This window comes from Mycobacterium hackensackense (assembly GCF_025822555.1).
In the GTDB taxonomy this organism is placed as follows: domain Bacteria; phylum Actinomycetota; class Actinomycetes; order Mycobacteriales; family Mycobacteriaceae; genus Mycobacterium; species Mycobacterium fluoranthenivorans.
The window spans coordinates 1-56,057 of sequence record NZ_JACKUC010000028.1 but is presented as its reverse complement, the minus strand read 5'-3'; the positions used below and the strand labels follow the sequence as shown (position 1 = coordinate 56,057).

The window sequence follows — 56,057 nt, the reverse complement described above, 5'->3', positions numbered from 1 at the left end:
GCTGGATCGCCGATTCCGGTGCGCTCGAACTGCACCTGGACGCGAGCCGCCTGGTGCGGACCGATTCCTCTGGTCGGCAGGCGCTGATCAGTTGCGGAGCAGTCCTCGATCACCTGCGCGTCGCCATGGCAGCTGCGGGGTGGACGGCGAATGTGGACCGCTATCCGAACCCGAACGACCACAAACATCTTGCGACGATCCATTTCACCCCCTTGGACTACGTGACCGAGGGCCACCGCCGCCGCGCACAGGCGATTCGGCTGCGCAGAACGGACCGTTTGCCCTTCGCCGCACCTGTGGAGTGGAGTTCCTTCGAACCGGAACTGCTCCGGGTCGTCGGCGATACCGCGGTCGTCGACGTGCTCGATGACGACGATCGTCCGGTCCTCGTCAAAGCCGCGGCCCTGACCGAGGACGCGCGGTTGTACGACTCTGCCTATCATGCGGAATTGGACTGGTGGACCTCGTCATTCGACCCCACCGCGGGAATTCCACACAGCGCACTGATCACAGCGGCGGAGACCGACCGGGTCGCCCTCGGACGTCGGTTTCCCGTCACCCACCATCAGGAGCAGCGCAACGAGGTACCCGAAGACCACTCCCGGATCGTCGTGCTGTCCACCTACGACGACACCCACCTGGATCTGCTCGGCTGCGGCGAGGCGCTGTCTGCAGCACTCCTGTCGGCAACCATGGCCGGGCTGGCGACGTGCACGCTGACCCACCTCACCGAGGTGGCGGCCTCCTCCACGATGGTCCGATCACTGACGGGTCACGAGTTCCCCCAGGTGTTGATCAGGATGGGCCGAACCCCGGCCGGCGAACCGGTACCCCCACCCACCCCGCGACGGCCGCTCGCCGAAGTCCTCACCATCAACGATTGAGCACGTACTTCCTACGAGAGAGAACCCATGAGTCACAAGCATTCCAAGAAACACCTCGATCACCTGACCGTGAAGATCACCGTCGACGAGGTCGACAACGGCACCAATGCCACCGCGAGAATGACCTGGGAGGATGGGGAGCTGATCGGGAAAGGCCGTACGACGCTCGACCCGGATGACCACTTCCCCGAGCAGGTCGGGGAGAACCTCGCCATCGCCCGGGCATTGTCGGATATTGCAGGAAAGCTCTATGCCGCCACCGCCTCGGATATCGAGTCGGCGACCGGCGAGCGGGTATCGGTCCGCTGATCGGTGCGGAGACAACCACCATGAACACACGATTGCCGTCGCGACCGGTGGTCGTCGGGGTGGACGGATCGCATGCGGCGGTCTCGGCAGCCGTCTGGGCTGTCGATGAGGCCGTACGACACGATGTCCCGCTTCGTCTGTTGTGCGTGGTGGACGGTGACGACGATACCGACTCTGCTGCAGGCGATCTGGCGGGTGCCGAGATCGCGGTGCGCGAGTGCGTCGTGGCAGTCGAGTCGGGCCGGACACCGGTCAAGATCGAAGTGGAGATCCGGCAGGGCGACCCGACCGCGGTGCTCATCGAGGCTTCCACGTCGGCACTCATGTTGTGCGTCGGGGCGACTGGCCAGGAGCACACGCCCGGAGTTTCCCTGGGTGCCCGGATCGGCGAATTGACCAGTGCGGCACACTGTCCGGTTGCCGTCATCCGCCCCGACAGCTCGGCCTTCGACGGGGCAGGAGTGGTCGCCGAGATCGACGACTCGTGCGATATCGCCGCGGTTCTGGAGCACGGGGTCGCGGAAGCGCGGGGCAGACACGCCACCCTGTCCATCGTGGCGACCTGGCAGCCGAGATTCACCGATATTCACGACACCCAGGCCCGGGCGGCCGGCAACCGTCGCACCCGCGCCGGGCTCGAGCGCAAGCTTGACTGGCTACGGCGCAAATACCCCGAACTGACCATCAAGATGGCTGCAGCGCAAGGCAGTACGACCACGTACCTGCGCCGGCACGCCGCATCGGTTGATCTCCTCGTCGTGGGCCGTACCCGGCGCGGCGGTCTGTGCGACCTGATCGGGTCACCCGGGCATGCCACCCTGACCGACACCATGTGTTCGGTTCTGGTCTGTCCACCCCGGGCGGCATTGTGAACGCCACCCGCCACGCTCCCTCACCCGCACGCCCAACGGCTCCCCGGGAAGAACCGGATGACGCCGGGGTGTTGCGCGTCTTCCTCGTCGACGACCACGAACTGGTGCGGCGCGGGCTCATCGACCTACTCGGCGCCGATCCGGACCTTCGGGTCGTCGGCGAGGCGGGTTCGGTGGCAGAGGCGATGGCGTCGATTCCCGCGCTACAGCCCGACGTGGCCGTGCTCGACGTGCGGCTGCCGGATGGCAACGGTATCGAACTGTGCCGAGAGCTGCTGTCTCGACAGCCCGGTTTGAGTTGCCTGATACTGACATCGTTCACCTCGGACCAGGCGATGCTCGATGCGATCCTCGCCGGCGCCAGCGGTTACGTCGTCAAGGACATCAAAGGAATGGAGTTGGCGCGGGCGATCAAAGAGGTCGGGGCCGGCCGCTCGCTGCTGGACAACCGCGCGGCCGGTGCGCTGATGGCCAGGTTACGGGGAGCCGCCGGCCGGTCCGATCCCCTGGCGACCCTCAGCGATCAGGAACGGACACTGCTGGACCTGCTCGGGGAGGGGCTCAGCAACAAGCAGATCGCCGCCAGGATGTTCCTCGCCGAGAAGACCGTGAAGAACTACGTGTCACGCCTGCTGACCAAACTGGGAATGGAACGTCGAACTCAGGCAGCAGTATTCATCTCCACGCTGCAGCGGCCGCGGCATCCAGAGTCCTGACGGGAGTTTCCGGCGGTCACGGGGTGCCCGGCAGACGATCCATATCGCGGGCGGTGACACTCTCCAGCCGGTTGGCCAGATCGGCCAGCGCACGAGCGACCGCAAGTTCGTCACCGACTTCCGCGAGACTCCGGTCGCCCGACCGCAACCGGGTGAAACCGACTCCGGCGGTCGTGCGGCCCCGCCAGCTCAGTCGGGCCTCGGCTCTGGTGTATCCGCCGTGCCGATCGAAGACCAGTTCCACGGTCCTCGGCAGGGATTCGTCACCGGTGTCCGCGCGCGGCGTGCCGGCATCTGCTCCGTTCATAGCCCCATCCGACTACATCGGCGCCGCGGTGAGCTAGGGACGGAAGTCACGACTTCGATCCGACTTCGGCCCTCAGGACGATCTCCTCGGTAACGAAGGACCAGTGGCCCTATCTGCGGCTTGCGCGCACGAGCATGGTGGGACCATGAAGATCGACGCGACGCGGGTGGCGGCCCTGGCGGTACTGCTCTATGGGGCAAAGCGCTACTGGCGGAACTGGGGCACCACCAAGGACGAATGTGCCATGAAGCTGCCCGGCGATGAACTGCTGCGGGAACCTCTGGTCAAGACCACCGAGGGGGTGTGGATCGATCTGCCCGTCGAGCAGGTGTGGCCGTGGGTGGTACAGCTCGGTCAGGGCCGCGGCGGCTGCTACACCTACGACACGGTCGAGAGCGCCTGTGGGCTCGACCATCACAGCGCTGACCGCATCCATGCCGAATGGCAGAACCTCAGCGCCGGGGACACGGTGCGTTTCGCCCCGCCCGGCTGGCTGGGACGACGCGACGGCGTCACCTTGCCTGTGGCGAAGGTGATCCCGCAGGAGGCGATCGTGCTGCACGGGTCACCACCGGCCATCCCGTGGGACATCGTCTGGTCCATCCATCTGATGCCCCGCTGGGACGATCGCTGCCGGCTGCTCGTGCGCACCCGGGTAGGGCTGCGGCACCCGGCCGAAGTGGTGGCGCTGAGTCTGGCCGGTCCCCTGCACTCCGCGTTGACCAGGAGAATGTTGTTGGGCATCAAGCACCGAGCGGAGCGGCAACGTCATTCCGCCGTGGTCGAGGCATCCTCGTCGTGACCGTTTCACGGCAGACCTTGGTGGCACGAGTCGGCCGTATCCTGCCCTTCCTCCTTCTCGCCACCACGTTGACCGCTCTCGGCGGCGGCGGCCTGGCATGGTCCCTGGGAGCGCACCACACCGCCGAAATGCTCTGGAACGCTGGAACTCTGATCGCCGTGGTGCCCGCCCTCTGGTGGGTGGCCACCGCCATGAAGGACCGCCGGTTCGGCGCCGATCTCATCGCCGTTCTGGCGCTCGTCGGTGCACTGGCGGTCGGCGAGCACCTTGCCGGAGCGCTGATCGCCGTCATGCTGGCCACCGGCCGGGCGCTGGATTCCGCGGCCGAGCGCCGTGCGACCCGGGACCTGCGCGCACTGTCCGATCGCATGCCGCGAGAGGTGCGAAGATGCGACACCGACGGGGTCGTGACGGTCCCGTTGGACGCGATTCAGCCCGGCGACCGGCTGATCATCGGTCCGGGTGAGGTCGTGCCGGTGGATGGGCTGATTGCCGCAGAGGCCGCGATATTCGATGAATCCGCGCTGACCGGCGAGTCCGTGTACGCCGAGCGGCAGGCCGGTGATGGGGTACGCAGCGGCGCCGTCAATGCGGGTGCCGCAGTGGAGATCGAGGCGACCGCGACCGCGCAGGACAGCACCTACGCCGAGATAGTGCGGTTGGCACAGGAGGCCGCCGCGCAGAGCGCACCGGTGGTGCGCCTCGCCGACCGGTTCGCCGTGTGGTTCCTGCCTCTGACGCTCACCGTCTCCGGTGCGGCGTGGCTGCTCAGCGGTTCGGCCGAACGCGCGGTCGCGGTGCTCGTGGTGGCCACCCCCTGTCCGTTGCTCCTGGCCGCGCCGGTGGCGATCGTCTCCGGTCTGTCCCGGGCCGCCCGGCTCGGTGTGATCGTCCGCAGCGGTGGCGCACTGGAGAATCTCGGAAAGGCGACCACCCTGGTCCTGGACAAGACCGGCACGATCACCACCGGCCGGCCCGTCGGGACCGATATCGTGACCGCCCCGGGGTGGACGCAGAACGAGGTTCTGCGCCTGGCCGCCACCGCTGACCGGTTCTCCCCTCATGTCCTCGCCCACGCGATCGTCGACGCCGCCCGCGAACGGCAGATAACCATCAGTGTGCCCGCCGATGCCGTCGAAGTCGCCGGCATCGGCACGTCGGCAACAGTGGACGGGATGCGCGTGAGGGTGGGAAATCATGAACTTCCGTCCAGCCCGCCGCAGTGGGCCGGTACCGCGCTCACCCGGGCGACGTTCGACGGCGCCGTCATCGCGTGGGTGTCGGTCGACGACGGATTGATCGGCGCTGTGCTGCTCAGTGATCCGTTGAGAGTGGACGCGCCGCGCACACTTCGCCGGTTGCGCGCCGCCGGCATCAACCGGATGGTCATGCTCACCGGAGACCGGCCGGCTCCCGCCGAGCACATCGCAGCCATGCTCGGGCTCGATGAAGTGCGTGCCGACCAGACCCCGGCCGACAAGGTCGCCGGAGTGCAGGCGGAGCGGGAGAAGGCCGTCACCGCGATGGTCGGCGACGGTGTCAACGACGCGCCCGCACTGGCCGCGGCGGATGTCGGTATCGCACTCAGTGGGTACGGGTCTACGGCGAGTTCCGAGACCGCCGATATCGTCCTGGCGACCGGCCGGATCGACCGCTTGGCCGATGCCATGCTGATCGCTCGCCGCTCCCGGCGCCTCGCCGTGCAGAGCGCGACAGTCGGGATGGGTCTGTCCTTGGTGGCGATGGCCTTCGCCGCGGTCGGCCTTCTCCCGCCCACGATCGGCGCTCTCCTGCAGGAGTTGATCGACCTCACCGTCATTCTCAACGCCCTGCGCGCGTTACGGACTCCAGGAGTGGGCACGCCGGCGCTGGTCGCCGGCACCGAGGATCTGCTCCGCAGGTTTGCGGCCGAGCATGTTCGGATGCGCGGCGAACTCGGCGCTTTCCGCGCAGCCGCACATCAGCTTTGTGACGGCAACGTCGTGGCCGCATTGCCGTTGGTGCAACGTGCCGACACCTTCGTGCAGCACGTGCTGCTGCCGCACGAGCACGCCGAGGACCACAATCTGTATCCCGCCTTGGCGACACCGCTGGGCAGCCCGGAAGCCACCGCGACGATGAGCCGCATGCACGCCGAGATCGACAGCCTGGCCCGCCGGCTGCACACCCACGTCACCGTCGCCGAAGCCAAGGGCGGGATCGACGATGCGCAACGCGAGGATCTCCTTGCCTGCCTGTACGGACTCGACGAGCTGCTGGCCGTGCATTTCGTCGCGGAGGAGGAGAACTACTTCAGCCTGTTGCCCGATGCCGCCGCTGAGCGAACTGGCGGTGAATGACCTTCTGCCCTAGTCAGCGTGGACGCAAAACCTGACGATGAGTGGTATCAGCGACATCCGACGCACACCGAAGGAGCACCCAGATGTCACCGCTTGCAAAGAAATACGGAATCCTGGTCGCCGTCGACGGCTCCCCCGAGTCCGACGCGGCGGTGTCCTGGGCGGCCCATGAAGCCGCTCTGCGCCACACGGAGGTCACGATCATGCACGTCATTGCCCCGATGATCGTCACGTGGCCCATCACCACGGCCCAACTGGATATCGCCGAATGGCAGAACGGGGCCTCCCAACAGATCCTCGAACAGGCGGAGAAGACCTTTCACGCCAGCGTCACCGAGTCGAATGCCCCAGTTGTGCGCACGGAATCGGTGCCCTCACCGGTGATCTCGGCCCTCATCGACACGTCGAAGGATGCGGCGATGATGGTGGTCGGAATCCGCGGCGCCGGAAAACACGGGCGGTTGGCGATCGGCTCTGTCAGCAACGCACTGCTTCATCATGCACATTGTCCGGTCGTGGTGGTACATCCCGAGGACCGGACAGACCCGACCGCACCCGTCCTGGTGGGAATCGATGGGTCGCCTGCCTCCGAATCGGCGACCGGACTTGCGTTCGAGGAGGCCTCGTTGCGTGGGGTGGATCTGGTGGCCATGCATGCGTGGAGCGACACCGCGGTCTTCCCCGCCATCGAAATGGACTGGTACCTCTATGAGGAGCAGGCGCATGAAACGCTCGCCGAGCGCCTCGCCGGCTGGCAGGAGCGGTATCCGGACGTCAATGTCCACCGCAGACTGCCATGCGATCGGCCCGCGCATTGGCTGGCCGCAGAGTCGCAGAAAGCGCAGCTGGTGGTCGTCGGTAGCCGCGGGCGCGGCGGTTTCACCGGGATGTTGCTGGGCTCGGTGAGTTCTGCTGTGGCACAACAGGCCGATGCACCCGTGATCGTCGTCCGGGATTGAGTGCATGCCGGGCGGAGCCCGGGTCATCGCGGCCCAGCTCCGCGAAATCGCCCGGGGACTCGGGGTCCGGCCGGACCGCTGCGCGGTCGTCGAAACCACCCCTGCGGAGCTCCACCGCCGAAGAAATCCATCTGGCCGCCGGGGCCGTGTTCAGCGTCTGGCGTCGGGGCAGAGCATCCAGGTCGGTTGAGCCCGCGACTGCGGTGCGCAGCGCCAGAATGCGACGGCTGATGTTGAGGGTCAGGGGTATCAGGTGGGTGGTGATCCGCGCACCTGCCGCCAGCCGCAGGTAGGTGCGCGTCACGACAGATGAGATCTCGTCGCGGCCGCAGTCCGGAAATCTGGCCACCAGCATCGTCGTCGTGCGGTCCAGCTCGTCTTGCACCATCGGCGCCAGCGCCCCGCGGGAGCCGATTGCGTTGAGGTTCATCAGTTGTCGGTCTGGTGAGGGGCTCGACCGCCGTGGCCGCCGACCACCGTGGCCAGTTCACGGTCCCACGCGCTGTGCCGAGACCGGTCGAGCCGGCACCGCACCACCCAGACGAATCCGGCCGAAGCGCCGGCAACGACGAGCCACAGAGACAACGCGATACCGACTGCATCCACCGCCGCCTGACGAACCGGGGTAGGCGCGACGGTGTTCTCCCCGCGCGCATCCACCCAGATATCGGTCTTGTCGCCGAGCGAGGCCGGCGACGGCCACGGCACGAGTCCGGTGTGCTCCGACCCGGCGGCGGTCCAGCGGGCCCGCACGACGTAAGAGAGCTGATTGCGCTGCACCACGGTCTCGGTATCCGTCTGGGCGGTGGCCGAGACGATGTGCCGAGTCAACGCCTGTTCGGCGTACAGGCGGGCGTTCGAGTCGTGTACCGCAGTGCCGACGGCTCCCGCGACGGGTGTCATCAGGACGACCAGTGACAGCGCGAGAAATGTTGTCAGGGCCTCGATTCGGTCGCTGATTCGGACCAGCGGGTTGCGGCTCGTCAACAGAGCACCGCTGCGTCGGCCCAAGCCGATGGGGTAAATTTCCACGTCCCGCTCCTCACGCGGCCGGATTGACTGAGGATTTCAGCTTGCGCCGAACCACCCGGAATTCTTAGGGTCCAAGGTCACCGCCCGGATGGGCGCACGGCCCCAATACATCCCGGCGAAGGACCAGCCGCCGATGCTAAGCGAGCGGGAAGCCGTCGAGGTTGCAGGCGACTTCGCTCAGCGGCCGCCGCGGGGTGGCGGGAAGCGGGTCCGCGTTGATGGGCGCCCACCCGATACGCAACAGGACCTGAGGGAACTCCCCGATGCCGAACACCGCGGCCTGGAGTTGATCGCGGGTCGCCTGGATCTCGAGGGGTTCGGTGAGAATGCAACTGGCCAGACCCATCGACGTCGCCGTCAGGAGGACCTGACTGGTGGCTTCGCCGGCCCGCAGTCGGGCGATGACATCGTCGGCGGCGGTGCCGAGCGCGAGCACGACTCCGTGATCGTCCTCGGCATCCGACTCCGGCGCCTGTGCCAGCGCCGGCCCCGCGAAGATCCGCGCCGGCACCGGGGAATGCTGGTCCGAGGCAGGGGCATTACGCGCGGGCACGCCCGCGGTGGCCCCGTAACGACCACTCCAGGAAGCCAATTCGCCGAGGTACCCGGCATCCTGGCTGTGCTCACGCGCCGCCCGGGCAAGGATCGCCCTGAATTCGTCGTTCGTCTCGACCCGACGCATGGTGACACCCATCCGTGCGGCACGCGCGCCCATCATGGCAATGTGCCCGGGTGGGACCGGCCAGGAGCTGTAGTGCCGGCGATCGGTGCGCCGTTGTGGGATCGCCGCGGCAAGGGAGATGTCCATCTCCCCCGGCCGGACCGGATGAAACTCGATCGAGGCCAGGTGATCGGATTCGTCGGGGTTGGGTAACCGATGAATCTTGGACTGCCAGCCCAACGCCGCAAGCGCAACAACACAGTGGTTCAACGCAATTCCGCAGCTGACGAACAGGTCGCGCCGGTCCGGGTCGGTATGTTCGAGGTGCAGTGACGGGTCGGCGAAGAGATGGACACTTCGCGGCCCCACCCGCCAACGCCAGGGTTGCGAATTGTGCACCGAGGGCGCACGCGTTGCCAAGGACAGCGCAGCATGCACCGTTTCGGTGGCGGGAAAATGACCGGACATCGGGTAGACCTTTGCTCGTGATGTGCTTCAGCTCAACTATGTGCAACGGTGGACGACTCCGTCAGGGCCGGAGGTGTGCACTATGAGGGACCTATGACCTTCGGTTATGCCCGAAACGTGATGGCCAGAACGGCAAGGTCGATGAACAAGAGTCCCAATCCGGCTACCGGCACCCAGATCGCGTGTTTGCGCGATGCGGTGTAGAACGAGGCGGCGATCGTGACGACCGCCACGACCGGCGGTCCGTAGGCCAGTATCCCGAACCAGAACTCACCCGGGCCCATGTGATCGCAGCCTCCGTCGGTACACCGTGCCAGGCCCATCACCGCGGCGAAGGCGAAGAGCATGACCGCCATCGCCACCGGCACGGTCAACAAGGCCAACAACCAGTTGAGCCACACCGGACTGCCGCCACGATGTCGGGGCTCCTTCTGGCGAGAGGATGGTTCGGTTGTGGTGTCCATCGGTGGGGTCCTTTACACGTCATTTCGCAGATGGCGAACATCAAAACACCGTGGCGAATCCGCACACTAGGGCCTGAAGTCCTCTCCGGGTCGGTCACCCAGCTGAGTACGAAAGCCCCTAGAAGCGGGTACCCGAACGCACCTACCGTCCATGGCACGCCGCTCGTCTTGCCCAGGCCGAAGTGAAGGACGCCACAATGAGCTACACCGTAGATATCGAGACAATCGTCGCCGGGGTCGATGATTCGTCATGCTCGCATCCCGCGTTGGAATGGGCTGCCAAGGAGGCTGCTCTGCGCCAGGCCACCCTTCGCATCGTGTACGCGGCCACCCTGCCCATCGGCGCATGGCCGGTGGCCCCTGCGCCGAGCGGGTTCATGGAGTGGCAGGCCGAGCGCAGCAAGGACATCCTGGACGACGCCTGCAAGCGGGTCCAGGACGTGACGCACGGGTCGGTTCGGGTGGACACCGTGTTCGCGGTTGCGACTCCTGCCGCTGTGCTGGTCGAGGAGTCCACAACGGCGGGGCTGGTCGTCGTGGGTTCGCGTGGTCGCGGGTCGTTGGCCCGCCACCTGTTGGGCAGTGTCAGCACCGCGCTCGTCCACCGCGCCCACTGCGCCGTAGCCGTCATTCATGACGACGAACCAACGCCGGATCAGCGCGCCCCCGTCCTGCTGGGCTATGACGGGTCGCCGGCATCTGACGACGCGGCCACGCTGGCGTTCGATGAGGCAGCCCGCCGCAACGTCGAGTTGGTGGTGCTCCACGCGTGGTGGTCACCAGGCGCATTCGACATGCCGGGATTCGACTGGGAGCAGATGCGGCCCGACGTCGATCGCGAGATGGCCGCGCGGCTGGCCCCCTGGCAGGAGCATTATCCCCGGGTGAATGTGCGCCGCATCGTCGTCGCCGATCAACCCGCTCACCACCTCGTCGAACTGTCCGCCACGGCGCAGCTCGTCGTCGTGGGCAGCCACGGGCACGGGGCGTTGGCCGGCACTCTTCTGGGCTCGGTCAGCGGCACGGTGGTCCAGTCGGTGCGCACGCCCGTGGTCATCTACCGTCCACGCTAGGCGGCGGCCGGTGTTCACCCCGCGATTTGCCCGGCCTCCGGCCGATCCGGTACCAACCCCGACCGCACCAGTGCGTCGGTGACGAATCGGTTCACCGGTCGCGACTGGAAGAAGCCGGTGTGGCCGCCGCGATACCATTCGATATCCGGTCGCCCCCAATGCTCCCAAAGCCTGGTGACCTGCTCCCGCGGATGCACCACCTGATCCGCCAGGCCCGCATAGATGAAGCGTCCGGCCGGCGGTACCCGCGGCTCCAGAGACAACGGTGAGATCATCCGGCCGAGCGCACCGGCCAGCAGAATCGTCCGCCGACGCGGATCCTCGCGGTCCAGTCCGGAATGCCGACTGAGCAGGTCGACCAGATCGGCGACCGGCACGCCCAGCACCGCGCACCTCAGGTCGTTGTCGAGGCTTGCCACCAGCGCAGTGATGAAACCGCCCAGCGACAGACCGTAGATTCCGATGGTCGGCGCCTGATGTTGTTGCCTGATCCAGGCCAGCAGGCCGCGAATATCCCAGACTGCCTGTGCGGTCGCGTGCACATCGTCGATCACGTTCTCGCCGGGGAACACCGCACCCTTCGGCAGGCCAGTGGCCCTGGGACCATGCAGCGGAAGTACTGGAAGGACGACGTTGAGTCCCAGGTCGTCGTGCAGGTGCCAGGCCCGAAAAAGTGCCAGATCCAGTGCGGCGCGGCCCATCTCGGTGCCGTGCACACACACCAGCCAGGGACGTTCGTCGCGGTGCCGCAGCAACAGCGCATAGCCGTTGCCGACTGCACCGTAGCTACGCCACCGATCCGCCCCGGGCTCACCGACCCGCGGTGTGTAGTCACTGGGCCAGCGCATCCGGGCATAGAATCTGCCGCCCCGATGTACCGGTGTGATCTCGACCCCGGAAAGGGGTCCGGGCGTGACGAAGAAACTACCGGGATCGCGCAGACAACCCAGGGCGCCATAGAATTCGAGTGCCGCGACCACCTCGTCGTGGATGTGCGCGAATGCCCGCGGTTGGCTCAGTGGACGGCGGGCCCGAAGGCCCAACAGCACCACCTCATCGCGCAGCGCCTGTGCCGCCAGCGCGAGACTCGGCCTCGCGATCGGCAATTGCGGCGAACCCGCCCCCAGGTAGTCTCGCCAGGACCGGGCGTAGTAGCTCCCGGTCTTGGTGAAGGGCCGGATCACGTCACCCAGCGACGGACTCATCGTTGCCGCGCTGTCGACGGGACCCACACCAGCACATCAGAATTGGTCACAGCGCGGCCATCCATCGATCAGTGCAGCGGATGCACGTGTTCATGGGTGACGGTTTCGATATCCCCGGCCGTCGCCTTGAGCATCTGCTCCGCGAGATCGGCCAAGGCGCGGGCCACCGCGAGCTCATCGCCGATCGCCGGTACATCGCGGTCGTCCGGATTGCGCCGTGCCACACCGACCCCGGTGAAGCCACGGTCATCGCCGACCAGCCAGGTGGTGGCACGAGTGTGATCCTCGTGCTCGTCGACGCAGACGCCGACAGCCCACTCTCTGCCCTGATTGCTCGGAACGTTCATCGCCGCGCTCCCCTGCTCGTCTGTGTGGCCGCCAGTCGTTCATTCGAGGCCCGAAGCGCCCATACCGTAGCCGGGTGCCGCAGCAGCGACCAGATAGTCAGCGCTGGAGGGGATTTCAATGCTGCCGGATGATTCATGTGTTCTTCCCCTTCCGAAGGACCGCGGTAGCACAAGTAGTTCGAAGCGCGCCCGCATCGCGGCCAACTCGGCATTTCCGAGGAGGGTGTCGATCAGTGCGGCATCGTCGGCCGTCGTGACGATCAGATGATCCACACTCGGTTGCTGCAGTATCAGCGCGGCGAGATCGTCCGGTCGGGGTATGGCCCACACCTCGGGTTGCTTTGCGGCTTCGACGTAGCCGATCGCACTCAGGTAGTCGTCGGGGTCCCACTGTGCCGGGGTCAGTACCATCACCGCCGCGTCTCTCAGCGCCGCCTCGGCCATGGCGGTGCACAACACGGATCTGGCCGACGCCTTCTCGCCCGAGACGGCAACGACCCAACGATCGGCAGATGCCGCCGCAGGATTCCCAGAGTCGTTCCACACCAGAAGCACGGGCGATGTCGCGCATCGGTTCACCGAGATCGCGTCGCCGTGCTCCGCCACGCGGCGCACCTGCGCAGCCCGCATGGATCCGGCGATCAGAACATCGGTGGTGACATCCATGAGCAGACCTTCGGTAGTCCGGCAGTTCAGCAATCATCTGACGCTAGGTGTGAGCTGCCCGCTCGCGCTAAAGGCTTTGGTCTGGTCCGGGAGGGACCTTGGTCCCATCCCGCGCTTCCGGCATCAGTCCACCGGCAGTGGTGCACTCCATATCAGCTGCGTACCGCCCGACGGGCCACCGGTGACGGTGAAGTCACCGCCCACCGACTCGGCGCGCCGGGCGAGATTACTCAATCCGCTGCTGCGCTTGTTGTCGGGCGGTATCCCACTCCCGTTGTCGGAAACGACGATGCGCAGTTCGTCGGCGACCGCGACGCTGACCGTGACCTCCTCCGCGCCCGAATGACGGATCGCGTTACTGAGCGCCTCGGTGATCACGGCTTCGCCATGGTCGGCAAGTACCGACGTGACCACGCTCAACGGACCCGTCAAATTCAACGTCGCGGACAGTTCTCGGTTCTCCGTCAGGCGTTCGAACGCGGTGTGGATGCGGGAGGCAAACCCTTCCTGAGCCTCGGACGGATTCTGCAGATTGAAGATCGTCGCGCGAATGTCATTGATCACGGACTGCAGCTCGTCCACAGACCGGGAAACCCGATGGACCAGATCAGGGTGCCGAAGACGTGCGATGACACCCTGGAGGTCCATTCCGACCGCAAAGACACGCTGAATCACCTGGTCGTGCAGGTCACTCGCGATGCGCTCCCGGTCGGTGAGCAGGTTGAGCTCGGCCGTGTGGTGGCGAGCCCTGGCGATGGTGAGCGCGATGGCCGCGTGACCGGCGAAATCCTGGACGAAGTCCAGATAGTCCTCGGTGAATCGGGCCCCAGCTGCGTTGCGTGCCACGATGATCACGCCCAGGGTGTGGTTCTCCGCGCACAGCGGTACGACGATCGCGGGGCGTTCACCCACGTCGGTGAATGCTTGGATCGGTCTGCGAAATGTCTCGGTGATCATCGGCTCTCCGGACCGGAACACCGTGCCGGTGGTCGACCCTTCGACCGGAATGCGTTGACCGAGAACCTCCTCGGCGTAGCGTCCGACGGCAGCGGACACCACCAGCGTGTCCACCTCGTCGTCGGGTTCCTCCGGGTCCTCGGGCACCAGGACGATGGCCTGCTCTGCTTCGGTGAGCTCCAGGGCACGGGCCGCAATGAGCTGCAGGGGGCGCTGATTCGGTCGCTTGTCGGACAGCACAGCTGACGTGATCTCACGACTGGCACTCGTCCACAGTGCGGATACTCGGGCTTGTTCGAATAAGTGCGCGTTGTCGATGGCGACCGCCGCGACCGAAGCCAGCGCCCGGGCCGCCAATTCGTCGGCCTCGGTGAACGTGTGTTCTGCCCTGTCATCGGCTACGTACAGGCTGCCGAACGGCTGTCCGCGGATCATGATCGGCATGCCGAGGAAGGCCCGCATCGGAGGGTGTCCCTCGGGGAAGCCCGCGGCGGCCGGATACTCGGTGAGGTCGTCCAGTCGCAGAAGTTCGGTGCGTTCTCGTAGCGCACCCAAGACTCCCTTGCCCACGGGCAAATGACCGATGCGCTTTACGGTCTGGGGGTCCATCCCCTCGTGGACGAACGAGGACAGCAAGTCGTCGGGACCCCACACACCGATGGCCCCGTAACGCGCCGTGGTCAATGTCAGCGCCGCACGAATGATCCGATGCAGCGTGGAGTCCAACTCCAAATCGGAGCTGATCTCGATCGCCAGTTGGAGCAGCAGACCCATCTGATCACGATCGGCGGCCAGCTCATCGAGTTGGTCGTGTATGCGACGGAGATCTTGCGGTCTCCGTCGCCTGAAAGCCGGTTCAGGTCCGTCCCCGTTGTCCACCTCGCCCCTTGCGCCTCTCCGTTCTGAATTGTGGCATTCGGAACTTCGCCGCGAAAGGGGACGCAGCCGTCAATATTGGTCGATTTTGCCGAGTAACGAACGGGCGCGCGGTCACAACTGCGATGTCACGGTCACCGCGACGTGCCGGGGCAGAATCCGTGAGCGGCAGTCCAGGGCACGGAACACGCGATGCAAACGTTTGCTGCAATACGGCATCTCGACACATTGTTCGCATCAGCAACACTGATCGGCCGCTGACCGCGCATAATGGTCCCGGCTTGCCGGCCTCATCGGTGCGCGCTTCGTTGCTCGACATACTCCGCGAGGTTGGCCAGGGCGCTCAGTCTCTTGTAGGCGAGTCGCGGGCCGTCTTGTGAATGACCTTTACGAGGGCCGTCCAGCATTCAGCAGGGGAAGCACCCCAATTCGTGCGGCGGTCGGCAAGTTGGCCATCACACGGTCGAGCAATGCGCCGTAGGCGGAGCCGTCGTCGTGCAACTTTCGGAATCCTCGATGCAGCAGGAACGCATCGAGCCGCCGTTCGATGGGCCACTGCGCGTAGGTCTCGTCGGTGAACTCAGACCGGAGAAATTGCCATGCCACGTTGTCGAGCTGGCTTCTCGTCAAGGTCGGACGTTCGATCGTTGGCATCGGTCGCTTCCCTCCGGAATGTTCTCAACACCATCATTTTCCACGGAGATCACGCGGACTAGAGACCAAAGTCACTACCGCTCTGCAGCGGCCGCGGTCGTCGCAGCTACGAGCTGCGCCACCACGTCCGGCGCGGCGGAGCCGCGTAACCACTTCGCTGTCAAGACCGGCGGCAGGTGCCGATACTCCCCCCGGAGCGAATAGGTCGGCGCAGATCCGGCCGCTGCCCGCTCGTGCACGATCGCGTCATCGATCAACCACGCCGCTCGGCGCAACAGAGGCCTTTAGTCCTTGCACCTGCGTGCTCTAGACCCTGCCCCGCAGGGTCCGTGCTCTACCAGCATCGAGGAATGCCGAAGAACGCCACCAACCCGGTCAACGACGGGGTGCGCAAGTTCAACAAACACGTGCTGAATCCGCTGATGCTGCACCTGGCAGGTCGCAAGCACTGGTACGCGGGCGTGATTCGGCATACCGGCCGCCGCACCGGGCGAAGTCATCTGACCCCGGTCGTCGCCGTGAGGGTGGCCGACCACATCGTCACTCCGTTGCCCTATGGCGCGGACACCGATTGGCTGCGTAATGCCCTCAAGGCTGGCGAGGCCACCATCACCACCGGCGGCGATCGCTTCGATGTGATCAACCCCCGGGTCATCGAGGCAACCGATGCAGCGACATTGCTGCCGGCCCGGAGATTTCGGGAATTCGCCCGCTTCGGTATCGACCATTTCGCCGAGTTCGACCTGGCGACTGACACCTCTGAGGAATCTGGCCATGAAGACTGATGCTGTTCGCTCGCTCACCGATGCGCCCGGACCGTTCGTGTCGCTACTCGTCGATGACAGCCACGACACCCATGACGCTGTCGAGCAAGCGGAAGCTCGCTGGACTGGCATTGGTAGGCAGTTGGAGGACCGGCACGTCGCCGACGACGTCATCGCGGCGTTGAAGCGCGCCGTTCTGCACAGCACCCCCGTGGTCGGGCGGAAGGGTCGCCTGGTGATCGCCGGGCCGGACGAGGTGCTTGTCAACGAGCAGCTCGACCACGCGCCGCCGGCGACCTTGGTCCGCGTCTCGGATTACCCCTACCTTCTTCCCCTGCTGGAATTCACGGTGGCGCACCCGGCCTACGTCGTCGCCTCGGTGGACCATCTCGGCGCAGATCTCACCGTGCACGACCGGCAGAACGTCCATACCGAAGCCGTTGAGGGTCCGGGCTATCCGGTGCACAAACCCGCCGCGGCCGGCTGGCACGGTTACGGCGACGTCGAGCGCTCCACCGAGGAAGCGGTGCGCATGAACGTCCGGTCGGTGGCCGACCGCATCACCGAACTGGTGACCACGAGTGGCGCGGAAGTGGTGTTCGTGAGCGGCGAGGTACGAGCCCGAACTGACGTCATCTCGGCCTTGCCGGCGCATATCGGCACCCATGCGGTTGCGCTGCCGGCTGGAGCGCACGGCTGCCGGGCCACCGAATCGGAGCTTGCTGACGCGATCGCCGCCGAATTCGCACTCCGTCAGCACACCGTGACCGAAGCGGTCCTGGATCGCTTCCAGGCCGAAGATGCCCGAGGTTCGGGTTTGGCCGTGCAAGGCTTGCCCGCGGTGTGCGCGGCGTTGCGAGACGGTGCGGTCGACACGTTGATCGTCGGCCCCCTGGGCAGTGCCACTGTCGTCTCGGGCCGGGACCGGACCACCATCGCCGCGGATGCGGATTCGCTGTCCGAGTCCGGCGAGGCACCATGCCGGATCGCGCCGGCCGACGAGGTGCTGCCCTTCGTGGCAGTCTCGACCGACGCATCGGTGGTGCGCGCGGATGACGAGGTCGCACTGGCGGACGGGATCGCGGCGATGCGGCGGTATCCGGTCCGCAGCACTGCGGGGGCCACAGCGGTGCGCCAACCACAGTCCTCGGAGGCGTGAGCCCACTGCACCAGACGGTCACTCGGAACAGGCAGGGAAGGCGAGCGGCCCCGTCACTGCGGTAGGCATTCTCGTGGTGCCGCGTCACCCATGCGGTGCGGTGACATTCGCTCACGGTAGCGGCGGTAGCCGCTTCAGCGTGTGACAGGGATGTGGCCTCCGTCCTGAACAAGGCGGGTATGAAACACCCACCCGCGCAACGGGTGTGAACTCCCGGATGAGGACCAAAGACACTCGCAACACGTGAATTTCGGCCTTAGCGAACGCCGGCGTGCAGTGGTGTGATCTATATAACGGACTCACCGAGGAGCCAACGATGAAAACACTGAACAGCTACCGGCATCGGCAGGTGAACACGGTGTCGACACGGTATGTCGTCACCGACCGTTTGCATCACGAACGCTGCGTCTGCGTGGCAGCCGACCAGCTCACCGCGACGGTGTCGAACTGGCTGGCCCAGCTCGGGGCGCACAGCAGTTTGGTCGAGGAGCTCGCTCGTACGGTGCGCCAAGGTGATTGGGCTGCCGCGCATGCGATCGCCGACGCCTTGTCGATCGATGTGACGGTGGCCGCATGAACGACTCGACCTCGGCAGTCGCAGATCCGCACTTACGGGGTTCCGGTGAACACTGTGCCACCATCCTCGCCGACGACGAACTGCGCCGCCGCATCCGTGATTCGGCCATTCGACAGATCGGGGCTCAGGGAGTCCCCTTTTCGTGGCAGGCGCTGGCCACCACGACCGGCGTGAGCCGCGACGTCCTGGTACGGCTCTTCGGGTCCCCCGACATCCTGCTCAGATCCTGCGACGATCACCTGGTCGAGTCCCTGCGCGTCACCGGCAGCCAGCGTACGCGTCGTCACGGTCCAGCCACCTTGTTGGCCGCGCTCACCGCGATCGGACTGGGTGCCCCGCTGTCCCTTTAGCATCGATGCCGTCGAAGTAGTCTTCGACATCGCTCCGGACGAATGCCGAGGTCCCCGGCGTCTGGAGCTTCGCAGTCGCAGCGGCGATCCCGTACCGCACCGCACCAGGTACCGGCCACCCGCGCGACAGCCCGACGACGATACCGGCGACCATGGCGTCCCCGGCACCGACACCGCTGACCGAGGGCACGTCGATGGCCGCGTAACGATGGCTGGACCGCGCCGTGACGAGGAGGGCGCCTTCGGCGCCGAGGGAGACCACGACCATTTCTGCGACGCCGCGGTCGATGAGTTCACGAGCCGCCGTCGTTTGCTCGGCCTCGGTGTCAAGAGGACGCCCGACACACTCGCGTAACTCTCGTACGCTCGGCTTCAACATGAATACGCCCGAACTGATGTGGGCCAATCCCCCGCCGGAGGTGTCCAGGATCAGCCGTGCGTCCTGCTGCCCGCAGATGTCGGCCACCTGCTGGTAGAAATCGGGCCGGACCCCCTGCGGCAGGCTCCCACTGGCGACCACGTACTCAGCTGACCCTGCAGCGTCCCTCAGCACATCGAGACACCGGATCTGCTCCTCTGGCGTGAGGGCGGGTCCGGGAAGTACAAAGCGATACTGCCTACCCGTCGCACACTCGTTCACTGTCAGGCTCTGTCTGGTGTGACCACTGACCGTGATCGGCAGGCTGGGGACTTCCGATTCGTCGACGAGTGCGACGACGTGTGCTCCCGTTGGGCCGCCGACGGTGAACACGGCCGATACGGGGGCACCCAAGGCGTGCGCGAATCTTGCGACGTTGACACCACCGCCACCCGCGTCGTATCTGACTGCACGACAACGGATTTTGTCGGTGGGTCGGACGTGGTCAGCGTCGACGGTGACATCGAGTGCTGGATTCACCGTCAAGGTGACGATGGCGGAGCCGCTCACAGACCCGTGGGGTAGGTTTCCGGAGTCTGGCCGGCGACCCAGGTGCTGGTGAGCTCCAGAGGTTCCAGCGCAGTGGTCCGGTCGATGTGGATGATCGCGTCGAACTGGTCCCCCGGCCGGACGTGGTAGTAGTGACTCTGCCGTTCGGTGGAGGGCAGGTAGATGACCCCGATCGCTCGGCCCAGGCGGACGGTGTCCAGCGGTTCTTCGGCATCCCGGCTGATATCCGCGGACACCAGGAACTCCGGTCGGTCGACCTCGTGCAGAAGTTCCTCGACACTGCCGTTGAGCGCCGGCCGGACCACCTTTCGCTCAGCGATACCGCCCCACTCGGTGGCGGCGGTGACCGTGCCGGAGTAGGTCGTGAATCCGATCAGCCGTGCCTGCTCGCCATACCCTTCCCGAACCAACTGACCCAGGGTCAGCTGCCCGTCGGCACCCACCTCGGTGGCCCGTGCATCGCCGACGTGAGAATTGTGCGCCCACACCACAATCCGTGTCGGTTCCCCTTCTGCGCTGCGCCCAAGATGCGCGCGCAGGGCTTTCAACGTCTGGAACATGTGTTGATCTCGCAGATTCCAGGAGGAGACCCGGCTACCGAACATCGCGCGGTAGTACTTTTCCGCATTGCGCACGGTCTGCGCGTTCTGCTGTGCGTAGAAGAGTTCATCCTCGGCGAGGAGTCCGTCGCGGCGCGCATACTGCAGCCCATTGCGCTGCAGATCCACCAGCTGGTCGACCACCTGCCGTTCACAGGACATTCCGGCGCCGAAAGCCGCGGCATACCCGTAGGACTGGCCGTCGTCAGACGATGACGTACGATCAAAGCAGGCATAGCGCTCTCGCGCCCGTTGGGCGGCAACGGGATCCACATTGTCCAGATAGTCGACCACCTCCTGCATCGAACGGTGCAGGCTGTAGAGATCCAGGCCGTAGAAGCCGGTCTCACGGTCACTCTCCGCGCGACGCGAGGCGTTGTGTGTGCGCAACCACCCCACGAAGTCACGCACCACGGTGTTACGCCACATCCAGGACGGGAAGCGCTCGAAACCGCGCAATGCCTCATCGGCCGAGCCATCGGTGTCCTGGCCCCGGACATACCGATTCACCCGATACGCGTCGGGCCAGTCGGCCTCCGCCGCCACGGCGCAGAAGCCCTTCTCTTCGATCAACCACTTGGTGATCTCGGCCCGCGCCTGATAGAACTCGGCTGTGCCGTGCGAACTTTCACCGATCAGCACGACCCGTGCGTCGCCGATGATCTCGTCGAGCGCCTCCTTCGGGGGCATACCCGACGGCGCATCGATCGCGCAGCGGGCGATGACCTCGGCGGGCGATTCGGCAAGGCGGAGTCGCGCGGTGGCGATGCCGACAGTGGGCGTGGCGAGCAGTTCGCGCACCTCGTCGTCACTGACTTGGGCGAAATCCCAGAACGACTCCCCCACCGCAAGGAAAGGCGTGGGCATCGACGCGCAGACGACATCGTCGACGATCGCTTCGAACTCGCGACACGTCGACTCCGGTGCCGCGGGGACGGCCACCACGATCTCGGCCGGGTCCATATCCCGCAGCGCTTGAACCGCGGCCAGCATGCTGGCACCGGTGGCCAGGCCGTCGTCGACCAGGATGACAGTCTTGCCGGCGAGTTCAACCGGCGGACGGCCCGCCCGGTATGCCGCCTCACGCCGGGTGAGTTCGCGGGCCTCGCGCTCGGTGATGTCGCGCAACTGCTGCGGTGTCACACGTAGTGCCCGGATGATGTCGTCGTTGACGACCACCCGCCCACCGCTGGCCAGCGCACCCATCGCGAACTCGTCGTGCCCGGGCGCACCGAGTTTGCGAACGATGAAGGCATCCAGCGGAACTCCCAGCGCCGCAGCCACTTCCCACGCCACCGGAACTCCACCACGGGCCAGCCCGAGCACCACGACACCCGACTTGCCACGGTAGCCGCCCAGCAGGCCGGCCAGGACACGGCCGGCCTCCCGGCGATCGCGGAACATTCGTCTCGGCTGACCTGCACCTACAGTCCGTCGTGCTGTGGTCATGAGTTACTCCGTTTCCTTGTCTGTCTTCTCCGTCGGTGCATATGGGGGGACTGTAAGCAGCGCGCCCTGGTGGCGGCTGTGGCACAAAGTCCCTACTTCCACGGATAACGACCCCACCACCTACGCCGCGGGCGTGATCAGTCCGAAGTCGCCGTCGAGGCGCCGATACAGCACACCGGCCCGGCCTTCGCTGGCTTCGATGAAGAACAGGAAAGGGGTACCGAGCAGGGCCAGCCGCTCCAGAGCCTGGTCTTCGGTCAGGCAGGGCAGAGGATGCGGACTGACGGTCACCAGTCGTTCGAAGGGAGCCACCTTCGGTGCGAGCGCCGGAGCCACCAGAGCGAGCCGATTCCCGGTCGGTCCGCCCCGATACACGACGGCGGCTACGCCCGAACCGATCTCGCGGAAGAGATGGAAGTCGTAGCCGAGCAGTTCCATTTCGGCTATCGCCACGTCCACCGAGCACGGTACGGTCGAGAACGACTTCCGCCGGACAACGTGTCCGGATTCATCCGGTACTCCGGTCTCATCGACGTGCGGGCTGCGCCAGGGTGGCGCCAGACCCGGGTGGTGCTGGCGTCTCTTCCACTCCAGATGATGCACGAGGCGTCGCCGTAGCCGTGCCTCCAGCATGTCGACCGCCTCACGTGCGGCATCTGCCTCGGCCTCCGCGGTCAACACGTGACCGCCGATCTCCAGATTCGCGTGTGCGATCACCGGATGCTCGACGGCCGGATCGCGACGACGCGTCACGCTGACATGTGCTCTCGACGCGGGTGACGCGAAAAGACGGGCCAGACTGCCGATCTTGTCCCGTGCGTACCCAGCGACATCCGGAAGCTCACCATGCGTGGTGACCTCGACGGCGAAGGCGGGTGCGGACTGCACCTCATCAGTCATATCTTCGTTGGTACGCCGTGCGACGACGAACCGTTAGGGCCGAAGGTCACTCCGCTGGCAGCGGACTCGCAGCGGATAGATTTGCCCGACGAACGGCCCCCAGGGCAGGGACTTCAGTCCCTAGTGGGCCCCGCCCACCGGTGGTCGAATTCGTGGTGGCACACCACTGGCCATACTCGATCAAAGGAGAACAGCATGAACAACGTCGCTGTCCCACAGCGCCATCTGCCGACCTGGCCGGACATCTCGGAGTTCCTTTCGGGCTTCCCGGCGTGGTCGAGCCTTCGCCCGAACTTCATCGGCCACCCGATCAAAGTCGAGGACGACATCAAGGACGGCAAGTACGAACTGCGCGCCGAGCTTCCAGGCGTCGATCCGGACAAGGACGTCGATATCACCATCCGTAACGGGATCCTGACGATCAAGGCCGAGCGCAGCGAGAAGAAGGAATCCAACGGCCGCTCGGAGTTCGCGTACGGCTCCTTCACGCGGTCGGTGACCCTGCCCGCCGGAGCCGACGAGGAAGCTATCAAAGCGACCTACGACAAAGGGATCCTCAACGTGTCCGTTCCGGTGAACGAAGCCGAGGCACCCGGTAAGCACGTCGCTATCGAATCGACGAAGTGACCGGTCGTGGTCCCGGCTGTCGTCCGAACATTCCGGGACCACATATCGGAGTTCCTACCCTCTCGCGCCGAGACGGCCTCTCGCATCAGCGCTTCCGGGACCGATAAGACCGATCACGCCGGTGGACCAGGAGGTCATGATGGCAGGTGAGATCGACACTCCACCCGTTGTGGCGGGGATCGATGGGTCGGACGCGGCCGTGAACGCGGCGCTCTGGGCCGTCGACGAAGCCACCGGTCGTCATGCGCCGCTGCGCCTGATCTACGTGATCGACGACAAGCGATGGCCCGGGACCGTGCACAGTGACACCCAGATCGAGATCGACTCCGCTCGACGTGCCCTCGACCGCGCAACGGAAGCCGTGCGAAACGCCGGCAAACCCGTCACGGCCGCCGGCGCCGTATTACGGGGCCATCCAGACGAGGTGTTGATCACGGAATCCGCCAACGCATCGTTGGTGTGCATCGGATCGAAGGGCATCGGTTGGGCGGCCAGCAAGGTGCTCGGTTCGACAGCCCAATCAGTTGCTGCGCAGACACACTGCCCGGTGGCGATCATCCGGCACAGCGAAGGGTCACCTCCGACCCGTACAGGTGGCGTCATCGTGGTCGGCTTCCGACGAGCGGGACACGAAGACCGCGTGTTCCAACAGGCGCTGGAAGAAGCCAGACTCCGTCACTGCGCGCTCATAGCCGTGGGCTTGTGGCAGGAGGACTTCGGCGAAGCCCCCTACGACGAACTGGAACGCTGCGTCCAGCAGTGGCAGAGCCGCTATCCCGATGTGCACGCCTATCCGGTTGCCAGCCGGGCCGACCTGCCCAGGTTTCTGGCCGACAATGCCGACGGCCACGTACAGCTGGCCGTCATAGGTGAGGACGATGCCGACCAGGTGGCGAATATCGTCGGCCCGCAAGGCCATTCGCTCGTCGAGCACGGCCGGTGTTCAGTGCTGATCGCGCGATGATCGCCGGTGTACTTTCGTCCCCCGCCCTACCCCACAAGCAGCTGATCTCAACCTCGAAGGAGAACGTACATGTCTAGCGCCACCGCCCCCCACAATGGAATATTGGTCGCCGTCGACGGCTCGGGTTGCTCGGACGACGCCGTACGCTGGGCCGCCGCCGAGGCGGTTCTGCGCCGGCAGAAGTTGAGCATCGTGAACATCGTCAGCCCGCTGACCGACGGCTGGTACGGCGCGGGAATGTTCGGTTCTCCGATCACAGCCGAGTTCGGTGCCTGGCAGCAGGATGAGGCTGACAAGATCATCGCGGATGCCGTCCGTATCGCGCGGGACAGCGTCGATGGCGCGGACCTGGACATCAGCACCGAAGTGCCGTTGACGGCGGTGGTCCCGACCCTCATCGACTTCAGCAAGCAGGCCGCGATGATCGTGCTCGGCAGTCGGGGAATGGGTGCGGTGGGGCGGCTGCTCCTCGGATCGGTGAGTACCGCCCTCGTCCATCACGCCCACTGCCCGGTCGCCATCATTCGCGGCCCGTTGAGCGAAGGACAGACTCACGGTCCGGTGGTGGTCGGTATCGACGGTTCGCCGGCCTCCGAACGTGCCACGGCGGTCGCGTTCGAAGAGGCCTCCTTGCGCCACGCCGAATTGGTGGCCCTGCACGCGTTCAGCAATACCGAGTGGCCCGAGGTGATGCCGCTACCGTGGTCGGCCTTTGCCGCGGAAGCCGGCGAAACGCTGGCCGAACGTCTCGCCGGATGGCAGGAACGCTATCCCGACGTGGTGGTGCAGCGGGTGGTTGTCCGGGACCAACCCGTGCAGAATCTGCTTGCCCAGGCCGAATCAGCACAGCTGGTCATCGTCGGTAGCCATGGTCGTGGTGGCTTCGCCGGGATGCTGCTGGGATCGGTGAGTTCAGCTGTGGTCCACCAGATCCACTCCCCGGTGATCGTGGCACGCCATGACTAGCGGGCCTTCTTCGAGCTTGGCGTGAAGACGCTCCAGCCAACCAGCGTCCCGAGGGCGATGGAGAAGATGGCCCCGACGGTCTGGCCCAGTGAGGAGGCGTCCGTCCCATTACCGGTGGCGGCCTCGCTCATCGACTGAAAGCTCAGCGCCCCTGGGACCAAGGACCAGAACGCCGCCAGCAACATCACGATGGCTGGCGGTGAGGTCCGCAGCTGTGACGCCATGGTGGCGAACGGCACCACCAGGAAACCGCCGATGACGCCGGACAGCTCGGATCCGACCAGCAACCCGCCGACCTTCTGCCCGACGAGCGCCACGGCCACTGCGGCCATGATCCACAACAGCGATCCCCTGGGCGCAGACAGATAGATGTAGAGCCCGACGCCTACCACCACGATCGCCGCGTACAGCGACCACTGCCCCATCTGCAGCGACGGGGTCTGCGGGGCCACCTGGCCGGCGAAGTGGATGCCAAGCGCCACCCCGAACACCAGCAGCATCAGCTGGACGATGCCGTAGACCAGCCGGCTGGCACCCGAGATGATCTGCGAGCTGGCCAGTTCCATGGCCCCGATGGTCAGCGACATGCCGGGCAGCATGGCCACCAGCGCGGGACTGATGACCCGCAGCAGCCCGTCGTTGGCGGCGTCCGCGACGAACCAGGTGGCCAGCATCGTCACCACCATCGCGGCCAGCGTCGGCAGGATCGCCGTCAGTGACGGGTAGGGCCTGCCGACGGCCACGATGGCGCCCACGATGAGCCCGAGGAACAGATAACCGGGCAGCGACGCCCACGTCGGATTGATCACCATGCCGAAACCGACCGAGGTCAGGGCGTACCCGGCGACCGTCGTGACGGGGCCGAAACGCGGCTGCATGACGCGTGCCGCGGCGACGGTCTTGATCGCCTCGGCGGGGGTGATTGCCCCGACCTCGGCCAGTTCGGCGATGGCGTCGATCCGCCCGGCAAGGTCGAGTTGGACGGTGGCGTGCGTCGAGGTCTCGACCTCGTAGGCGACATTGCCCACCTGGATCACCAGCACCGTCGGCAACACGATCATCCGGACCGGGTGGTCGGTGTACTGCGCGGCGATCCTCTGCAATCTGGCGGTGACCAGCAGGGTGGGTTGTTGCACCTCGACCAGGGCTATGCCGATCTCCCGCAGCATGACCGCAATGTCGTTGTCGTCGTAGGAACCCGGTGCTCCCAGCCGGTTCGGGGACTGCTTGCGTAGTGACCGCAGTGCCTGATGCGCGCGATCAAGACCAAACTTCATCGGGCGGCGCTACCGCGGACATCGACACCTGCCGGTGGGTTCGGCAGCCTGTCGTATCGACCTGGCGCGCGAAGAGCGACGCTCGGGCCGCACAGTCCTGGCGAGACCCGGGACGCACCGCGCCTGCCGAGCGAGCCACCGTTCACGTCATGTGTCATTGGGTAAGTTCACCATCACCGTTGACCGAAGGCGGGGTAAACGTCCCGGGTTGGATGCCGCTTCCTTCGGTGCGAAGGATGGCGAGTATGGCCCAGCATCACCCGGTCGAATCACGTGAGCAGACATGTACGCCAAACTTGCCAAGCGCTGGTGTCGGCTGATTAGGATCGGCCGGATTGACAGGGTCCGCACGAAAGAGTGGAGCTTCGGCGATGTACCGATTGGCGTTTCTCGTCCGGGTTCCGTCCGTCGCCTGCGTCATTGGCATCGCCGTGGCCGCGATATGGCCTGCCGGTATCTCTCACGGAGACACCAGCCAATCGTCGTATCACTACTCGTGCGACCAAGATTCGCTGACTGCCGATTTCGTCGCCCGTGACGCCCTGCCGCAAACGCAAGTCCCGCCCGACCACTGGTACCAGACCAATGCCGATGGGCACCACATCAATCAGGGCTGGGGGCCGGCGGCGGATGCTCTGCCGGCACCGGAGGTCCCCACGAACGCGGGATGCGATGCCTCCACCTGGAAGCGGGAACGGATCCTCGCCGTGGCGATGCGGTACATCAACAACCCCGATAACCCGCTCGGATTGCAGTATCGACATCACCACATTCCTGGCTGGAATCCCGCCACGTCGACGTATGCGGCTGCAGCTGAGGAGAATCCCGATGTGGATGCCCCCGATAAGACGATCGAGTGGGCCGCCGGTCCCGGCCTGGACTGTTCGAATTTCACCGCTTGGGTATACAACTACGGCTTGGGGATCAAGTTCAGCGGCGACGTGCACCAACAATTCGCAGGTACTGCTGGTCCGATGGGGCAGGCCATTTCCAGAGACGGTCCGTTCCAGCCTGGTGATCTGATATTCCTACATCCCAATGGGAATACCAACGAGGCCTCGCACGTCGTCATCTTCATCGACGACCAACACATCATCGACAGCCGAGTGAACGCACAGAACCTGGTCGGAATCCAGATCCGCAATCGCGAGGGTTGGTACCGGACTGCGGTACTGAGCGCCTACCGGCCGATCGGCTAGCCAAAAGTGCGGCGGGCACGCCAAAAGCGTTGCGCGTTCAGTGAGGAAGATGCAAAATATTGTCGCATGCGACAATTACGGGGGGTCGGGATGAGGGTTCGGATGCGCGGCGTAGCCGCGGCAATGATGTTGGCGGGGGGCACTCTCTTGGGTGCGCCGATCGCGCACGCGGGCCAGGTGGTCGACACGCCTCGGATCCCCACACCGGTACCGGCACCGCAGCCGTCGGTGCAGCTGTTGGATTGCCAGGGTTCCACTGGTGATCACGGCTGCGGCGCGGGCTTCTTCTGGCGCGACGGCTGGCACGGATTCGGTTGCTACCCATGCTGATACGACGGAACATGGGAAGACCCTCGGGCTTGCTCCTCGCGGCGTCGGCAAGCATCGCGACCGCGGTCCTGACTGCCCCGCCCGCCTTTGCAGACGCCGCCGACTATGACGGTTTGCCCGTCGATCCCAACGTGATCACAGATTCGGTTGCCTATCATTCCGATGCGCCGGTCATCGATCCCGACGGCACGCCTGGCATCGAGATCGTATACACCCATCGTGACGGCACCCGAGCCATCAGCGACAGGGTGCTGGTGCTTCCCGATCCCCAGGAGGCCATCGCGGCGCTCGACGTCCGTCGGGGCGACGCCCTTGCCGACATCCCGGGCGCAACGTCTCGCCCAATGGCGATCGGCCAGAACGGGACATTGATCACCGGCCGGGCAACCAATGGGCAGTCCGAGAGCGTTCTGCTCTTCACCCAGGGGCCCGCCGTCGCCGCCGTCAAGTTCAGCGGCGCCGCAAGTGATCCCGTGCCGCTAGATCTGGTCACCGACTACGGCAAGCAGCAAGACGCCAACATCCGTGCGGCGCTCAACACGCAGTAAGCAACACCGTCACCATCGGTTCCGAATGCGACACCGGAATTCCCTCCACGACAAGCCCGTTCGAATCTGTGGTCAGTCCGCTCGGGCGACGATCACCGGCATCCGGGCAGCATGGACCACCGCAGAACTGACCGAGCCGAGCAGCATTGCGCCGGCGCCGCCGCGGCCATGGCTACCGACCACGAGCAGCTGGCCTTATCGGCGTGGCTGAGCAGCTGTCGGGCGGGATGATTGCACTCCAGCACCGGGCGGACCGTCACCTCCGGGTGACGCTTCGTCCACTCCTTGAGGTGCTCGGCCAGCATGACTTCGGCCGTTCGTTGCAGGTCGCCCCAGTACGGCGTGGCCAGATCGTCGCTGCGGTCACTCCAGACGTGCACGGCGACAAGCTCCACACCCCGCCGGGTGGCCTCTTCGAAGGCGATCTCGGTTGCCAACTCGGAAGCGGGGGAACCGTCGATGCCCACCACCACCGGCGCGTGTGCCGGGTCGGGCATCAGCGGATCCTCGTCGCGGATGACCGCGACCGGGCAGTGCGCCCGGTGCACCAGGCCCGACGAGACGGACCCGAGGAGCAATCGGCCCACCCCGCCGAGCCCGCGGCAACCGACCACGACCATATCGGCGTCCGCGGACAACTCCACCAGCGCAGGAACCACGGGAGCCGACAGGAGCCGGCGCTCAACGACCACACTCGGGTGCTCGGAAAGGGCGTCGGCAACCACGCCGAGTGCATCGGTGAGGACCTTCTCCGCGAGCCGATCACGCTCTGCCCAGTACTCTTCCGAGATCGGTACGTCCATCCAGGAGACCATCGTGCCGGTCGGCACCACATGTACGACCGTGAGCGTGGCCCCGCGCAGCTCGGCATCCCGAGCCGCCCAATCGACGGCAACTCGGGATGCGGGCGATCCGTCGGCTGCCACGACGATGCCGAGTGGCTTTCCCTTCGATACTGCATCGGTGCTCATGACACGCTCCTTCGACACATCCAGGGCTCCCCGGTCTGCTGCCGATCACCAACAGCACCAACGCATCATGAATCAGCCGCGGTATCGGCGTCGAGAGTCGAAGGTCACCCAGTTCAGGTGTCCTCGCTTCAATCCCGCAGATCACGGTGTGGAGCGAATTCGAGTGCCATCAAGACCACCGCGGCGGGAAGAACACCGATCAAGGGAAGCAACACGTAGCGACGCTCCGACATCGCGTCGAACTTTCGCAGGTAGCGATACAGCGATTCGAGCTTGAGCACCCGATCGCCGGCATGGGCGAGCAGCCTGAGGACTCGCAGCGGCGCATTGGTGGAGGCACTTGCGAACAGGTCGGGAAACGGTGCGAAGGACAGCGAAACCCGTTGGAAATCATGCTCCTTTGCCCAGGCGATCATGTCCACGGCCAGCCGCTCGTCGACTCCGTTCGGCGCGTCCGGCCGCCGCCAGGGCAGATCCAAGCTCAGATCGCTCCCGTTGCCCGCACTGACATAGCGTTGAAATGCCTCGACTCGCCCGGCCTTGCCACGGGCGATGATCAGCAACACACCCGGGTAACGGCCCGACAGCGCACGACCGAGCATCATCGAGAAGCCGCGGTGCGTGTTCTTGTGCGATGTGTCGATCACTTCCAATAGTTCACGCTTGAGAGCGTCATCCAGATCGCGTTCCACGACGACTTCTGTTGTCACATGGGCATTGTGGGTGCGGTTGACCGCCTGCCGCAGATTCCGCTTCGATCTGCCGACCAGATCGAACCGATCGACATCGACGACAACGTCGCGACCGAACGAGATCGCCCGCAACCGCGGACCCGGAACCAGGTCGCTCTGCCACATGCCCACCTGGTGCGCAGACGCGCCCAGCACCACGATTCGCCAACCTTGGGCTCGGCATAGTGCGGCGAAATCGCCGACCACCTCGCCGTAGCAGGCCGGGTCGCCGATCGGATCGCCGCTGACCACGGCGAACCCGGCCACTGCGCGGTACGCCAATGCGCCAGCCCCGTCGCTGGAGAAGACGTAGCTCTTCCCCGGCGCCATCGCAAACGGTGCCAACGGATCGTCGCGCGTCTGGTCGACGAGCACCGACACCGCATCCAGTGCGGCCGGCTGATACCTGGAATCACTGGGCCACACAAAGACAACCGCCGCCGCAACGACACCCAGGAGCGCACCGCCGGGGTGCCCGCTGAGGCCGATGAACACCCCGGTAAGCACCAGTGCCCCGGCAAATCCCGCGTGCAGTGCGGTGAACGGGCGCCCGAGGACGCGCCCGTGCGCGACGATGACCGCCGCCGAGGACACGGCCACGAGGTCCATCCGGGTGACTCCGCGAGCGGTCTGACCGGCACGGTGCAGAGCGAACAGCAAGGCGGCCGCACAGACGGCGAGCAGGGCAACCCCGGCCCAGGAGATGGGCCGCCGCGCGCGTCCTGCCGGGACGCGGGTCGGCGTCGTCACCTCGGTCACGCAGTCCTCGTTCATACGCAGCACCGAATTCCTCGGATGACCTTCACCCCCGACTCTGCGAGCCTGCCAGCCGGGAGACACACCCGCTAGAGTCCAATGTCCTTGGTTCCGGCTCGCCCGAATACAAGAGTGCTCGAATTCAGGCACCGAGCGCGAGCACGTCGTCGAAACTCTCGATCAGGCAGTCGCGGAACGCCGCGACATCCGGGATGGCGGCGGTGTCGACATTGATACCGAAGGCGCAGACGTCACCGTAGCTCAAGAGCGTGATATTGACCGCCGTGCCCAGCGTCGGCGCGAACGCGTATTGCCCGCGCACCGCGGCACCGGCCAGGCTGACCGGCGTGGGGAATCCAGGCACATCGCTGGCCAGGAAATCGACGTTTTGAAACATTGACCGGGCATACCAGTCAGGCACGAGGTTCAGTGCACCGGCGATGAGGGGCGTGACCGGCACCGCCTTCTCCGCCCGTTGGGCGTCGGTCAGCTCATGGATCTTCCGGATGCGCAACGCGGAATCGGCCGGACCGGTGGGGACGGCGAACCGCATCAGGGTGGTCCGGTTGCCACCGACCTGGTCGGTCTTGGTGCGAAGGTTGATGGGCATCATCACCACCAACTCATCCACGGACACCCCGTGCTCGGCGTGGTAGCGCCCGAGACCGCCGGAAACCGCCGCGAGGAAGGCATCGTTGAGCGAGCCGCCGGCGGTCGCCGCGGCCCGGTGAAGTGCCTCCTTGGACACCTCATGCATGAGCAGCTGTCGAATGCTCCCGCGTTTCTGCATCATCGGCGATCTGCGGCGGCGCGGGCGGGTGGTCCGCCATACCGAGGCCGTCCACGCACCCGCCATGCCGAGCGTCGCCACCGGCCGCAACATCGCCTCGACGACGAGTGCCGGCCCGGCGCGCATCGATCCGAACAGCGCACCTGCGGCCATCCGCGTCAGCTGAAAAAGATCAGGTTGTTTCGGTGTCGGCAGCGGCCGCTCCGGAGCCAGGTCGTCGAACAGCAGCCGACCGATCTGCACCGCCCCGACACCATCGGTCAGCGCATGGTTCATCCGGCAGAGCAGGGCCGCTCCCCCTCCGGCCATTCCCTCGATGAGGGTTGCCTCCCACAGCGGATGAGCCGCGTCGAAGTCGGCCATCGCGGCGAGCCGCGCCAACTCCAGGACCCCGTCGAGGTCTCCCGTACTGGGCGCGCCCACCCGGCGTAGATGGAAAGCGAGGTCGAACTCGGGATCGGGTTCCCAGCGTGGTGGTGCCGGCCACGGTGACGGCACCACACGCTTGCGGAACATCGGCGCCATGCGGCTGATGGCCTCGAACCGATCAGCCACGCAGGCGAAGTCCGGTGTGCTGTCGAGCAGAATCAGCGTCACGATCGTCGATCTGAATCGTGCGTCGGTCCCGATCGACCAGATGAACGCGTCGCTGCTCCTCAGGAAGGCGACCATGACGCGTCCCCTCTCAGTCGAGACAATAACGCCGGGCCACAGCCCCGCGCGTGTTACTTCTGGTCGCCGTCGGACCGCGTCAGTGCCCGGTCGGCACTGCGAATGAGCTTGCGGTTGAACTGATACTGGGCGGCGGCCAGGGTGTCGGCCAGATCGATCGCGGCGTCGATGATCTTCGTCCGGAGCGGCTGGACCGCCTCCGGGATCGCCTCGTCGACGGTGCGGCTGAACTTGCGCAGGGCCTCCGCCGCTGCGTGCTCGCCTGTCCGGGCCGACTCACGAACTTCGTCGAACAGTTCGGCCGGCTGCGTTTCAGGGGATTTTTGTTCCGTTGTCGTCTCGGTCATTTCGGCTCCTTGTCGGTGGTTGTTCCTGCCGCCGCCAACGCTATTCGCCTGGTTCTCGTCCCGATAGCGACCAAGGTCCCTAGGTGTCGCGGAAGTTGGTCCTCGCCGGGCGTCGGCAGCTTCGAAGCCCCCCGGGCCGCTCATCTTCCTTTCGTGTCGGGTCCGCTGCTATGGATGTCCGGCCAGTGCGGCAAGCCGGTCAACCGCCAGTTCGATTCCCCGCGCCAGCTCATCGACATCCGGGGCGGCGTCGTAGTCGGCGGTGATGCCGAAGTACAGACTGTCGGCGTAGCTCAGAATCGCGATACCCGTGCGCAACTGGAGCGCGATGGGCGGAATGGGGAGTATTCGCGCCACCCTGCAGCCCATGATCTTCAGGCGCCGGCGCGGCCCGGGCACGTTGGTTGCGAACGTCACGACACCTCGTTGCGGGAGCCGCATCAATGCTCTGGCCGCCCACGCCGTCAGGGCGAAGGGCAGTGCGCCGACCGCGGTGACGAAGATGCTCACCGCCTCACGTTGGCCGGCCTTCTTCGACCTCGTCAGTCGGTGGCGCACTGATTGAAGCTGTTCCAACGGATCGTCTTGGTCGACAGGGAGCAACGGAAGCATCAGCGACACCCGATTGTCGGTGAGATTCATTGCGTCGCTGGTGCGTACGGACACCGGTACCAAGGTCCGAAGCGAGGTCTTCTGCGGCTCTTCTCCGCGGCGAATCAGGGCATCCCGGTAGCTGGAGGTGATGGCGGCCAGGGCGACGTCGTTGAGCGTGACATCGAACCTGCCCTGAATTCGCTCCACGTCGCGGAGACGAACATGTGCGGCGCTGAACCGCCTCATCGTCGTCACCGGCCCCGTCAACGACGATTCTGCTGCCGGGTTCAGCAATCCCCCGATGATCTGCAATGCACCTGCGACCGACCGAGACGCCGTGTCTGTCAGGGTGGTGGCGACTTGCCAGAGTGCACCCGGCCATTCCAGCGGATTCAGCGCCACGCCACGTACGTCGGGGGCGCCGGCAGTCACTCTGGACGCCCGGATGTCGGTGGCGAACGTGTCCGGGCTCCGCGAATCACTGAGGCCGGCGAACATCTGCATGGTCGCGATACCGTCGGCGATGCAGTGGTGCATCTTCATCAGCAGACCCCAGTGGCCACCGGCCACGCCTTCGATGATCCAGCACTCCCACAGCGGCCGGTCCCGGTCGAGCCGGCGTTCCATGACGTCGTCGACGAACCGGAACAATGCCTGGTCGTCACCATCGTGCGGAAGGGCGGCCCGATGAATGTGGCGATGCGGGTCGAACGTGGGATCCTCCGCCCAGTGCGGGGCACCCAGATCGAGACGATGCACCTGCAACACCTGCCGGAAGCGCTCGACTCGGGCGACCCGCTCCGCGATCGCGGCGGCAACGCTGTCGAATTCGGGCATCGGGCCATCGATCACCGCCACCGCCCCGAGGGCAAGGCTCACGTGCCGGTCGGAATCCTCGGCTTCGAGAAACGCCGCATCCAGCGGCGATAGTCGTTCCATGCGACGACTGTTCGCCGTCCACGGCTGAACGCACAGAGGCGAAAGTCACCGATCCGCTGGGCGATTCCACCCGCGGCAGATGACGCGACAGAGGACTTTCGGCCCTGCTGTGGACAGATGCACCGGCTGCATCATGGTCCTTGCCGATGGACGCCGCGTAGAAAAGGCCTCAGCTGTGAAGTACACCTATCGACCGTGCTCCCAACCGCCGTTGGTGCGCGCGGCCCGGGGCGATCAGCAACTCGCGACGGTGGCACAGCTTCCGTCGCCCTGTGCGACGGGCCCGTCCTCAGCCTGGGCAAGCGTCCTGTCACACAGTTGGCTGCTCGACGAGCCGACAGCTCTAGACGCCCTTCGTATCGACGAGGTGTTCGGAACGAATTTCCATCTCGCGGATTTCCCGTCGGGTAAGCAGATCTACCACCAAGGCGATCCTGGCGACCGGGTGTACGTGATCATCTCGGGCTTGGTCAAGGTGTCGTGCACGCTGGCGAACGGAAGCGAAGTGGTGCGGGGGTTGATGGGTGCCGGCGACGTGGTCGGCGAACTCGCGGTCTTCGATCCCGGTCCACGCAGCCAGACCGCGACGTGCCAAACCCTGGTTCGGGCAGCGTGGTTGACCAGGGAGTCGGTTCGCCGGCTGACGCGACAGCATCCCGACCTCGCCCAACGCTGGTTGCAGGCACTCGCTGCGCACATACGCAGCCGCGAAGCGGAAATCACCAATATGATCGCCGCCGACGTCTCTACCCGGGTAGCCCGCCAAATCGTCCTGCTGGCCGAGCGATTCGGCGAGAGTGCCGACGGGTATGTGCGCGTACGGCACACACTCACGCGTCATGAGTTCGCTCAGCTCGCCGGCGCGAGACGGGAGGCGGTGAGCCAGGCACTCGCGAAGTTCGTCGAGCGCGGCCTGCTCATCACCACACCGGGTGGCTTCGACATCCTCGAGCTGAGCGAACTGCGACGCCGCGCCCACTCGGCGTTCCCACAACTCGGGACATCGATCATCGGGCGATTCGACACCGCGGTGGCGGGGCGATGACGGCCATGCCGAGCGCGATGCTGCCACCGCGACTGCTCAGTGACGCTGTGGAGATGGCGTGCCGCGCTCCGTCCCTGCACAACAGCCAGCCGTGGCGCTGGGTCGCCGAAGGGACGTCGACGCTCAGCCTCTACGCCGAGCCCGGTCGCGCGCTGACCGCGTTGGATCCACTGGGACGTGAGATCTACCTGAGTTGCGGTGCGGCCCTGGATCATCTGGTGGTTGCGCTGGCCGCCGCGGGATGGGTCGCCGATGTGCGGCGGTTTCCTGATCCCGCTGCCCCACTGCACCTGGCCGAGATCCACTTCCGTCCGGTCGTCGGTGATGTATCGATACACGCGTGTGAGCGGGCTGAAGCCATCCTGGCGCGTCACACCGACCTGCACCCCTTCGCGGCTCCGGCCGAATGGCCGAGACTCGAAGTGACACTGCGCCAAACGGTCATTCCCTATCACGTCATGTTCGACACGGTGCTCCCACCGGATAGACCCCGACTGGCCGAAGCGTGGCAGCTCGCCGAAGAATTGAACCCCGCGGATCACCGCTGTCAAGCCGAATCATGTTGGTGGGAATCTGAACTCGACCACTCGGAGACCGTAGTACTGTCTACGTCCCACGAGGATTCTCGCCACGATCTGCTGCGCTGCGGCGAGGCGCTGTCAGCCGTCCTGCTCGACTGCACGATGGCCGGCCAGGCCACCTGCACCCTGTCTCATATGACCGAGCTTGCGCAGCCCCGGGAACTCCTGCGGGCCCTCATCGACCAGCGCGGTACACCGCAAGTGCTGATCAGAGTGGGTCAGGCAGAAGCCAAGCCCGGTTTCACCATGACCCCGCGCAAGTCCCTGGCACAGGTGATGGACTTTCAGCCCGAGGCCCCGCGCCTCCACGCTTCAACGACGAGCGTTGAGAGCTGATCCGATTCGCCAAACAGGCATCGATACAGCGAACCCGTGCCGCCATCTCTGGGTGGCCATCGCTTTCGACGTGTCGTGGGAACTCGTCATGATGGCCCGGCGAAGACCTTCGGCGGTACGTCGGTGACCAAAGACTCCAGTGCACAGAGGTCCGGGTTCGTAACGTCAATTCCGAACTCGACTCCGGTACGAGAGGACGCGAAATGTCAGAGGTCACGACCAAACCGGTCATCGTCGGCATCGATGGCTCCGACCAGGCCCAATATGCGGCGGTATGGGCAGTCGATGAGGCATTGCGGCGACATGCCGTGCTGAAGCTGATCTATGTCGTGCGCACCGACCTCACCGGCACGCTGTCGGCCAGTGAATACGAGGCCGATGTGGACTCCGCCAAAGCTGCGCTGACGGCTGCGCGTACCGCGATAGCCAAGCGCAACCCGAGCGTGGTGGTGGAGACCTCCATCGCCGAAGGTTCCCCTGCCGGCGTTCTGCTGGCCGAATCCCCGGATGCCGGGCTGATCTGTATCGGATCGTCCGGGATAGGCCGGATCAGCAGGGCCATCCTAGGGTCGACGGCGGCCTCCGTCGCCGAGGAAGCCGCGTGCGCCGTGGTCGTCGTCCGCGGTGCAGAAAGCACCGTCGCACACCACGAGCCACTGCGCTGGATCGTCGTGCCGGTCACCCGTCACACGGAGGACAACCGCACCGTCATCACCGAAGCCATCGCCGAGGCGCGGTACCGGAGATGGCCCATGCTGGCCGTCGGGACGCACACTCCCCACGGCGACAACGCCACCAGCGACGAACTCGACCAGCTCGTGGCCGACTGGCAGCGGCAGTTCCCGGACGTCCACGTCTATCCGATCTCGTGCGATACCGACGTGGCGCAATTCCTGCGGAACAGCCCCGATATCAACGGTCTCGTCGTCCTCGACGCCGCCCGGTCAACCGAGCTGGCGCAGATCATCGGTGGAGTGACACACGCGCATCGAGCGGACCTCGCCGTACTGGTGGCCTGCGAGAATGCCGATGTACGCGTGACACACGCACCTGCCCGACACCGCTGACGACATGTATCGACTCAGAGGAGATTCCACATGACCCTCACCAGCCGCACTCCCACCCGCTCCGATCCCGAGGTGAGGGCCGCTGTCACGGCCGAGTTGGAGTGGGCTCCCGACATGGTGGCCGCCCATATCGGAGTGACCGCCGACCATGGCGTGGTCGTACTGACAGGCGACGTCGACAAGTATTGCGAACGGACCGCCGCGAGTGAGGCCGCGCTTCGCGTGCGCGGTGTCACCGCCGTCGTCAACGAGATTCGGGTGCGCCCGAAGTCGACGTACACGCTCGGCGAGACCGACATCGCCGCCTGGTCATCACCACATGTGAGTGAGGTCTTCAAGTACATCGTGGTCAAGGAGCCCGCGGCTCATGGGAACTCTCTTGGCTCCACTGCAAGGGGGACGAAATGAACGACAGTCGACCAGGCGCCGCGGTGGTGGTCGGCATCGACGGGTCGCACGCCGCCGTCGAGGCCGCCGTATGGGCGATCGACGAGGCCGTCGCACGACACGTACCGCTGCGACTTGTCCATGTCGCCGACCCCGAATCCAGTGTGTCGCGGTCCGCCGGTGAGGTCCCGCTGGGTGTCGAATACGGCGAGACGGTACTGCGGCAAGCCCACACCGCGATCACGCGATCCGGCAAAGATGTGAAGGTCGAGACGGTTGTTGTCGGAGGAGATCCGGCGCAGATACTGCTGGCCGAGTCACGTACCGCGGAACTGGTGTGCGTCGGCTCCTCAGGCATCGGCGCCGTAGCCAAGACCCTGTTGGGTAGCGTCGCCGCGACGTTGACCGAGAACGCATCCTGTCCGGTCGCGGTGATCCGGTCCTGCGACGATGGCCGGCGATCCGTCGGCGCCGCGATCGCCGTGGCCGTCCGGGCATCTCCCCAGGACGAGGCTGCTGTGGTGGCCGCGATGCAGGAGGCCCGCGTGCGCGGCAGTTCACTGCTGGCGATCGGGCTGTGGGAGGAGGGCACCGATCTTCTCCCCCACGAGGAATTAGACGAACTGGTGCAGACGTGGCGGCAACGCTATCCCGACATTTGCGTGCAACCGGTCACGACCCGATCCGGCTTGGCCCGATTCCTCGAGGACGAGGACGCACCCGTCGCGATGGTCGTGATCAACGCCGAGGATGCGAGTCGGGTCGCAGACATCATCGGACCGCGCGGTCACCCCATCTTCAAGCATCCCGCATGCTCAGTGCTCGTGGTGAGGCATTGAGCTCCCTCAAGAATCGATCAACGGCGATGTCTCACATCCACACTCGTACCGACTGCGACGTCCCCAGCGTGGGGGCCCTCTTCCTCGACCGGGTGCGCACCTCGGCCGACCGGGAAGCATTCCGATATCGAGAAGGCCCGAACTGGACGTCGATGACCTGGGCCGATGCGGCCGCCCGCGTGGAAGCGCTGGCTGCGGGTCTACTGGCGCTGGGGATTGCACCCGAACAGCGCGTCGGCATTGCCTCGAGCACCCGCATCGAATGGGTCCTGGCCGACCTCGCCGTCATGTGCGCCGGCGCGGCGACCACCACCGTCTACGCCAACACCAAGGCCGAAGACACCGCCTACATCCTCGGCGATGCCGAGTGCCGCGTCGTGTTCGCCGAGAATCCCACTCAGCTGGCGAAGTTGGCCGCGCACCGCCACGAGTTGGCCGAACTCTCCCATGTCGTCCTCTTCGACGGGATCGCCGACGACGACTGGGCCATGACACTCGATGACCTGGCCGCACTGGGTGCCCAGCACCTTCGGGCGCACCAGGAGTGTGTCCGAGACGCCGTCGAGGCGACCACATCCGACCGACTTGCCACCGTCATCTACACATCTGGCACCACCGGAGTCCCCAAAGGGGTGCGCCTGCGCCACGGTGCGTGGGTGTATCAGGGGGCGGCGGTGGCGGCCCTGGACGTCCTGGGCACCGATGACCTCCAACTGCTCTGGCTTCCGTTGGCGCACTCCTTCGGCAAGGTCCTGCTCGCAGCCCAGCTCTCATGTGGATTCGCCAGCGCAATCGACGGCCGGTTGGACGCGATCGCGGCCAACTGTGCCGAGGTACGGCCCACCTTCATGGCCGGGGTACCACGGGTCTTCGAATAGGCCCACTCCCGACTGCTGACGACGGCACAATCGCGGGGGACGCTCACACGCACCCTGCTCACTCGAGCGCTGCACGTCGCCCAGGCCGTGGGCAACCTACGACGAGCCGGCACAGCGGTTCCGCTCAGGCTCAGAGCCGAGCACGCGCTGTGGGACCGATCGCTTCTCGCCAAGCTGCGCAACGTGTTCGGTGGCCGAATACGGTTCTTCGTCTGCGGCTCCGCCCCGCTGAACCGCGAGATCGAAGAGTGGTTTCTCGACGCCGGCATGCTCCTCCTGGAGGGCTACGGGCTGACCGAGACTTCGGGCGGCGCGTGTATCAACACTCCTGCCCAGTACAAGCTGGGCACGGTCGGGCGCCCCCTGCCCGGTACGCTGGTCCGCATCGGGGACGACGACGAGATTCAGATCCTCGGCCCCAATGTCATGGATGGCTATCACGGCTTGGAGTCGCTCAGCGCCGAAGCGTTCACCGATGACGGCTGGCTGCGTACGGGTGACTGCGGCGATATCGACGCCGACGGCTTCCTCACGGTCACCGGCCGGATCAAGGACATGTTCAAGACCTCGGGCGGGAAGTACGTGGCGCCCACGGCAATCGAAGCAAAGTTCGTCGCGCTGTGCCCGTACGTGAGTCAGTTCCTGGTGTTCGGCGAGTCCCGCCGATACTGTGTCGCCCTGATCGCGTTGGACCCCGAAGCCATCGGAGTATGGGCTGGCGGCCACGGCCTCGCCGAGGCCAGTTACGACGAGCTGACGGAGGCACCAGCGGTCCACGCCCTCATCGACAACTACGTTTCGCGGCTCAATCGCGATCTCAACAGCTGGGAGACCATCAAGAAATGGGCGATTCTCAACCGTGATCCGTCCGTGGAGACCGGTGAACTCACGCCGTCCCTGAAAGTCAAGCGCCCCATCGTCTTCGCACGGAACCGCGAACTGCTCGAGTCCTTGTACCAGTGACACGGCACTCAGGTCAGCAGACCTCCGCCGGCAAGGGCGAAAACCGCAGCCTTCCGTGTCTCAGGCGGGGTCGGAACTTCCCGCAGCGGTGGCGGGGCCGGGCGATCGGGCAGCGCCAGCCTGTTGATGGTCCGCAAGGTGGAAAGGTACTGCTGTGCCAGCGAACCCGTGTTGTAGGGCAAGCCGTACTTGTCGCAGAGGGTCCGCACCTGGGCTGCGATCTCGGCCAGACGGTTGCTCGGCAGGTCGGGGAAGAGGTGGTGCTCGATCTGGTAACACAGGTTGCCACTCGAAAAAGCCAGCAGTGGACCGGCATTGAAGTTCGCCGACCCCAGCATCTGCCGCAGGTACCATTCGGGTCTGGTTTCATGGTCGAGCACCTCGGGCGTGAACTTCTCAGTGCCATCCGGGAAGTGACCACAGAAGATGACCACGTATGTCCAGAGATTACGCAGCAGGTTGGCCACGATGTCGGCCCCGAGGGTTCGGCGCCAGCGTGATCCGCTGAGGGCTGGGAACAGCACGTAATCCTTGAGCGATTGGCGGGCGATCTTGCCCATCAACGCCGACTTCTGGGCGGACTTCACGGTGCGTTCGCCTTTCAGGTCGATACCGTGCAGCGCGATACCCCACTCAAAGGTCAGGGCCAGCAGAACATTCTGCAGCGGCTGCAGCAGATACCGTCGCCGCCACGGCTGATCGCGGGTCACTCGCATCACCCCGAAGCCCAGATCATCGTCCTCGCCGAGCACGTTGGTGAAAACGTGGTGGCGGTAGTTGTGTGAGGTCTTCCACTGCGCAGAAGGGGCAACCATGTCCCACTCCCAGGTGGTCGAGTGAATCTCCGGGTCATTCATCCAGTCCCACTGCCCGTGGGACACGTTGTGGCCGATCTCCATGTTCTCGACGCTCTTGGAATAGGCCAGCGCAGCGGTACCCAGGGCCCAGCCGGTTTTCGACCGGCTTCCGGCGATGAGAAATCGCGCCGCGAGGCCGAGTATCCGTTGGAACCTGATGGTGCCCCGAATGTAGGCGGCATCAGGTGCTCCGAGCGAATCCTCGACGCTGCGCCGGATGGCATCGAGTTCATCGCCGAGATTCTGGATATCGTTCGGGCTCAAGTGCTTATAGCGATCAAGATTGGTGATGGCCATGGCGATGCTGTCCTCGGTCGTGCGAATGAGACGGGCCAGAATCTGGCCTTCATTGATCGAGCAGCTGCGGTGAGTCGCCGATCACGGTGGAAATGGCACCCGCGCGTGACGCGCGGGTCCCACTTCCGTCATGGCGCGTGGAGGGTCAGAGTGCCCGAACTCGGCTGGCCTGCGCGCCCTTGGCGCCCTGGGTGAGTTCGAACTCGACCCGTTGATTCTCTTCGAGGCTGCGAAAGCCGCCGCCATCGATCTCGGAATAGTGGACGAACACATCCGGGCCCTCGGCCTGAGCGATGAAGCCGAAGCCCTTCTCAGCGTTGAACCACTTCACAGTTCCCTGTGTCATTTGCTTCTCCTTGTCAGGATTGCGGCCCGCACTGTGCGGACCGGCAGCCGATTGGTTGAGACGGCTGCTTCTGAGTTGTCCTGCAACAAGAAAAAGACGCCCGCACCAAGTTCTGCGCGAGCGTGTACGAACACGAACACTTGAAACCATCGACCTGATAAGTACAACGCCGACCGACTGGGGTTAGTTCCCGTCGAACCCCTCCCGCCGGGAATAGCGAAGAGTTTTCCGTGCAAGAGACTTCCGGCCCTAGTGCCGACCGTCACCGGATGGTCCGATCAACGAGGGTCTCTGACGACAACTACTCGCAATGGGGCAACATGACTCACCTTCCCGTCCAACGCGGACCGCGGTCACCGCTGCACGATGTCTCGGGCGTATCCCCTCGGTGGTCCACCACGCCGGCCACAGCCTCGATGCCGGCGATCTGCGTGCTGGCCAACGGCGAGTTGGCGGTCCAACAGCGCGCCGTGCCCACCCCGGGGGCCGGCGAACTGCTGTTGCGGACCGTCGTCTCCGCGCTGTGCGGCACCGACCTGCACCATTTCCGCGGGGCACAGTCGTACGGGAACGGCACCGACGTGTTCGGCCACGAATCAGTCGCGGTGGTGCAACGTTGCGATTCCGGCCGGTTCGCCCAAGGCGACCGTGTTCTGCACGTGCCCTTCCCCACCAACGGCAAGGTCTTCGCGCCCTACCAACTCGCTCGGGAGACCAACGTCGTGCCGATTCCCGCCGGGCTGCCGTCGGAGATCGGCGTTTTCGGGCAGCAGCTCGGCACGGTGATCTACGCGCTGCGCAACTTCTGGCCTTCGACGCAGCCGCCCCGCAGCGCGTTCGTCGCCGGTGCCGGACCGGCCGGTCTGATGTTCATCCAGTTGCTCCGCGAGCGCGGTTGTGAACAGATCTACGTGTCCGAGCCGAATGAGCATCGCTGCCTCCTGGCGACATCCTTCGGCGCAGTCCCCGACGAGGACGCCGCTCCCCCGGTCGAGCTCAGCGTCGACGCCTCCGGCATGCCGGGCGTACGCCGTAAGTGCTGGCAGCGCACCGCCCCCTTCGGCACCGTGGGGATCTACGGACTCCCCGACGACGAACCCGGCGACCTGGAGGTGTCCGTACTGGGTCTGGTGGCCAAGAATCTCCGCCTGGTCGGAGCGATCGGTTCGCAAGCAGAGCCCGGCCTGCCGTCCTTCCATGATGCGCTCGACCTGCTCGCCGCCCGCCGCATCGAGGTCGACCGGCTCATCTCGCACCGCATCGGCCTCGACAGGCTGCCCCAGATCGCTCCACGCGCCGCCCGCGTCGAGGACGGGATCGTCAAAGTTCTCGTCGACTTCGACGCACCCACGCCGGCTCACAGGTAGTTCCCGCGGGTGTCACGCTCTGACGCCCGGACAGCTGCAGGAGAATCCACGGGGTGCAGCTGTCGCCACACCTCGTAGGCCCGACACTGATGGTCGTGTGCGCGGCCATGGTGCTCGCCGCCTCGGCCATCTACTGGTCAACAGCGCTCGGTTCGGCGTGGACGGTGCCACGCGCCGCGGTGCGTGCAGTACTACAACTTGTTGCGGTCGCCGCCATTCTGGCTTCCGCGCTGAGTAACCTGCGGACATCACTCGTGGTGTTGGGCATCATGTTCGTCGCCGCCACGGTGACCTCGGCGCGCCGCAGCCGATCCAACCGTTCCTGGCTACTCGCGATAGCTCTCGCGACAGGCATGATCTCGGTGGTGCCACTGCTGCTTTCGACCGGGCTGGTGCCGATGACCGGTATCGCCATCGTGCCCATCGCCGGCATCCTACTGGGGAGCACCATGACCGCCGTCGCGGTCGCCGCGCGGCGGGCACTCGACACACTGGCCTCCCGCGCCGGCGAGGTCGAGGCATTACTCAGCCTGGGATTCAGCGACCGCCTGGCGCGGATGGAGATCATCGGTCCTACTGCCGCGGACGCACTCCTGCCCAACCTCGACCAAACCAGGACGGTGGGTGTGGTGACCCTGCCCGGTGCCTTCGTCGGGGTGCTGCTCAGTACCGGATCTGCGATGCAAGCCGGCGCAGTACAGATCCTGATCCTGGTGTCGATACTGCTGTCGCAAACCTGCGCAGTCGCCGTAACGCTGGAGTTGATCGCATCGGGCAAGATCAACCGCACCGACCGAGCTCAAGATTCGCGGTGGCGACGGTGGAGCCCACCAACCAGACGATCAGGGCCTTCATAAGCGGCCTACTTCTGTTGTGTCACAACGGGATATTTAGGCCGCGCGGGGCATATCGCCCGCCGCTCGTGCCGCCGGGAGTGACGCCGGACGGCCCACGGCAGTGGCCCAACCGACGATGCTCAGATAGAGCCCGGTCAGGGCGACGATCACCGTGCCCACCTGCCACCAGGGCGCCTGGGCAACGACGTCGTTTCCCCAGGACAGATAGGCATAGGGGAAGGTCATCAACGCCACACCCTTGAATGCGGTGAGCCATCCCAACAGTGAGACGATCGTCGCGGGAGCCCCACGCCAGTACGGGTGCAAAACGATGATGGACAGACCCATCGGCAGGACGAATGCGCCGGTGACCCACGGCCATACGACGTCAGCGTCAAATTGAGCCAGCAGCGTCCGCAGGGCGGAGGCACGCGTCAGCATCGTGGACGCGGCAACGAGAAGGTAGGGCCCGAGCACTCGGGCGAACAGGCTCGTGCGGGTGTGCAGGTGCGGTAACGCTCTCATGGTGCGTCTCCTTCGGACAGCGGCTACGCCGGTGGTGACCTGATGGGGACCCACGAGATCCCCTGAGTCATTCGACCGCCGCACCGGTCCCTGGAGGTGGGGGCCGATGTCCTGCCTGTGCGGGACGATGGTCACCGAACCCCACCCTGACCTCGGTATGCAGCGGTACTTCCGCCCAGCCAGGTTTGCCGGCCGGGCGGCACGTTAATCTCTTGGTCGCGGCGCGTTGCCGCGTTTGCTAGGAGGTATTACCCATGCGCTCTTTCAGCGTGGCAGTGGTCGTCGCGGTGGCCGCCACATTCGGTTGCTCTGGCGTGGCGGTGGCGGCCCCGAAGGATTACTGCGCCGACCTCAAAGGCGGCAATACCGGCAGCACGTGTGAGATCCAACTCTCCGATCCCGCGTACAGCGTCGACATCAGCATTCCGCTGGACTACCCCGACCAGAAGTCGGTCGCCGACTACATCTCGCAGGCACGCGACGCGTTCCTCAATTCGGCCAAGTCCGGCGCGCCCCGCACCTCGCCGTACGAGTTGAGCATCAAGCCGACGAAGTACAACTCGTCGGTGCCGCCGCGCGGCTCACAGGCTGTGGTGTTCACGGTGACCCAGGAACTCGGTGGGGGCCAGCCGCAGACGACGTACAAGGCGTTCAACTGGGACCAGAGCTACCGCAAGGCGATCACCTACACGGCCGCGCCGGACGACAAAGAACATGCGCCGTTGTGGCGGGTGGACGATCCGCTGAAGACCGTCGCACCGATCGTCCAGACTGAACTTCAGCAGCAGCTGGCACCGCCGCCCCCGGTCGCGACCACGCCTCCCACGCAACCGGGGCAGCCGGCGACGACCACGCCCACCAGCACCACCACCGCGCCGCCGCCCCCGCCGTTGCCGTTCGCGCAGGCCGCGCTGTACAACCCCGCCAACTACCAGAACTTCGCGATCGTCAACGACGGGGTGATCTTCTTCTTCGACCAGGGCGTGTTGCTGCCCGCCTCGGCCGGGGGTTTGCACGTGCTGGTGCCCCGGTCGGCGATCGACCCGATGATCGCCTGACCCCGTCGCGACATTGCCGTTAGTGTGCTCGGCACTCGCACTTTCGCTCAGTAAGTTCAATGTCGCGGCGGAAGGTCAGTTCCTCTGGTCCGCGCGGTCGTGAAGCGTGATGTGGTACCCATCGGGGTCGGCGAAGGTGAAGGTTCGGCCGAAGGGTCCGTCGATCGGTGCGGAAACGATGGTGTGCCCGTCGGCGACGAGCGCGTCGTGGATGCCTTGAACGTCGTCGGCGTGCAGCCAGATTGCGGCACCGATGCCGGGCCGCGCAGCGGAGGCAAGATCGGTGCCGGCAACGATGTCGCGCAGCGCGAACGTGATCGGCTTGGTCTCGAAGACGACCGCGTGCGGGGGCCCGACCGGCGAGCGGACGAGGCCGAGGTACTGCTCGTAGAAGGACTCGGAGGCGTCGAGGTCGCGCGCCTGCAGTGAGATGAAATCGGGGCCGGTGACGGGCACGGTGAGTTCCTTTCTTCGTGTCAGTTTTCTGACACCTATGACCGTATGTCAGAATACTGACATGAGTCAAGACGGTGGTGGCATCGACGTCGGCACGTCACTGGGTTACGCATTGAAAGAGGCCTCAAGTGCTCTGCGCGCAGCCATGGAGGAGGTGCTGCGACCGCTCGGGATGAACATCACGCGCTACGCCTGCCTGGAGCTGCTGGCTCAGCGACCAGGCTTGTCGAACTCCGAACTCGCGCGGGGTGCGTTCGTGACGCGGCAGTCGATGAACGTGCTGCTGCAGACCTTGGAACGCGAGGGCTACGTCAGCAGACCAGAGGAGGCACCCGTGGGGAAAGTTCTTCCCACCCAACTCACCCCCCGCGGCCGCAAGGCTCTACAGAAGGCGACGACGGCGGTCCGGGCTGTCGAAGACAGAATGCTGTCCAGCTTGTCCGAGGCCGAGCAGGCACGGGTGTTTCACGCACTGCAGAACATGATTCATTCTCTGCGCGATGGCAGCGCGGGTACGTAGCTCGGACTCGGCGAGACCCGAACGTCGGGACAGATCCGCGACGGGTGACCTGCGATGAGACGCGCCGCGAAATACGTTGTCGTGCCAGCCTTCAACGCCTTCAGCTCAAGCTCGCGTCCACCCCGGCGGCAGCCTGCGAGTTGGCGGCACGGCGGCGTCCGCTACTCCGCTTGGCGGAAATAGGGTTCTACCGTGCCGCTGAGCTTGACGACCATCGGATTTCCGCGGCGATCCTTGGCGGTGGGGACTTCCACACGCACCCAACCCTCGGCAACGTCGTATTCGACCACGTTGGTTTTTTCAGCGCCGTTGAAGCGAATACCCACGCCGCGCAGGAGCGCCTCTTCGCTGTAGAACGGACTACGCGGATCGATGGAGAGGTGATTCGGTGGAACGTCGGTGTTCTGATCCTGGGACATGATGGCTTTCGTTGAATGCTGCGTGGGTTTTCGATTTTGACTCTCTGAGAACCTACGCGACCGTGTAGCCGCGGGTTCCACGTAGGTCTTGGCGTGCCGCGCCCGTGCAGTGCATCGCGTTGGCCGGGGCCTCGTCGCACATCCGCGCGATTCCCCAAAGACAGAAAAGACCAGCTCAAGGCTGGTCTTTTTGTCGGGCTGACAGGATTTGAACCTGCGACCACTTGACCCCCAGTCGGACTTCGGGTGGTTTCGGCTGTTCTGCATAGCATCTGAATGGCCATTGACCTGGAGAAACCGTTTCAGGGCGTCTCCCCCGGAACCACGGGATCCCGACCTAGTTGTGACAACGCCGTGACAAGGTTGCGAATTCGGGCTGCATCCGCGCCGCCAGTTAGGCCTGTTTGCTGGAGACTGTGAGAAGCTAGCTGAACTGCGACGGAACAGCTAGCGACGCTTTCCCTTCTGGCACCAAGCTTCCACTTGCGCCGACAGCATTGCAACGACCGCCGAACCCTTGTGACAGAACTTCGCGGGGCCACGGCGACCTCCAAGGTCGCCACGAGACGCTGCACATCCAGCTGGCGTCGCTTCGACCGCGCCACGATTCCTATGCGGACGCAGTCTCCTCCATCGCCGTAGTCCCTGGAGACTCGTGATGACCCGATATGAGCGGCTTGGCTGCGACGAGAAGAGCCGGCACCAGCACTGCGCACACCCGAATGTTGCAGCGCGTGGTCTGTCGGATTGAGCCTCTGCCATTCGTCATGAAGATAAGAGCAGCAGATCGCAGACTCACAGGACACCTCTCGACGAAGGAGTATCGATGCCGTCCACCGCGTCAGACCAAACAGACGTGCCAGGGCTATTGGAGACGATCGCCGCCCTGCGCGTCGCTGCAGAAAACGCCGACGCCGACGCTCTTGCGCCAATTCTGGCCTTCGACGTGGTCTTTCGAACTCCGCTGACCTCTCGGATCCGCTTCGAGGGCAGCGCTGAAGTCATCGCGCTACATCACGATATTTTCGCGGTCATCAAAGACCTGTCGACGACTGAGCCGCTGACACGCGGCGACACAGGAGTGTTCATGTTCAGCGGACACGTGCGCGGACTGCAGCTCGATGCCGTGAATCAGGTACGTGTCAACGATCAGGGAAAGATCGCCGAAGTTACTATCTTCGCCCGACCGCTGCCAGCTCTGGCAACACTGTTCGCGACGTTACCCCCGCGAGTTACGACACGACGGCGCGGACGCGCGAAGGGCGCACTCGTGGCTACGCTGGCCGCACCACTAGGTTTCGCCCTGCGTACCGCCGACGTCTTCGTGCCCAAACTCATCTGACAACGAGTAGGCGACACGATGAGCGGATTACTTGACGACGTACTCGTCGCGCACGGCGGCCTACAACGGTGGCACGCGGTCACCGCTCTGACAGTTCACGCTAGATTCAGCGGTCTGCTGCGAAGTCGCTTTCCTGGAAACCAGATGCGCGAAGTCAACGCGCGCCTGCAGCTATCGGATCAGCACACGGTATTCGATGGCTTCCCACGCGACGACCATCGAGCCGTCTTCGAACACGGTGACGTACGAATCGAAACGTTCGATGGTCGACTGGTCGCTGCTCGTTTCCATGCCCGCTCCGCTTTCACCGGTCTGGGAGCGATTCGGCGCGCCGTGCACTGGGACGCCCTGGACGCTGCCTACTTCGCCGGATACGCCTTCTGGAACTACCTCAGCACTCCGCTGTTACTCACCCGCGAGGACGTCAACGTCACCGAAGCCGGTGTCTGGCGAGAAGCAGGAGCGCGGTGGCATCGCCTTAGCGTCAGTTTTCCTGTCCACCTTCACACCCATTGCCCGCAGCAGATCTTCTACGTCGACGACGACGGCCTGCTCCGCAGACACGACTACACCGCCGGCCCGGTCGGAGCCTGGGCGCGCGCCGCCCATTACTGCGACCATCACCGACACTTCGACGGCCTTGTCTTTCCCACCCGCCGCCGGGTATATCCACGAGGCCCCGGTGATCGCCCGCTACCCGGTCCCACGCTCGTCGCCCTTGACATCAACCACATCACGATCGAGGCCTGAACAACGAGCTACATCGGCACCACCGCTGAATGCCAGTGGGTGCTTCAAAAGCCCGTCCCATGCGAATCTCGGAGACGACTGGCTCCAATGGCATCAAAGCGCCTGTCCCCAAGCCCGCGCCCGTTGCCAGCTTTCGGCGCCAACTGGCCTGATTTGGCTATTAATTCGGGAGGCTTTCGATCACAACCTCCGGAGTCTGAGGCTGCGGGCGCTACCGGATTGCTCGCAAATTTGGGATTCGATTCTGGGGGGGTTCTTGGCACTTACCTCAAAAGCCTGTTAACTCTCAGTGGCGCAATTGGTTTGACTGTCGTTGAGATCTCGACCCGTTTTGCTGATTCTGGCCGAATCTCGATCATTATCGCGGGCTCCGAGCAGTCATTGGGATCACAGCGATGTTGGCGCCGGATGGCGGTCGTCCCCCTGAATCCGGTCCGTCCGCGGCTCAAGTCTCGGCGGCTTATGCGCGCATCGACAATGATGATGTTCGGTGAACACCGACACGGCCCCTATGGGCGACATCCACCCAGGCAACTCCATCAAGGTGGACATCCCGTTCGATCTCCCGCCCGGCACTCAGCTGTCCGCGTTGAAGGCCCGCGATTCGATGCTCAGCGGCGGCGCGACCGTCACCGTGTCCGGGACGGCGTAGGAGATGAAACAAAGCCACCTTGTTCCGGCGGTCGTCGCCGGGTTGCTACTTATCGCGGAGCTGATCGCGAGCGAGTTCGCACTGAACTTCCGCCAGGAGGCGGTCATCGGCGGAGCGGTGGGCGCCGCGGCCTTCGTAGCCATCGCGGTGACTCTGGTCGTCGCCAGACAGGCGGAACCGATACCGGTTCGGTTGCGTCGTAGCGTGTGTGACTATCGAGCGGATCGACGCGCAGCTTCGGCTAATCGCGGTCGTACGCGCCACGGTTCGCGGCCGTCGATGGTCGACGTTGACCCTCTCCTCGATGAGCGGCTATCGCTCGTCCGATCCGATCACGAGCCGGCACCCCTCCAATAGCGGCGGCCCGTACACCGCAACCCGCGTGGTCCATGAGGACGCGACGAGGGCCAAGCTCGTGACCGTTCAGGCAGTGCGTCGCCGCGACCTCGACCCAGCAGCGTCGGCCGCGGGCCAGATCCGTCACGACACCAGACCGGCATGCCCTTCTGATTGGCATACGCCTCGGCGTCGGCGCGCTGCGCATCGTTGAACGACCGATACCCATCCCAACGGCGCGGGGTCCGCACCAACATCGTGATGTCATCCAACGACGGTGATTCGCCGTGGAACCGTTGACGGACGAGGGCCTCGGCCCCTTCTGCACACGACGAATTGATGACAACACAACCTCCAGAACCTAGGGAGGTGTCGCGACAACCCCTAGAAACCACCCCGTCGTCACCAACCGCCCGTCTCGAACGAGGCCAGACGGGCGGTTGGTGTCGAGTAATTAGTCAGCAGCGAGCGGCTACCGTGAATCAATGGCGGTGCATCCACTCGCGGAGGCTGTCCACCCGTACCTGCCACTGCGGGCGGGTGTCCCCCCAATCGAACACGACCTCGACATGATCGCCAACGCCGACTACATGGTGGACATTGGACCCGGTGGTGGCGCCGCGGGCGGGACGATCGTGGAGACGGGCGCTCCGGAGCAGATCGTAGTACCACTGCACACTCTCGGGATCGTTCTTACGTCGCTGCTCGACGACGTGCTCAATCACAGCTCTGTCGCAGTCGGGTCCCGGATTCCGGACACGACGGACAATCACAGTCCGATTCTTCGATGTAACAGTCTTACGTTTTCGATGTGGCTTCTTATTCAAAACAACTCTAAGCCCCCCCGGAAAGTCCATGAGCAATGATCCGTCACCTAGCATTCCACATAGGCCGTCGCTGATCGCTTTGATACAATTGAAATAAAGTCCATTCAGGAGAATAAATGAAGTCGATCGTCGCCGTGAATACCGAAATTCCAGGCCTTAAAGACCACTATCCTTTTAAGAGTGGCGGTTCCCTGGCCGACCACGACATCATTTTATTTGACCCAACGCTTCCACGTTACCATCGACAACACTACTCGGATGGATCATCGTCCATCGATCGCGTCTCTGGACGGGAGGCAGTTACTCATCTAACTCATTGGTGTCAAGAGATCCGTGAAGCCCTACGGGACGGCAAGACCGTCTTTTTCCTACTCGCCGAACAGGAATTTGACACCTACGTTACGGGTGTCGAATCATCAACATCGAAGGTAACCAACTATACTTCAAGCGCATTAACTAACTACAGCTCCGCTCCCTTCAATATAAGCATCACTAACAGCAAGGGTTCGAAGTTCACTGTGCGGGATCCTCGTTTCAACGTGCTCTTCGATACACTGAAGGAGCATATTTCGTATGAGGCCATAATTGACGAAGATATAAAGGCACCGATCGTTACCACGATCAGAGGCACAAAGGCACTCGGTGCGATCTATAAGATGAAAGAAATCGAAGCGTCGGGACATCTTGTCGCACTCCCAAGGTTTGACCTGTCCGATCTGACGGAATTCGACGACGACGAAGAAGAAATCTGGACGAAACAAGCTCTGGGCATCGGCACGAAATTAATCAAGCATCTCAAGGACATAGACAAATTCTTGACGGCACAGTCCGAAAAGACTCCGCCACCGGAATGGGTCAGTTCTGCTCCAAAGTCACAACACGTCAAAGACCTGGAGACTAAGGTGGTTGACCTGCATAAGAAGATTCAGGTGTTCACCAAGCAGAAAGATACGGCGCTGGCGTCCATCGCAAATGCCAACTTAACGCAGGACCTGCTGTTCGAAACCGGTAAGCCGTTAGAGTCCGCAATTGAACAATTCATCCGCTCGATCGGATACACGGTCAGCAATTTTAGAGACGGCGCACTTGAGATAGACCACCTGATCGTGAGTCCAGAGGGAAAGCGGTTTGTCGGCGAAGCCGAAGGAAAAGACACTGCCGCTGTCAACATAACCAAATTCAGGCAGCTCGAATCGAATATCGGAGAGGACTACGAACGAGAAGAAGTGACGGAACACGCAATCGGCATACTCTTCGGAAACGGCTTCAGGCTGACTGAACCGTCGGCGCGTCCTGAACAATTCACAGACAAGTGCATCACGAACGCCAAACGCCTCAACACGATCTTGGTGAAAACATCCGATCTATATCCAGCTGCCGTCTACTTGCAAGATCATTCCAACGACGAAGAATTCAAAGCTGAATGCAGGAGAGCTCTCGAATCCGCCGCTGGCTCGATCGCTCAAATGCCACCGATCCCAGGCGCCGAATAATAGAAGTCGATCCCGACGACGGTACCCAGGAGAACCTGCCAAAGAACCTCTGCTAATGTCGGAAGACGACCTTGCGGCGGCTCGCACCAGTCTTCGCCGTGTGATCTCGCATGTCGTCGCGTAACCAACGGTGATGCCGGTTCCCATGCAATGGTGATTCATGGATGATTTTCAGTGCCGGCGTCGTCAATCCGCCTTTTCATGAACGAGCTGAGTTCCGCAGCTGCGGCATTCATCGTCTGCTCATTCTTTTCGCGCGCCCGCTTATAGACCAAATTTGGCACAAGGGGTGAAGACCGCCGCAGACCGTAGAGTCGTTCTTGCCAAACCAATAGATCGTCGTTCGACAACAGATTTGGACCACTGCCACGGATCGACTGTTCGATATCGTCTGCCATCGATCTTCGATCTCCGCTTGCCTGCTTTGCTGACCGCCATTGGTCGGTCACGTCAAGGAAGGCTGGGAGCAACGGAGCCGCCACACCAAGCAAGAATGTTGAAAGTTCGACGTGAATCGCCAGACTCAAGATGACTGCCGCCGCGGCCCACGCGACCAAGACTGTGACCCAGCATCTAGCGTTCAGACGCTGCAGCCGCTCTGAGTATGCAGCGTTAGCTCGCTGAGCAATGGCGATGGACGTCACACCATCTAACTCAGAATCCAGCGGGTACCACCCGATGAGCTTCTCCTTCGTCGCTGTCGCCAGGACCTGTGGCTCAGGGCCCGCATACTCGGCAATTTCCTCGGGAGACGGTCGAGGATCCCGGACTGCAAGCACCGGCATCGCAAAAATGAGGCGATCGAAATCCTCCTGCGCAGCCGCTCCTTTCGCCGCGAGGTTGCGTTCAAACGCTTGGAATACTGTGCGAGAGAGAAAAATCCACACCCCGGCGAAAGCTCCGACTACGACCGCGGCTGAAGGGAGAAACACAGCTACCGGCGGCGCAATTGCGCCGATTGCGCTAAACCCTAGCCAGCGGAGAAAGGTCCAGAACTTGGCTTTCGAGTAGAGCTTCCGTTGAGCGATTAGTAGACGAAGAGCCTGCGTTGAATCCTGTGCTGACGCAATCTCTGCGGTCATGGGGGCGCGGTAGTCATCGCGGCCAGCGCTCACGATGATCTTCCGCCCATCCGAGCGGCAGGACCCGATCCTGCACCTTCGGCAAAGATGCGCGTTTCGAGCGGGCAGCCAATGCTCCCTCCGCCATCACCCATACGCGGGGAACTTCTGACCGAATACGGATTTCCAGAGCGGGATCGCTTGATCTGGCTGGCCCGAGTAGTGCTTGTACCAAGCGGTATTCGCGGTTTGCTCGGCCGCCCTTAGCTGCTCATTGATGGTCTCTGCTTGTTGCCAAGTGAGGTAGTCGGTGATGTCTTGATCGGCGTGCCAACAGAAGTGTGTGAGTGTCTGCGCCGACTGGAACCATTGATAGATCGGCCAGCTGTAGTCGGTCCAGGAGGTCGCGAGTTTCAACGCGATAACTTCAAGGTGGTAACTCTGCAACTTCACGGGTTGGCGTCGGTTCCAGTGCTTGAGCATCGTGATCACCCGTCGAAAGCGACTGCCCCGTGCAGTGACCGCAGCCGACATTTCGCGACTGTGCTGGGGCGGGTTAGTGGGCAGCCAGACCTCCCGGTTCATGTCAGGTATTTTGTAGCCGGTAACAACACCGTCGTTCGCGATACGTGACGCGGGAACGACGTCGATGCTCGGCCAGGTCTGGAAGGTCACCGTTACTGCTTGCCCATTCCTTCGACCCTTCCCTGCCTGCCCCGTTCCGAGGGCGTTCTTCACATTGAGCAAGACCTCGGACGGCTTTCGATCCTTGATGTGCTTGGCGTGGTGCAGTACAGCGAGAACGTCGACGTCTGCGTGCTCTTTCAGAGCGGTGTATCGAGGGATCGATCCGAATGGCACGGCCTCGATGACATCGATGCCGGTATTCTTGAGCCGCTGGAGAACCCAGTCCCTGCGCGTGTTGGCGATCCCATGGTGTTCACCTGGAAGGTTGATCTCACCATAGAAGATGTCGAACGCACCTTCAGTCGTCCACGCCATGAATCCTCGCCAGTTACTCCCACCCAGGTGGTCCGGGGTGGTTCAGCGATAACCGTACGTTGAGATCCGTCCTGGACACTGCTCGACACACCTCAGGTGAAAGAGAATCGAGTTCGAGGCGCCTTGTCACCTTGATCAGAGGGATGTTGTGCGCGGTAACCACATATAAGCATCAAATCAGCCCCCCGCATGCGATTACATGGCGCGGCCCCACCAACTGCTGTGGCTAAGTTTCCCTTTGCCACGCATCCATCTGAGCATCGACGTGTAACCGGATCTTGTGGCTGGGAATTCGGCGTCGGCAATCAGCCGGCCGTTTCGGTCGATGACTGCCGCGTGGTGTGTTGCCGTGTGGGTGTCCACTCCGCTGATGATGGATCGTCTGCTGCCGACCATGTCAGGCTGGTTCCTCTCTGTTGGCCCGCGCGGCGGGCGGACAGGCCAGTGATGGGCCGTGGACGAGCACGCTCCTATTAGGTCACAACCTCCGCGCTGAAGCCCGAGTGTTCCTGTGTGGTCGATGCCGGTCCGAGGTTCAACAGGTCCTTTGAAAGGCGCGCGGTCGGCCAGGAAATTTCCGGGTCAGACCCTCGAACCGGCTTCCGATAACCATCATCACTGGCGTCCTATACTCGCCGGAACGGGGTCGTATCGGGTTTACCGTGCCGAGCATGGCCAGTTTCATCGAGCGGCAAACCGAAGACGACGACGGATAGCGACCAGGCCAGTTGATCACAGACGCTGAGCAATGTGGTCAGCTATTCCGACACCCACTCAATCGTCGAACGCTCGTCCACGCCCTGTAATGAATCGATCACCCCCAGTAGCGCTTGACAGAAAGCTGGCCGCGGGGACTGTTCAGGGCAGCGCAGATGAGGTGCCGCGATGCCAGCGCCACAATGACAGGGCTTCCCGCTAGTTGATTGTCCCGCGCGGGCCCTGTGACGTTGCCCGCCCTGGCCCGGTTGGCGCTCCTAGAGCTAGGACGTAATCCATCCGAATCTCATCTGGCGTCCGCCGCCATGTAGCTTCGGGGGTATCCAGCGAGGGCAGCGATCCCTCACCGTTCCAGCCAATCAGCTTGCTGCTCTGCGAGCGAAAGTCGTTGGCAACAGAGCTCAAGGCACTTATCGATGCTGAGCGGTGACTAACGAGGTCCAAGTCGGAACGCTTGCCTAGTTGCTCCTGGCAGACTTCCCATCGACGGACGGCCTCGTGGTCGATACGTTGGAGGTAGCTCAGAATGAAGTGAAAGTGGGGCTGCCGCACGGTCTCGTCCAAAAGCATTGCACCAGGCCAATTTTCAGATCTCCAGACCGCCCAATCCAAGGGCGAATTGTCGATGGTATCTGCAATCGACAAGAGTGCTCGTCCACACTCCGCAGCGCGCTCTCGCTGGTGGTCAGCTTTTCGCAGAGCTCGATCATTTGCAATCTGCTTCCGCACAAAGAAATATGCGGCTATGAGGCCAGCTACGGTAACGATGAACGGAAACCCTGTGTCAGCCACCCATTCCACCGAAATCACTCGGCGCCAGAGTTCCACTCCGTAACTGATGTCAACACAGGAGGCGCAAACCACTTTCGAATTGGAAACCCCTACGCCGAACCATCCCCAGACGAGCGGCGGCACAAACTCCACACATATATCTTAATCAACTGCTGAAGGGGTCTGCTGCATGATCAGGTGACACCGAGCTCGCTTGCCCAGACTGGGCGGGCTGAGAGGATGTCACTATGGCACGCCCGTATCCCCAGGAGTTCCGCGACGATGTCGTGCGGGTCGCCCG

The 56,057-nt window shown here is 64.4% G+C and carries 58 protein-coding genes and 1 pseudogene (1 of these 59 running past the window's edge); 33 read left to right on the top strand and 26 right to left on the bottom strand.

All coding sequences use genetic code 11. From position 1 onward, the window contains the following. From H7J86_RS01870 to H7J86_RS01855, 4 genes are all read left to right on the top strand, one after another. A protein-coding gene (locus H7J86_RS01870; protein ID WP_267289034.1) for an Acg family FMN-binding oxidoreductase crosses the window boundary here: on the top strand, positions 1-884 show its 3' portion. It extends 91 nt beyond the left edge of the window; only the last 884 of its 975 coding nucleotides appear in the window; its start codon lies beyond the left edge, outside the window; the stop codon is at positions 882-884. A 27-nt stretch (positions 885-911) separates the two neighbouring features. Continuing rightward, positions 912-1,193, top strand: a complete 282-nt coding sequence (locus H7J86_RS01865; RefSeq protein WP_267289032.1) for a dsRBD fold-containing protein — start codon at positions 912-914, stop codon at positions 1,191-1,193. A gap of 20 nt (positions 1,194-1,213) precedes the next feature. Next, positions 1,214-2,065, top strand: a complete 852-nt coding sequence (locus H7J86_RS01860) for a universal stress protein (protein WP_267289030.1) — start codon at positions 1,214-1,216, stop codon at positions 2,063-2,065. 68 nt (positions 2,066-2,133) lie between these two features. Next, positions 2,134-2,781, top strand: coding sequence for a response regulator (locus H7J86_RS01855; RefSeq protein WP_267289281.1), 648 nt, complete (start codon positions 2,134-2,136; stop codon positions 2,779-2,781). A gap of 16 nt (positions 2,782-2,797) precedes the next feature. On the opposite strand, the gene H7J86_RS01850 is transcribed toward H7J86_RS01855, so the two are convergent. Then, positions 2,798-3,088 (bottom strand): dsRBD fold-containing protein, encoded by a 291-nt coding sequence (locus H7J86_RS01850; RefSeq protein WP_267289028.1) that lies wholly within the window; start codon positions 3,086-3,088, stop codon positions 2,798-2,800. Between the two features lie 145 nt (positions 3,089-3,233). Between H7J86_RS01850 and H7J86_RS01845 the strand changes: the two genes are divergently transcribed. The 3 genes from H7J86_RS01845 to H7J86_RS01835 all read left to right on the top strand — a co-directional run bounded on the left by H7J86_RS01845 (position 3,234) and on the right by H7J86_RS01835 (position 7,188). Continuing rightward, complete coding sequence (locus H7J86_RS01845; RefSeq protein WP_267289026.1) at positions 3,234-3,890, top strand: SRPBCC family protein; 657 nt, start codon at positions 3,234-3,236, stop codon at positions 3,888-3,890. Next, on the top strand, positions 3,887-6,229 hold the full coding sequence (locus H7J86_RS01840) for a heavy metal translocating P-type ATPase (protein WP_267289024.1): 2,343 nt from the start codon (positions 3,887-3,889) through the stop codon (positions 6,227-6,229). The genes H7J86_RS01845 and H7J86_RS01840 overlap by 4 nt, the downstream gene beginning before the upstream one ends. A gap of 83 nt (positions 6,230-6,312) precedes the next feature. Beyond that, positions 6,313-7,188, top strand: a complete 876-nt coding sequence (locus H7J86_RS01835) for a universal stress protein (RefSeq protein WP_090361198.1) — start codon at positions 6,313-6,315, stop codon at positions 7,186-7,188. Here the strand turns inward: H7J86_RS01835 and H7J86_RS01830 are convergent. The 4 genes from H7J86_RS01830 to H7J86_RS01815 all read right to left on the bottom strand — a co-directional run bounded on the left by H7J86_RS01830 (position 7,109) and on the right by H7J86_RS01815 (position 9,813). Further along, positions 7,109-7,618 carry a three-helix bundle dimerization domain-containing protein gene (locus H7J86_RS01830; protein ID WP_267289022.1) on the bottom strand — a complete coding sequence of 170 codons (510 nt, stop codon included), beginning with the start codon at positions 7,616-7,618 and terminating at the stop codon, positions 7,109-7,111. The two genes, H7J86_RS01835 and H7J86_RS01830, sit on opposite strands and share 80 nt — an antisense overlap. Next, positions 7,618-8,220 (bottom strand): Rv1733c family protein, encoded by a 603-nt coding sequence (locus H7J86_RS01825; RefSeq protein ID WP_267289020.1) that lies wholly within the window; start codon positions 8,218-8,220, stop codon positions 7,618-7,620. Before H7J86_RS01825 ends, H7J86_RS01830 begins: the two co-directional genes overlap by 1 nt. Positions 8,221-8,356: 136 nt before the next feature. Beyond that, a complete protein-coding gene (locus H7J86_RS01820) occupies positions 8,357-9,349 on the bottom strand; it encodes an Acg family FMN-binding oxidoreductase (RefSeq protein WP_267289018.1) in 993 nt (330 codons plus the stop codon). A gap of 104 nt (positions 9,350-9,453) precedes the next feature. Next, positions 9,454-9,813 carry a hypothetical protein gene (locus H7J86_RS01815; RefSeq protein ID WP_235683302.1) on the bottom strand — a complete coding sequence of 120 codons (360 nt, stop codon included), beginning with the start codon at positions 9,811-9,813 and terminating at the stop codon, positions 9,454-9,456. A gap of 197 nt (positions 9,814-10,010) precedes the next feature. Here H7J86_RS01815 and H7J86_RS01810 point away from each other — a divergent pair, with 197 nt between their 5' ends. Then, positions 10,011-10,886: a universal stress protein gene (locus H7J86_RS01810; RefSeq protein ID WP_267289016.1), complete on the top strand. Its 876-nt coding sequence runs from the start codon at positions 10,011-10,013 to the stop codon at positions 10,884-10,886. Positions 10,887-10,900: 14 nt separating this feature from the next. Here the strand turns inward: H7J86_RS01810 and H7J86_RS01805 are convergent, their stop codons facing one another. From H7J86_RS01805 to H7J86_RS01785, 5 genes are all read right to left on the bottom strand, one after another. Beyond that, complete coding sequence (locus tag H7J86_RS01805) at positions 10,901-12,091, bottom strand: alpha/beta hydrolase family protein (protein WP_267289014.1); 1,191 nt, start codon at positions 12,089-12,091, stop codon at positions 10,901-10,903. A gap of 68 nt (positions 12,092-12,159) precedes the next feature. Next, on the bottom strand, positions 12,160-12,438 hold the full coding sequence (locus tag H7J86_RS01800; protein ID WP_267289012.1) for a DUF1876 domain-containing protein: 279 nt from the start codon (positions 12,436-12,438) through the stop codon (positions 12,160-12,162). Between the two features lie 39 nt (positions 12,439-12,477). Next, positions 12,478-13,104: a hypothetical protein gene (locus H7J86_RS01795; protein WP_267289010.1), complete on the bottom strand. Its 627-nt coding sequence runs from the start codon at positions 13,102-13,104 to the stop codon at positions 12,478-12,480. Positions 13,105-13,227: 123 nt separating this feature from the next. Continuing rightward, positions 13,228-14,835, bottom strand: a complete 1,608-nt coding sequence (locus H7J86_RS01790; RefSeq protein ID WP_090361219.1) for a GAF domain-containing sensor histidine kinase — start codon at positions 14,833-14,835, stop codon at positions 13,228-13,230. A 489-nt stretch (positions 14,836-15,324) separates the two neighbouring features. Further along, positions 15,325-15,591 carry a hypothetical protein gene (locus tag H7J86_RS01785; RefSeq protein WP_090361222.1) on the bottom strand — a complete coding sequence of 89 codons (267 nt, stop codon included), beginning with the start codon at positions 15,589-15,591 and terminating at the stop codon, positions 15,325-15,327. Positions 15,592-15,941: 350 nt separating this feature from the next. Between H7J86_RS01785 and H7J86_RS01780 the strand changes: the two genes are divergently transcribed. The 4 genes from H7J86_RS01780 to H7J86_RS01765 all read left to right on the top strand — a co-directional run bounded on the left by H7J86_RS01780 (position 15,942) and on the right by H7J86_RS01765 (position 18,441). Continuing rightward, positions 15,942-16,376: a PNPOx family protein gene (locus H7J86_RS01780; RefSeq protein ID WP_187095803.1), complete on the top strand. Its 435-nt coding sequence runs from the start codon at positions 15,942-15,944 to the stop codon at positions 16,374-16,376. Continuing rightward, entirely contained in the window at positions 16,366-17,514 is a 1,149-nt protein-coding gene (locus tag H7J86_RS01775; RefSeq protein ID WP_267289008.1) for an Rv2629 family ribosome hibernation factor, read from the top strand. The genes H7J86_RS01780 and H7J86_RS01775 overlap by 11 nt, the downstream gene beginning before the upstream one ends. Before the next feature lie 316 nt (positions 17,515-17,830). Beyond that, complete coding sequence (locus H7J86_RS01770; protein WP_187095808.1) at positions 17,831-18,091, top strand: Rv2628 protein family; 261 nt, start codon at positions 17,831-17,833, stop codon at positions 18,089-18,091. Next, positions 18,088-18,441: a hypothetical protein gene (locus H7J86_RS01765; protein WP_267289006.1), complete on the top strand. Its 354-nt coding sequence runs from the start codon at positions 18,088-18,090 to the stop codon at positions 18,439-18,441. The genes H7J86_RS01770 and H7J86_RS01765 overlap by 4 nt, the downstream gene beginning before the upstream one ends. Here H7J86_RS01765 and H7J86_RS01760 read toward each other — a convergent pair. The 3 genes from H7J86_RS01760 to H7J86_RS01750 form a co-directional block, all read right to left on the bottom strand. Then, positions 18,404-19,369: a 1-phosphofructokinase family hexose kinase gene (locus tag H7J86_RS01760; RefSeq protein ID WP_267289004.1), complete on the bottom strand. Its 966-nt coding sequence runs from the start codon at positions 19,367-19,369 to the stop codon at positions 18,404-18,406. The genes H7J86_RS01765 and H7J86_RS01760 overlap by 38 nt on opposite strands. Continuing rightward, positions 19,366-21,417 carry an erythromycin esterase family protein gene (locus tag H7J86_RS01755; protein ID WP_170847381.1) on the bottom strand — a complete coding sequence of 684 codons (2,052 nt, stop codon included), beginning with the start codon at positions 21,415-21,417 and terminating at the stop codon, positions 19,366-19,368. The genes H7J86_RS01760 and H7J86_RS01755 overlap by 4 nt, the downstream gene beginning before the upstream one ends. 120 nt (positions 21,418-21,537) lie before the next feature. After that, positions 21,538-22,317, bottom strand: coding sequence for a sigma 54 modulation/S30EA ribosomal C-terminal domain-containing protein (locus H7J86_RS01750; protein ID WP_267289002.1), 780 nt, complete (start codon positions 22,315-22,317; stop codon positions 21,538-21,540). A 195-nt stretch (positions 22,318-22,512) separates the two neighbouring features. On the opposite strand from H7J86_RS01750, the gene H7J86_RS01745 reads away from it, so the two are divergent. The 3 genes from H7J86_RS01745 (at position 22,513) to H7J86_RS01735 (ending at position 24,874) form a co-directional block, all read left to right on the top strand. Next, a complete protein-coding gene (locus tag H7J86_RS01745) occupies positions 22,513-22,944 on the top strand; it encodes an Hsp20/alpha crystallin family protein (RefSeq protein ID WP_090361245.1) in 432 nt (143 codons plus the stop codon). A gap of 139 nt (positions 22,945-23,083) precedes the next feature. Further along, positions 23,084-23,908, top strand: coding sequence for a universal stress protein (locus H7J86_RS01740; RefSeq protein ID WP_267289000.1), 825 nt, complete (start codon positions 23,084-23,086; stop codon positions 23,906-23,908). Between the two features lie 69 nt (positions 23,909-23,977). Beyond that, positions 23,978-24,874, top strand: a complete 897-nt coding sequence (locus H7J86_RS01735; RefSeq protein ID WP_267288998.1) for a universal stress protein — start codon at positions 23,978-23,980, stop codon at positions 24,872-24,874. Here the strand turns inward: H7J86_RS01735 and H7J86_RS01730 are convergent. Continuing rightward, a complete protein-coding gene (locus tag H7J86_RS01730; RefSeq protein WP_090361253.1) occupies positions 24,871-26,151 on the bottom strand; it encodes a threonine/serine exporter family protein in 1,281 nt (426 codons plus the stop codon). The genes H7J86_RS01735 and H7J86_RS01730 overlap by 4 nt on opposite strands. Before the next feature lie 371 nt (positions 26,152-26,522). Between H7J86_RS01730 and H7J86_RS01725 the strand changes: the two genes are divergently transcribed. Continuing rightward, the gene (locus H7J86_RS01725; protein WP_267288996.1) at positions 26,523-27,350 is read left to right on the top strand and encodes an NlpC/P60 family protein; all 828 of its coding nucleotides are present in this window, start codon (positions 26,523-26,525) and stop codon (positions 27,348-27,350) included. A 359-nt stretch (positions 27,351-27,709) separates the two neighbouring features. Then, positions 27,710-28,228: a hypothetical protein gene (locus H7J86_RS01720; protein ID WP_267288994.1), complete on the top strand. Its 519-nt coding sequence runs from the start codon at positions 27,710-27,712 to the stop codon at positions 28,226-28,228. A 72-nt stretch (positions 28,229-28,300) separates the two neighbouring features. On the opposite strand, the pseudogene H7J86_RS01715 reads toward H7J86_RS01720, so the two are convergent. From H7J86_RS01715 to H7J86_RS01695, 5 genes and pseudogenes are all read right to left on the bottom strand, one after another. Continuing rightward, positions 28,301-29,199, bottom strand: a pseudogene (locus H7J86_RS01715) (universal stress protein). Between the two features lie 128 nt (positions 29,200-29,327). Further along, positions 29,328-30,689: a bifunctional lysylphosphatidylglycerol flippase/synthetase MprF gene (locus H7J86_RS01710; protein WP_267288992.1), complete on the bottom strand. Its 1,362-nt coding sequence runs from the start codon at positions 30,687-30,689 to the stop codon at positions 29,328-29,330. Between the two features lie 139 nt (positions 30,690-30,828). Continuing rightward, positions 30,829-32,148, bottom strand: coding sequence for a wax ester/triacylglycerol synthase domain-containing protein (locus tag H7J86_RS01705; RefSeq protein WP_267288990.1), 1,320 nt, complete (start codon positions 32,146-32,148; stop codon positions 30,829-30,831). A gap of 53 nt (positions 32,149-32,201) precedes the next feature. After that, a complete protein-coding gene (locus H7J86_RS01700) occupies positions 32,202-32,495 on the bottom strand; it encodes a hypothetical protein (protein ID WP_267288988.1) in 294 nt (97 codons plus the stop codon). 168 nt (positions 32,496-32,663) lie between these two features. Next, positions 32,664-34,028 carry a WS/DGAT/MGAT family O-acyltransferase gene (locus H7J86_RS01695; protein ID WP_267288986.1) on the bottom strand — a complete coding sequence of 455 codons (1,365 nt, stop codon included), beginning with the start codon at positions 34,026-34,028 and terminating at the stop codon, positions 32,664-32,666. Between the two features lie 367 nt (positions 34,029-34,395). Between H7J86_RS01695 and H7J86_RS01690 the strand changes: the two genes are divergently transcribed. The 7 genes from H7J86_RS01690 to H7J86_RS33515 all read left to right on the top strand — a co-directional run bounded on the left by H7J86_RS01690 (position 34,396) and on the right by H7J86_RS33515 (position 40,124). Further along, positions 34,396-35,073 carry a Crp/Fnr family transcriptional regulator gene (locus tag H7J86_RS01690; RefSeq protein ID WP_267288984.1) on the top strand — a complete coding sequence of 226 codons (678 nt, stop codon included), beginning with the start codon at positions 34,396-34,398 and terminating at the stop codon, positions 35,071-35,073. Beyond that, complete coding sequence (locus H7J86_RS01685) at positions 35,070-35,990, top strand: NAD(P)H nitroreductase (RefSeq protein ID WP_308204807.1); 921 nt, start codon at positions 35,070-35,072, stop codon at positions 35,988-35,990. The genes H7J86_RS01690 and H7J86_RS01685 overlap by 4 nt, the downstream gene beginning before the upstream one ends. 203 nt (positions 35,991-36,193) lie before the next feature. Continuing rightward, positions 36,194-37,057 (top strand): universal stress protein, encoded by an 864-nt coding sequence (locus H7J86_RS01680; RefSeq protein ID WP_267288982.1) that lies wholly within the window; start codon positions 36,194-36,196, stop codon positions 37,055-37,057. A gap of 30 nt (positions 37,058-37,087) precedes the next feature. Beyond that, positions 37,088-37,465 (top strand): BON domain-containing protein, encoded by a 378-nt coding sequence (locus H7J86_RS01675; protein WP_267288980.1) that lies wholly within the window; start codon positions 37,088-37,090, stop codon positions 37,463-37,465. Further along, the gene (locus H7J86_RS01670; protein ID WP_267288978.1) at positions 37,462-38,283 is read left to right on the top strand and encodes a universal stress protein; all 822 of its coding nucleotides are present in this window, start codon (positions 37,462-37,464) and stop codon (positions 38,281-38,283) included. The genes H7J86_RS01675 and H7J86_RS01670 overlap by 4 nt, the downstream gene beginning before the upstream one ends. Before the next feature lie 68 nt (positions 38,284-38,351). Further along, positions 38,352-39,161 carry an AMP-binding protein gene (locus H7J86_RS33520; protein WP_372517206.1) on the top strand — a complete coding sequence of 270 codons (810 nt, stop codon included), beginning with the start codon at positions 38,352-38,354 and terminating at the stop codon, positions 39,159-39,161. Positions 39,162-39,344: 183 nt separating this feature from the next. Then, positions 39,345-40,124: an AMP-dependent synthetase/ligase gene (locus H7J86_RS33515; protein WP_372517205.1), complete on the top strand. Its 780-nt coding sequence runs from the start codon at positions 39,345-39,347 to the stop codon at positions 40,122-40,124. A gap of 8 nt (positions 40,125-40,132) precedes the next feature. Here H7J86_RS33515 and H7J86_RS01660 read toward each other — a convergent pair whose 3' ends face one another. After that, the gene (locus tag H7J86_RS01660) at positions 40,133-41,278 is read right to left on the bottom strand and encodes a fatty acid desaturase family protein (protein ID WP_267288976.1); all 1,146 of its coding nucleotides are present in this window, start codon (positions 41,276-41,278) and stop codon (positions 40,133-40,135) included. 145 nt (positions 41,279-41,423) lie between these two features. Next, complete coding sequence (locus H7J86_RS01655) at positions 41,424-41,624, bottom strand: cold-shock protein (RefSeq protein WP_267288974.1); 201 nt, start codon at positions 41,622-41,624, stop codon at positions 41,424-41,426. Positions 41,625-41,944: 320 nt separating this feature from the next. On the opposite strand from H7J86_RS01655, the gene H7J86_RS01650 reads away from it, so the two are divergent. Beyond that, positions 41,945-42,991 (top strand): zinc-dependent alcohol dehydrogenase, encoded by a 1,047-nt coding sequence (locus tag H7J86_RS01650; protein WP_267288972.1) that lies wholly within the window; start codon positions 41,945-41,947, stop codon positions 42,989-42,991. Positions 42,992-43,035: 44 nt separating this feature from the next. Then, positions 43,036-43,848 (top strand): ABC transporter permease, encoded by an 813-nt coding sequence (locus tag H7J86_RS01645; RefSeq protein ID WP_267289277.1) that lies wholly within the window; start codon positions 43,036-43,038, stop codon positions 43,846-43,848. A 33-nt stretch (positions 43,849-43,881) separates the two neighbouring features. Here H7J86_RS01645 and H7J86_RS01640 read toward each other — a convergent pair whose 3' ends face one another. Beyond that, a complete protein-coding gene (locus H7J86_RS01640) occupies positions 43,882-44,352 on the bottom strand; it encodes a hypothetical protein (protein WP_267288970.1) in 471 nt (156 codons plus the stop codon). A gap of 254 nt (positions 44,353-44,606) precedes the next feature. Between H7J86_RS01640 and H7J86_RS01635 the strand changes: the two genes are divergently transcribed. Next, positions 44,607-45,410, top strand: coding sequence for an RsiV family protein (locus H7J86_RS01635; RefSeq protein WP_267288968.1), 804 nt, complete (start codon positions 44,607-44,609; stop codon positions 45,408-45,410). A gap of 75 nt (positions 45,411-45,485) precedes the next feature. Here H7J86_RS01635 and H7J86_RS01630 read toward each other — a convergent pair whose 3' ends face one another. Continuing rightward, complete coding sequence (locus tag H7J86_RS01630; protein ID WP_267288966.1) at positions 45,486-45,866, bottom strand: VOC family protein; 381 nt, start codon at positions 45,864-45,866, stop codon at positions 45,486-45,488. Positions 45,867-45,927: 61 nt separating this feature from the next. On the opposite strand from H7J86_RS01630, the gene H7J86_RS01625 reads away from it, so the two are divergent. Further along, the gene (locus H7J86_RS01625) at positions 45,928-46,386 is read left to right on the top strand and encodes a MarR family winged helix-turn-helix transcriptional regulator (protein WP_267288964.1); all 459 of its coding nucleotides are present in this window, start codon (positions 45,928-45,930) and stop codon (positions 46,384-46,386) included. A gap of 161 nt (positions 46,387-46,547) precedes the next feature. Here H7J86_RS01625 and H7J86_RS01620 read toward each other — a convergent pair whose 3' ends face one another. After that, positions 46,548-46,805, bottom strand: a complete 258-nt coding sequence (locus H7J86_RS01620) for a DUF3297 family protein (protein ID WP_090361319.1) — start codon at positions 46,803-46,805, stop codon at positions 46,548-46,550. A gap of 826 nt (positions 46,806-47,631) precedes the next feature. On the opposite strand from H7J86_RS01620, the gene H7J86_RS01615 reads away from it, so the two are divergent. From H7J86_RS01615 to H7J86_RS01595, 5 genes are all read left to right on the top strand, one after another. Then, positions 47,632-48,147 (top strand): nuclear transport factor 2 family protein, encoded by a 516-nt coding sequence (locus H7J86_RS01615; RefSeq protein WP_267288962.1) that lies wholly within the window; start codon positions 47,632-47,634, stop codon positions 48,145-48,147. 18 nt (positions 48,148-48,165) lie between these two features. Continuing rightward, positions 48,166-48,897, top strand: coding sequence for a hypothetical protein (locus tag H7J86_RS01610; protein ID WP_267288960.1), 732 nt, complete (start codon positions 48,166-48,168; stop codon positions 48,895-48,897). 490 nt (positions 48,898-49,387) lie between these two features. Continuing rightward, positions 49,388-49,549: a hypothetical protein gene (locus H7J86_RS01605; protein WP_267288958.1), complete on the top strand. Its 162-nt coding sequence runs from the start codon at positions 49,388-49,390 to the stop codon at positions 49,547-49,549. A gap of 821 nt (positions 49,550-50,370) precedes the next feature. Further along, positions 50,371-50,751: a hypothetical protein gene (locus H7J86_RS01600; protein WP_267289309.1), complete on the top strand. Its 381-nt coding sequence runs from the start codon at positions 50,371-50,373 to the stop codon at positions 50,749-50,751. A gap of 77 nt (positions 50,752-50,828) precedes the next feature. Next, entirely contained in the window at positions 50,829-52,205 is a 1,377-nt protein-coding gene (locus H7J86_RS01595; protein ID WP_267288956.1) for a hypothetical protein, read from the top strand. A gap of 158 nt (positions 52,206-52,363) precedes the next feature. Here the strand turns inward: H7J86_RS01595 and H7J86_RS01590 are convergent, their stop codons facing one another. Both H7J86_RS01590 and H7J86_RS01585 read right to left on the bottom strand, forming a co-directional pair. Continuing rightward, entirely contained in the window at positions 52,364-53,287 is a 924-nt protein-coding gene (locus H7J86_RS01590) for an S-4TM family putative pore-forming effector (RefSeq protein WP_267288954.1), read from the bottom strand. A 126-nt stretch (positions 53,288-53,413) separates the two neighbouring features. After that, complete coding sequence (locus H7J86_RS01585; protein ID WP_267288953.1) at positions 53,414-54,268, bottom strand: nucleotidyltransferase domain-containing protein; 855 nt, start codon at positions 54,266-54,268, stop codon at positions 53,414-53,416. Between the last annotated feature and the right edge of the window lie 1,789 nt (positions 54,269-56,057).

Excerpts from the sequence above, each read along its gene's own strand:
- H7J86_RS01775 (WP_267289008.1), top strand. The coding sequence starts at position 16,366 with ATGAAGACTGATGCTGTTCGCTCGCTCACCGATGCGCCCGGACCGTTC.
- H7J86_RS01815 (WP_235683302.1), bottom strand. The coding sequence starts at position 9,813 with ATGGACACCACAACCGAACCATCCTCTCGCCAGAAGGAGCCCCGACAT.
- H7J86_RS01695 (WP_267288986.1), bottom strand. The coding sequence starts at position 34,028 with ATGGAACGACTATCGCCGCTGGATGCGGCGTTTCTCGAAGCCGAGGAT.
- H7J86_RS01585 (WP_267288953.1), bottom strand. The coding sequence starts at position 54,268 with ATGGCGTGGACGACTGAAGGTGCGTTCGACATCTTCTATGGTGAGATC.
- H7J86_RS01685 (WP_308204807.1), top strand. The coding sequence starts at position 35,070 with ATGACGGCCATGCCGAGCGCGATGCTGCCACCGCGACTGCTCAGTGAC.
- H7J86_RS01660 (WP_267288976.1), bottom strand. The coding sequence starts at position 41,278 with ATGGCCATCACCAATCTTGATCGCTATAAGCACTTGAGCCCGAACGAT.
- H7J86_RS01635 (WP_267288968.1), top strand. The coding sequence starts at position 44,607 with ATGCGCTCTTTCAGCGTGGCAGTGGTCGTCGCGGTGGCCGCCACATTC.
- H7J86_RS01590 (WP_267288954.1), bottom strand. The coding sequence starts at position 53,287 with ATGACCGCAGAGATTGCGTCAGCACAGGATTCAACGCAGGCTCTTCGT.
- H7J86_RS01795 (WP_267289010.1), bottom strand. The coding sequence starts at position 13,104 with ATGGATGTCACCACCGATGTTCTGATCGCCGGATCCATGCGGGCTGCG.
- H7J86_RS01770 (WP_187095808.1), top strand. The coding sequence starts at position 17,831 with ATGAAAACACTGAACAGCTACCGGCATCGGCAGGTGAACACGGTGTCG.
- H7J86_RS01810 (WP_267289016.1), top strand. The coding sequence starts at position 10,011 with ATGAGCTACACCGTAGATATCGAGACAATCGTCGCCGGGGTCGATGAT.
- H7J86_RS01860 (WP_267289030.1), top strand. The coding sequence starts at position 1,214 with ATGAACACACGATTGCCGTCGCGACCGGTGGTCGTCGGGGTGGACGGA.
- H7J86_RS01785 (WP_090361222.1), bottom strand. The coding sequence starts at position 15,591 with ATGCCAACGATCGAACGTCCGACCTTGACGAGAAGCCAGCTCGACAAC.
- H7J86_RS01805 (WP_267289014.1), bottom strand. The coding sequence starts at position 12,091 with ATGAGTCCGTCGCTGGGTGACGTGATCCGGCCCTTCACCAAGACCGGG.
- H7J86_RS01745 (WP_090361245.1), top strand. The coding sequence starts at position 22,513 with ATGAACAACGTCGCTGTCCCACAGCGCCATCTGCCGACCTGGCCGGAC.
- H7J86_RS01725 (WP_267288996.1), top strand. The coding sequence starts at position 26,523 with ATGTACCGATTGGCGTTTCTCGTCCGGGTTCCGTCCGTCGCCTGCGTC.
- H7J86_RS01765 (WP_267289006.1), top strand. The coding sequence starts at position 18,088 with ATGAACGACTCGACCTCGGCAGTCGCAGATCCGCACTTACGGGGTTCC.
- H7J86_RS01790 (WP_090361219.1), bottom strand. The coding sequence starts at position 14,835 with ATGGGTCTGCTGCTCCAACTGGCGATCGAGATCAGCTCCGATTTGGAG.
- H7J86_RS01600 (WP_267289309.1), top strand. The coding sequence starts at position 50,371 with ATGGCGGTGCATCCACTCGCGGAGGCTGTCCACCCGTACCTGCCACTG.
- H7J86_RS01735 (WP_267288998.1), top strand. The coding sequence starts at position 23,978 with ATGTCTAGCGCCACCGCCCCCCACAATGGAATATTGGTCGCCGTCGAC.
- H7J86_RS01845 (WP_267289026.1), top strand. The coding sequence starts at position 3,234 with ATGAAGATCGACGCGACGCGGGTGGCGGCCCTGGCGGTACTGCTCTAT.
- H7J86_RS01755 (WP_170847381.1), bottom strand. The coding sequence starts at position 21,417 with ATGACCACAGCACGACGGACTGTAGGTGCAGGTCAGCCGAGACGAATG.
- H7J86_RS01680 (WP_267288982.1), top strand. The coding sequence starts at position 36,194 with ATGTCAGAGGTCACGACCAAACCGGTCATCGTCGGCATCGATGGCTCC.
- H7J86_RS01625 (WP_267288964.1), top strand. The coding sequence starts at position 45,928 with ATGAGTCAAGACGGTGGTGGCATCGACGTCGGCACGTCACTGGGTTAC.
- H7J86_RS01850 (WP_267289028.1), bottom strand. The coding sequence starts at position 3,088 with ATGAACGGAGCAGATGCCGGCACGCCGCGCGCGGACACCGGTGACGAA.
- H7J86_RS01595 (WP_267288956.1), top strand. The coding sequence starts at position 50,829 with ATGAAGTCGATCGTCGCCGTGAATACCGAAATTCCAGGCCTTAAAGAC.
- H7J86_RS01655 (WP_267288974.1), bottom strand. The coding sequence starts at position 41,624 with ATGACACAGGGAACTGTGAAGTGGTTCAACGCTGAGAAGGGCTTCGGC.
- H7J86_RS01640 (WP_267288970.1), bottom strand. The coding sequence starts at position 44,352 with ATGAGAGCGTTACCGCACCTGCACACCCGCACGAGCCTGTTCGCCCGA.
- H7J86_RS01820 (WP_267289018.1), bottom strand. The coding sequence starts at position 9,349 with ATGTCCGGTCATTTTCCCGCCACCGAAACGGTGCATGCTGCGCTGTCC.
- H7J86_RS01750 (WP_267289002.1), bottom strand. The coding sequence starts at position 22,317 with ATGACTGATGAGGTGCAGTCCGCACCCGCCTTCGCCGTCGAGGTCACC.
- H7J86_RS01835 (WP_090361198.1), top strand. The coding sequence starts at position 6,313 with ATGTCACCGCTTGCAAAGAAATACGGAATCCTGGTCGCCGTCGACGGC.
- H7J86_RS01700 (WP_267288988.1), bottom strand. The coding sequence starts at position 32,495 with ATGACCGAGACGACAACGGAACAAAAATCCCCTGAAACGCAGCCGGCC.
- H7J86_RS01610 (WP_267288960.1), top strand. The coding sequence starts at position 48,166 with ATGAGCGGATTACTTGACGACGTACTCGTCGCGCACGGCGGCCTACAA.
- H7J86_RS01865 (WP_267289032.1), top strand. The coding sequence starts at position 912 with ATGAGTCACAAGCATTCCAAGAAACACCTCGATCACCTGACCGTGAAG.
- H7J86_RS01675 (WP_267288980.1), top strand. The coding sequence starts at position 37,088 with ATGACCCTCACCAGCCGCACTCCCACCCGCTCCGATCCCGAGGTGAGG.
- H7J86_RS01800 (WP_267289012.1), bottom strand. The coding sequence starts at position 12,438 with ATGAACGTTCCGAGCAATCAGGGCAGAGAGTGGGCTGTCGGCGTCTGC.
- H7J86_RS01650 (WP_267288972.1), top strand. The coding sequence starts at position 41,945 with ATGACTCACCTTCCCGTCCAACGCGGACCGCGGTCACCGCTGCACGAT.
- H7J86_RS01780 (WP_187095803.1), top strand. The coding sequence starts at position 15,942 with ATGCCGAAGAACGCCACCAACCCGGTCAACGACGGGGTGCGCAAGTTC.
- H7J86_RS01670 (WP_267288978.1), top strand. The coding sequence starts at position 37,462 with ATGAACGACAGTCGACCAGGCGCCGCGGTGGTGGTCGGCATCGACGGG.
- H7J86_RS01705 (WP_267288990.1), bottom strand. The coding sequence starts at position 32,148 with ATGGTCGCCTTCCTGAGGAGCAGCGACGCGTTCATCTGGTCGATCGGG.
- H7J86_RS01740 (WP_267289000.1), top strand. The coding sequence starts at position 23,084 with ATGGCAGGTGAGATCGACACTCCACCCGTTGTGGCGGGGATCGATGGG.
- H7J86_RS01830 (WP_267289022.1), bottom strand. The coding sequence starts at position 7,618 with ATGAACCTCAACGCAATCGGCTCCCGCGGGGCGCTGGCGCCGATGGTG.
- H7J86_RS01615 (WP_267288962.1), top strand. The coding sequence starts at position 47,632 with ATGCCGTCCACCGCGTCAGACCAAACAGACGTGCCAGGGCTATTGGAG.
- H7J86_RS01730 (WP_090361253.1), bottom strand. The coding sequence starts at position 26,151 with ATGAAGTTTGGTCTTGATCGCGCGCATCAGGCACTGCGGTCACTACGC.
- H7J86_RS01620 (WP_090361319.1), bottom strand. The coding sequence starts at position 46,805 with ATGTCCCAGGATCAGAACACCGACGTTCCACCGAATCACCTCTCCATC.